The organism is Okeania sp. KiyG1, assembly GCF_014132355.1.
Classification (GTDB): domain Bacteria; phylum Cyanobacteriota; class Cyanobacteriia; order Cyanobacteriales; family Microcoleaceae; genus Okeania.
Genome location: NZ_BLZO01000136.1, coordinates 1 through 57,671, shown reverse-complemented (window position 1 = coordinate 57,671; position 57,671 = coordinate 1). Strand labels below are relative to the sequence as shown.

At 38.5% G+C, this 57,671-nt stretch carries 46 protein-coding genes and 9 pseudogenes; 34 read left to right on the top strand and 21 right to left on the bottom strand.

The features are described from left to right. Positions 1 to 563 precede the first annotated feature (563 nt). Both SAGCYANO_RS32400 and SAGCYANO_RS32395 read left to right on the top strand, forming a co-directional pair. Entirely contained in the window at positions 564 to 908 is a 345-nt protein-coding gene (locus SAGCYANO_RS32400; RefSeq protein WP_202223828.1) for a hypothetical protein, read from the top strand. A gap of 279 nt (positions 909 to 1,187) precedes the next feature. Next, on the top strand, positions 1,188 to 1,448 hold the full coding sequence (locus SAGCYANO_RS32395; RefSeq protein ID WP_202223827.1) for a hypothetical protein: 261 nt from the start codon (positions 1,188 to 1,190) through the stop codon (positions 1,446 to 1,448). A gap of 478 nt (positions 1,449 to 1,926) precedes the next feature. Here SAGCYANO_RS32395 and SAGCYANO_RS32390 read toward each other — a convergent pair. Continuing rightward, positions 1,927 to 2,763 (bottom strand): annotated as a pseudogene (locus SAGCYANO_RS32390) (polyprenol monophosphomannose synthase); the annotation flags it as partial. Between the two features lie 443 nt (positions 2,764 to 3,206). Then, entirely contained in the window at positions 3,207 to 3,419 is a 213-nt protein-coding gene (locus tag SAGCYANO_RS32385; protein WP_202223825.1) for a hypothetical protein, read from the bottom strand. A gap of 890 nt (positions 3,420 to 4,309) precedes the next feature. On the opposite strand from SAGCYANO_RS32385, the gene gloB reads away from it, so the two are divergent. The 8 genes and pseudogenes from gloB (at position 4,310) to SAGCYANO_RS32360 (ending at position 11,191) form a co-directional block, all read left to right on the top strand. Continuing rightward, a complete protein-coding gene (gene gloB, locus SAGCYANO_RS32380; protein WP_202223824.1) occupies positions 4,310 to 5,083 on the top strand; it encodes a hydroxyacylglutathione hydrolase in 774 nt (257 codons plus the stop codon). 743 nt (positions 5,084 to 5,826) lie between these two features. Next, a complete protein-coding gene (locus SAGCYANO_RS32375) occupies positions 5,827 to 6,144 on the top strand; it encodes a DUF2605 domain-containing protein (protein WP_202223823.1) in 318 nt (105 codons plus the stop codon). Positions 6,145 to 6,422: 278 nt separating this feature from the next. Then, positions 6,423 to 6,569 (top strand): helix-turn-helix domain-containing protein, encoded by a 147-nt coding sequence (locus tag SAGCYANO_RS50870; protein WP_375340031.1) that lies wholly within the window; start codon positions 6,423 to 6,425, stop codon positions 6,567 to 6,569. Between the two features lie 16 nt (positions 6,570 to 6,585). Beyond that, positions 6,586 to 7,182, top strand: a complete 597-nt coding sequence (locus SAGCYANO_RS50865) for an RNA-guided endonuclease InsQ/TnpB family protein (protein ID WP_375340039.1) — start codon at positions 6,586 to 6,588, stop codon at positions 7,180 to 7,182. 214 nt (positions 7,183 to 7,396) lie between these two features. Further along, positions 7,397 to 7,711: pseudogene (locus tag SAGCYANO_RS50860) on the top strand (zinc ribbon domain-containing protein). A gap of 114 nt (positions 7,712 to 7,825) precedes the next feature. Then, positions 7,826 to 7,885 (top strand): annotated as a pseudogene (locus SAGCYANO_RS50855) (DUF2973 domain-containing protein); the annotation flags it as partial. A gap of 38 nt (positions 7,886 to 7,923) precedes the next feature. Beyond that, positions 7,924 to 8,004: pseudogene (locus SAGCYANO_RS50850) on the top strand (hypothetical protein); the annotation flags it as partial. A 1,106-nt stretch (positions 8,005 to 9,110) separates the two neighbouring features. Further along, positions 9,111 to 11,191: pseudogene (locus SAGCYANO_RS32360) on the top strand (DICT sensory domain-containing protein). Between the two features lie 107 nt (positions 11,192 to 11,298). Here SAGCYANO_RS32360 and SAGCYANO_RS50845 read toward each other — a convergent pair. Continuing rightward, complete coding sequence (locus tag SAGCYANO_RS50845) at positions 11,299 to 11,535, bottom strand: anti-sigma factor antagonist (RefSeq protein WP_202223822.1); 237 nt, start codon at positions 11,533 to 11,535, stop codon at positions 11,299 to 11,301. A 1,475-nt stretch (positions 11,536 to 13,010) separates the two neighbouring features. Between SAGCYANO_RS50845 and SAGCYANO_RS32350 the strand changes: the two genes are divergently transcribed. Beyond that, the gene (locus SAGCYANO_RS32350) at positions 13,011 to 13,439 is read left to right on the top strand and encodes a photosystem I reaction center subunit II PsaD (protein WP_202223821.1); all 429 of its coding nucleotides are present in this window, start codon (positions 13,011 to 13,013) and stop codon (positions 13,437 to 13,439) included. A gap of 145 nt (positions 13,440 to 13,584) precedes the next feature. Here SAGCYANO_RS32350 and SAGCYANO_RS32345 read toward each other — a convergent pair whose 3' ends face one another. The 3 genes and pseudogenes from SAGCYANO_RS32345 to SAGCYANO_RS32335 all read right to left on the bottom strand — a co-directional run. Next, complete coding sequence (locus SAGCYANO_RS32345) at positions 13,585 to 13,956, bottom strand: RNA-guided endonuclease TnpB family protein (protein WP_202223820.1); 372 nt, start codon at positions 13,954 to 13,956, stop codon at positions 13,585 to 13,587. 95 nt (positions 13,957 to 14,051) lie between these two features. Continuing rightward, positions 14,052 to 14,273 carry a transposase gene (locus tag SAGCYANO_RS32340; protein WP_237396919.1) on the bottom strand — a complete coding sequence of 74 codons (222 nt, stop codon included), beginning with the start codon at positions 14,271 to 14,273 and terminating at the stop codon, positions 14,052 to 14,054. 204 nt (positions 14,274 to 14,477) lie between these two features. Continuing rightward, positions 14,478 to 15,009 (bottom strand): annotated as a pseudogene (locus SAGCYANO_RS32335) (RNA-guided endonuclease InsQ/TnpB family protein); the annotation flags it as partial. A gap of 320 nt (positions 15,010 to 15,329) precedes the next feature. On the opposite strand from SAGCYANO_RS32335, the gene trpE reads away from it, so the two are divergent. Continuing rightward, complete coding sequence (gene trpE, locus SAGCYANO_RS32330; protein WP_202223819.1) at positions 15,330 to 16,865, top strand: anthranilate synthase component I; 1,536 nt, start codon at positions 15,330 to 15,332, stop codon at positions 16,863 to 16,865. A gap of 949 nt (positions 16,866 to 17,814) precedes the next feature. On the opposite strand, the gene SAGCYANO_RS32325 is transcribed toward trpE, so the two are convergent. Continuing rightward, positions 17,815 to 18,081, bottom strand: a complete 267-nt coding sequence (locus SAGCYANO_RS32325) for a transposase family protein (protein WP_202223818.1) — start codon at positions 18,079 to 18,081, stop codon at positions 17,815 to 17,817. Positions 18,082 to 18,534: 453 nt separating this feature from the next. Between SAGCYANO_RS32325 and SAGCYANO_RS32320 the strand changes: the two genes are divergently transcribed. Then, the gene (locus SAGCYANO_RS32320) at positions 18,535 to 18,699 is read left to right on the top strand and encodes a hypothetical protein (RefSeq protein ID WP_202223817.1); all 165 of its coding nucleotides are present in this window, start codon (positions 18,535 to 18,537) and stop codon (positions 18,697 to 18,699) included. Positions 18,700 to 18,975: 276 nt separating this feature from the next. On the opposite strand, the gene SAGCYANO_RS32315 is transcribed toward SAGCYANO_RS32320, so the two are convergent. Further along, complete coding sequence (locus SAGCYANO_RS32315; protein WP_202223816.1) at positions 18,976 to 19,944, bottom strand: SDR family NAD(P)-dependent oxidoreductase; 969 nt, start codon at positions 19,942 to 19,944, stop codon at positions 18,976 to 18,978. A gap of 372 nt (positions 19,945 to 20,316) precedes the next feature. Between SAGCYANO_RS32315 and SAGCYANO_RS32310 the strand changes: the two genes are divergently transcribed. Next, the gene (locus tag SAGCYANO_RS32310) at positions 20,317 to 21,213 is read left to right on the top strand and encodes an alpha/beta hydrolase (RefSeq protein ID WP_237396906.1); all 897 of its coding nucleotides are present in this window, start codon (positions 20,317 to 20,319) and stop codon (positions 21,211 to 21,213) included. A 1,368-nt stretch (positions 21,214 to 22,581) separates the two neighbouring features. Here SAGCYANO_RS32310 and SAGCYANO_RS32305 read toward each other — a convergent pair. Continuing rightward, a complete protein-coding gene (locus SAGCYANO_RS32305) occupies positions 22,582 to 22,731 on the bottom strand; it encodes a hypothetical protein (protein WP_202223815.1) in 150 nt (49 codons plus the stop codon). A 105-nt stretch (positions 22,732 to 22,836) separates the two neighbouring features. After that, positions 22,837 to 24,309: an NAD(P)/FAD-dependent oxidoreductase gene (locus SAGCYANO_RS32300; protein WP_202223814.1), complete on the bottom strand. Its 1,473-nt coding sequence runs from the start codon at positions 24,307 to 24,309 to the stop codon at positions 22,837 to 22,839. A 158-nt stretch (positions 24,310 to 24,467) separates the two neighbouring features. Between SAGCYANO_RS32300 and SAGCYANO_RS32295 the strand changes: the two genes are divergently transcribed. Then, positions 24,468 to 25,283 (top strand): SDR family oxidoreductase, encoded by an 816-nt coding sequence (locus SAGCYANO_RS32295; protein WP_202223813.1) that lies wholly within the window; start codon positions 24,468 to 24,470, stop codon positions 25,281 to 25,283. Positions 25,284 to 25,968: 685 nt separating this feature from the next. Here the strand turns inward: SAGCYANO_RS32295 and SAGCYANO_RS32290 are convergent. From SAGCYANO_RS32290 to SAGCYANO_RS32280, 3 genes are all read right to left on the bottom strand, one after another. Beyond that, complete coding sequence (locus tag SAGCYANO_RS32290) at positions 25,969 to 26,988, bottom strand: zinc-binding alcohol dehydrogenase family protein (protein WP_202223812.1); 1,020 nt, start codon at positions 26,986 to 26,988, stop codon at positions 25,969 to 25,971. A gap of 272 nt (positions 26,989 to 27,260) precedes the next feature. Then, positions 27,261 to 27,485 (bottom strand): hypothetical protein, encoded by a 225-nt coding sequence (locus tag SAGCYANO_RS32285; protein ID WP_202223811.1) that lies wholly within the window; start codon positions 27,483 to 27,485, stop codon positions 27,261 to 27,263. 108 nt (positions 27,486 to 27,593) lie between these two features. Continuing rightward, positions 27,594 to 28,454, bottom strand: coding sequence for an RNA-guided endonuclease InsQ/TnpB family protein (locus SAGCYANO_RS32280; protein ID WP_375340030.1), 861 nt, complete (start codon positions 28,452 to 28,454; stop codon positions 27,594 to 27,596). 27 nt (positions 28,455 to 28,481) lie between these two features. On the opposite strand from SAGCYANO_RS32280, the pseudogene SAGCYANO_RS32275 reads away from it, so the two are divergent. After that, positions 28,482 to 28,664 (top strand): annotated as a pseudogene (locus tag SAGCYANO_RS32275) (transposase); the annotation flags it as partial. Between the two features lie 266 nt (positions 28,665 to 28,930). Here SAGCYANO_RS32275 and SAGCYANO_RS32270 read toward each other — a convergent pair. From SAGCYANO_RS32270 to SAGCYANO_RS32255, 4 genes are read right to left on the bottom strand one after another with little or no spacing between them, the layout of a single operon-like run. Continuing rightward, positions 28,931 to 29,815 (bottom strand): DUF4437 domain-containing protein, encoded by an 885-nt coding sequence (locus SAGCYANO_RS32270; RefSeq protein ID WP_202223810.1) that lies wholly within the window; start codon positions 29,813 to 29,815, stop codon positions 28,931 to 28,933. A 23-nt stretch (positions 29,816 to 29,838) separates the two neighbouring features. After that, positions 29,839 to 30,657 carry an SDR family NAD(P)-dependent oxidoreductase gene (locus tag SAGCYANO_RS32265; protein WP_202223809.1) on the bottom strand — a complete coding sequence of 273 codons (819 nt, stop codon included), beginning with the start codon at positions 30,655 to 30,657 and terminating at the stop codon, positions 29,839 to 29,841. Beyond that, positions 30,650 to 30,832, bottom strand: coding sequence for a hypothetical protein (locus tag SAGCYANO_RS32260; protein WP_202223808.1), 183 nt, complete (start codon positions 30,830 to 30,832; stop codon positions 30,650 to 30,652). The genes SAGCYANO_RS32265 and SAGCYANO_RS32260 overlap by 8 nt, the downstream gene beginning before the upstream one ends. A 39-nt stretch (positions 30,833 to 30,871) precedes the next feature. After that, positions 30,872 to 31,717: an enoyl-CoA hydratase/isomerase family protein gene (locus SAGCYANO_RS32255; RefSeq protein WP_202223807.1), complete on the bottom strand. Its 846-nt coding sequence runs from the start codon at positions 31,715 to 31,717 to the stop codon at positions 30,872 to 30,874. A gap of 186 nt (positions 31,718 to 31,903) precedes the next feature. On the opposite strand from SAGCYANO_RS32255, the gene SAGCYANO_RS32250 reads away from it, so the two are divergent. The 5 genes from SAGCYANO_RS32250 to SAGCYANO_RS32230 all read left to right on the top strand — a co-directional run bounded on the left by SAGCYANO_RS32250 (position 31,904) and on the right by SAGCYANO_RS32230 (position 37,483). After that, a complete protein-coding gene (locus SAGCYANO_RS32250) occupies positions 31,904 to 32,245 on the top strand; it encodes a helix-turn-helix domain-containing protein (protein WP_202223806.1) in 342 nt (113 codons plus the stop codon). A gap of 235 nt (positions 32,246 to 32,480) precedes the next feature. Beyond that, positions 32,481 to 33,812, top strand: coding sequence for a Rieske 2Fe-2S domain-containing protein (locus SAGCYANO_RS32245; RefSeq protein ID WP_202223805.1), 1,332 nt, complete (start codon positions 32,481 to 32,483; stop codon positions 33,810 to 33,812). A gap of 798 nt (positions 33,813 to 34,610) precedes the next feature. Then, positions 34,611 to 34,895 carry a DUF2282 domain-containing protein gene (locus tag SAGCYANO_RS32240; RefSeq protein WP_202223804.1) on the top strand — a complete coding sequence of 95 codons (285 nt, stop codon included), beginning with the start codon at positions 34,611 to 34,613 and terminating at the stop codon, positions 34,893 to 34,895. Positions 34,896 to 35,342: 447 nt separating this feature from the next. Further along, the gene (locus tag SAGCYANO_RS32235; RefSeq protein WP_202223803.1) at positions 35,343 to 36,260 is read left to right on the top strand and encodes a DUF692 domain-containing protein; all 918 of its coding nucleotides are present in this window, start codon (positions 35,343 to 35,345) and stop codon (positions 36,258 to 36,260) included. 434 nt (positions 36,261 to 36,694) lie between these two features. Next, positions 36,695 to 37,483 carry a DUF2063 domain-containing protein gene (locus SAGCYANO_RS32230; protein ID WP_202223802.1) on the top strand — a complete coding sequence of 263 codons (789 nt, stop codon included), beginning with the start codon at positions 36,695 to 36,697 and terminating at the stop codon, positions 37,481 to 37,483. A gap of 670 nt (positions 37,484 to 38,153) precedes the next feature. On the opposite strand, the gene SAGCYANO_RS32225 is transcribed toward SAGCYANO_RS32230, so the two are convergent. Next, entirely contained in the window at positions 38,154 to 39,008 is an 855-nt protein-coding gene (locus SAGCYANO_RS32225; RefSeq protein WP_202223801.1) for a M48 family metallopeptidase, read from the bottom strand. Between the two features lie 338 nt (positions 39,009 to 39,346). Between SAGCYANO_RS32225 and SAGCYANO_RS48290 the strand changes: the two genes are divergently transcribed. After that, on the top strand, positions 39,347 to 39,469 hold the full coding sequence (locus SAGCYANO_RS48290; protein ID WP_255502786.1) for a hypothetical protein: 123 nt from the start codon (positions 39,347 to 39,349) through the stop codon (positions 39,467 to 39,469). Between the two features lie 64 nt (positions 39,470 to 39,533). Here the strand turns inward: SAGCYANO_RS48290 and SAGCYANO_RS32220 are convergent, their stop codons facing one another. After that, positions 39,534 to 39,686 (bottom strand): hypothetical protein, encoded by a 153-nt coding sequence (locus tag SAGCYANO_RS32220; protein ID WP_202223800.1) that lies wholly within the window; start codon positions 39,684 to 39,686, stop codon positions 39,534 to 39,536. 38 nt (positions 39,687 to 39,724) lie between these two features. On the opposite strand from SAGCYANO_RS32220, the gene SAGCYANO_RS32215 reads away from it, so the two are divergent. Next, the gene (locus SAGCYANO_RS32215; protein ID WP_202223799.1) at positions 39,725 to 40,252 is read left to right on the top strand and encodes a DUF4330 domain-containing protein; all 528 of its coding nucleotides are present in this window, start codon (positions 39,725 to 39,727) and stop codon (positions 40,250 to 40,252) included. Between the two features lie 593 nt (positions 40,253 to 40,845). Here SAGCYANO_RS32215 and SAGCYANO_RS32205 read toward each other — a convergent pair. After that, a complete protein-coding gene (locus tag SAGCYANO_RS32205) occupies positions 40,846 to 43,200 on the bottom strand; it encodes a GAF domain-containing protein (RefSeq protein WP_202223797.1) in 2,355 nt (784 codons plus the stop codon). Positions 43,201 to 44,367: 1,167 nt separating this feature from the next. On the opposite strand from SAGCYANO_RS32205, the gene ffh reads away from it, so the two are divergent. The 9 genes and pseudogenes from ffh (at position 44,368) to SAGCYANO_RS32160 (ending at position 52,951) form a co-directional block, all read left to right on the top strand. Next, a complete protein-coding gene (ffh, locus tag SAGCYANO_RS32200) occupies positions 44,368 to 45,819 on the top strand; it encodes a signal recognition particle protein (protein WP_202223796.1) in 1,452 nt (483 codons plus the stop codon). Between the two features lie 136 nt (positions 45,820 to 45,955). After that, positions 45,956 to 46,225, top strand: a pseudogene (gene rpsP / locus SAGCYANO_RS46090) (30S ribosomal protein S16); the annotation flags it as partial. A gap of 112 nt (positions 46,226 to 46,337) precedes the next feature. Continuing rightward, positions 46,338 to 46,799 carry a KH domain-containing protein gene (locus tag SAGCYANO_RS32190; RefSeq protein ID WP_307786069.1) on the top strand — a complete coding sequence of 154 codons (462 nt, stop codon included), beginning with the start codon at positions 46,338 to 46,340 and terminating at the stop codon, positions 46,797 to 46,799. Between the two features lie 663 nt (positions 46,800 to 47,462). Beyond that, positions 47,463 to 47,633 carry a hypothetical protein gene (locus SAGCYANO_RS32185; RefSeq protein ID WP_202223794.1) on the top strand — a complete coding sequence of 57 codons (171 nt, stop codon included), beginning with the start codon at positions 47,463 to 47,465 and terminating at the stop codon, positions 47,631 to 47,633. A 28-nt stretch (positions 47,634 to 47,661) separates the two neighbouring features. After that, complete coding sequence (locus tag SAGCYANO_RS32180; protein WP_202223881.1) at positions 47,662 to 48,615, top strand: PhoH family protein; 954 nt, start codon at positions 47,662 to 47,664, stop codon at positions 48,613 to 48,615. Between the two features lie 1,038 nt (positions 48,616 to 49,653). Further along, the gene (locus tag SAGCYANO_RS32175) at positions 49,654 to 50,064 is read left to right on the top strand and encodes a ChuX/HutX family heme-like substrate-binding protein (protein WP_202223793.1); all 411 of its coding nucleotides are present in this window, start codon (positions 49,654 to 49,656) and stop codon (positions 50,062 to 50,064) included. 557 nt (positions 50,065 to 50,621) lie between these two features. Beyond that, on the top strand, positions 50,622 to 50,885 hold the full coding sequence (locus tag SAGCYANO_RS32170; protein WP_202223792.1) for a type I restriction-modification system subunit M N-terminal domain-containing protein: 264 nt from the start codon (positions 50,622 to 50,624) through the stop codon (positions 50,883 to 50,885). Between the two features lie 245 nt (positions 50,886 to 51,130). Further along, positions 51,131 to 52,120 (top strand): annotated as a pseudogene (locus SAGCYANO_RS32165) (class I SAM-dependent DNA methyltransferase); the annotation flags it as partial. Positions 52,121 to 52,165: 45 nt separating this feature from the next. Beyond that, the gene (locus tag SAGCYANO_RS32160; RefSeq protein ID WP_375340038.1) at positions 52,166 to 52,951 is read left to right on the top strand and encodes a restriction endonuclease subunit S; all 786 of its coding nucleotides are present in this window, start codon (positions 52,166 to 52,168) and stop codon (positions 52,949 to 52,951) included. A 36-nt stretch (positions 52,952 to 52,987) separates the two neighbouring features. Here the strand turns inward: SAGCYANO_RS32160 and SAGCYANO_RS32155 are convergent, their stop codons facing one another. After that, entirely contained in the window at positions 52,988 to 54,208 is a 1,221-nt protein-coding gene (locus SAGCYANO_RS32155; RefSeq protein ID WP_202222798.1) for an RNA-guided endonuclease TnpB family protein, read from the bottom strand. 538 nt (positions 54,209 to 54,746) lie between these two features. Here SAGCYANO_RS32155 and SAGCYANO_RS32150 point away from each other — a divergent pair. Further along, a complete protein-coding gene (locus SAGCYANO_RS32150) occupies positions 54,747 to 57,107 on the top strand; it encodes a type I restriction endonuclease subunit R (protein ID WP_202223789.1) in 2,361 nt (786 codons plus the stop codon). A gap of 107 nt (positions 57,108 to 57,214) precedes the next feature. Beyond that, the coding region (locus SAGCYANO_RS32145; RefSeq protein WP_202223788.1) for a hypothetical protein at positions 57,215 to 57,671 on the top strand (457 nt) is incomplete at its 3' end.

The following is a 57,671-nucleotide window of genomic DNA, read 5'->3' as shown; positions in this document are numbered from 1 at the left end:
TGGTTATGACGATGTGGTTTATCAACCTGAAAAGCGCTGTAAGAAATTATCAACATATACTATATAACCGGATTCTATATAAAATGCATAACAAGAAGCTATCCTCATAAATTAGGGCATTATTTTCCTGAATTAGTATCAAGGCGAATGAAATTTACATCTATAAAAAGAGTTAAATTTCTCTAACACCATTCAATAAAAACTACTAAGGCTGAGAAAGGGGGAAATTATTTCTACTTGTATAGTTGTATAGATAAATTTTCTTCAGTAGACATCTGGCGATAATCAAAAATAAAATAAATTATCGCACATAAATAATCAATTCTTTCCCCCTACTCCCTCCCTTGGTGCCCATTCCCTCTCTTGGTCAGCATTCCCTTGCGTCTGACGCCGACGCTGGATCTGACCGCACCTGTCGCTAACGCGGGGTCGCACCCCTACTCCCTACTCCCTCTTTTCCGGAGAGGTCTAGTATCAAAAATCTGAAATTCTGAGTGATATAATAGCCGTAGTCGGATAAGTTAAGAAAGATTAAGCATATTCTCAAGCAGGAGGTGAGTCCCATGTTTAAGCAAGATCGTCAACATCTTAAAGTGGTTCAACTAGAGGAAGGAATATTGGTTCATACTCAACTCAAAAGTGCTTATATTCCTGCATTGCGTTCTGGGTTTGCAGGATACCCAGTTAACCCTCGTTGGAGTGGTGTCAAATATTATGCTTGGAAGACAGGAAAGCAATGGCGACAGGCGCTTTTGAATGGAGAGATGGTAGTACGTTTGAGTGATTCAATGTTGGTATCTATTGATGAAATTAAAGAGGAAGAAAAATCTGATGTGGTAAGGTGGGGCTACCACAATTCATTGCCCAACAGTAATTGGGAATTTCAATTCCCTGTATTTCAGGGATGAAAAACTACTTAGGGTTTGCTCAATAGGAGACAACCCACCCCTCGCCCCTCCCCCGACCGTGGAGGGGAGGGGAATACAGGAGAAATGGGTACGAGCGAGGAGGTAGGAGTAAGAATTGTAAGAATGATTTTTCTGACCAACTATGAGCCTAAAATACTAACTTTTTGAGGATTTTAGACGTGATACTAGGCACTTTTTAAAGGCCCCAAAAAAGCACTTACCTTTATCTGTAAATACTTTTAGATTTAATCAGCAAGCCCTACTTATACTACATCTGGTTTGAAGTCTGTTAGTTATCAAGAGACATCTCCTCCAAAAGAGGGAGTAGGGAGTAGGGAACCCACCCCTAATATAGAATCCGGTTATATAGTATATGTTGATAATTCTATAGAACCCATTTGGGATCTATTTAAAAATAGAGAAGGAGATGGGGAGATGGGGAGATGGGGAGATGGGGAGATGGGGAGATGGGGAGATGAGAGTATTTTTCTACCTGCAAGGGAAGCTACCAGGTTTGCTATTGGGCGACGCAGGGTCTGATCCGCTTTTTCCCCATTATCGTTGGTGAATTTCCACTGGCTCCCTCAGACTGAGAACGGAAGCCAAAAGCACATACCGCGTCCAAAGATACGCTTAGGGGTTCTATAATTACTTCAAGCCTTTAATCTCCCCTACTCCCCCACTCCCAACTATACAATAACTATTCAACCGGATTCTATATAACTCCTCCCAGGAGGGGAAATAATTGATAATTTATTTGGGATAATTGATTTTATTTTTTATTACAGCGGTTTTCATTTGGGTAGACCACAGTAGGGACGTTCCATGGAACGTCCCTACAAGGTTTTGTTTGTGAAGATGTGGTTCATCAACTTGAAAAGCGCTGTATTGGAGATGTCTAAGGGAGGTCTTCAACCAAAGTTGAGATAACTAATATCTGAACTTCCCCCGTACAAATGTACTTTACTATCACCTGTTCCCTGTTCCCTGTTCCCTATTCCCTAGCGCGTAGCGCTATAAAACTAACTGTACCGAAACAGATAAATCGACTTGGCCATCTAGCCAACCTTAAATTTAGTAGGTGGTGTAAATATTCTATATATTGTTTCCAGGTAACTTTACTTTCCCCTTCTACACGTTCATTAAATATATAGCCCACTTCTCCCACCCAATGAATGGTGCCTCGGCCTAAAACTTCAATCAAAATTTTGTACCCTACTGGCCGAAGAATTTTTTCTGCGATCGCCTTTCGACGGACCATAAAATAGCCACTCATGGGGTCTGAGACTCGCCCTAGGACTCCAGGTAAAATAATTAACCCCAAAACTTGAGCGCCACGAGACAATAATCTTCTCATAATATTCCACTCACTGACACCTCCTTCCTCAAAGTGACGACTAGCTACTGCTAAGTCAGCACCTTGCTCCATTTTTGTCAATAGTTTTAAGAGAGTTTCTGGAGGATGTTGTAAGTCTGCATCTATTACTCCTAATATTTCTCCTTTTGCTACTTGCCAACCACGAATAACTGCAGTGGAAAGTCCTCTTTCTTTTTCTCTACGCATTACCTGGAGTTGAGGATATTCTGGTGTCATATTCTGAGCTGTCTCCCAAGTTAAGTCGGGACTATTGTCATCTACCACAATTAATTCATAAGCATTGGGAATTTGAGCATCTAGTAATTGAGTTAGTCTTTGGACAATCTTTGGGATATTTTTACTTTCTTTAAATGTGGGAATAACCAGAGAAAGTTTGATTTCTGGACTATCTGGTTTTATAGTATTTTTTACTACAGCAGGAACTTGTAATAAACCTGTTGGTACTGTTAGTAGTGAATTTGGTTTAGTTGCACTCATTATCAATTTTCTCTATCTGAGGTATTAGTTAATTGTGTATTTAACAGGAATCAGAATATAGTCAGGTTTATATTTATATCAAGTTGCCAATTATTGCTTACTGTATTTTATTAATTTAATTTGCCAGTGTATCTCTTTACTTTAGTTATGAAGGCAATATTGAGATTTTTTTGTCTTTAAAAATATGTATAATATTTTATATGCATTAAAATATCCCATTCACAATTATTATTAAGACTTATGGAATTGCTGTTTGGGTAGCATGAACCAGGAAAAACCAAAGAACAGGAATGATTTTATGCCCTAAGTATAGCTAGAGTTTTTGATACATCATACTTTCTTTTTCCTGTTTTATATTCCATATAATCTTAAAATTTGTACTTGATACAAGAAATAAAAATATTACATATTTACCGATATTTTTTATTCTTAAATAGAGAGGGTTAATTATCATCAATCAACTTAATTTTGCCAATTTTAAGAAAGTCAAATATTTGATTAATTTGATGTTGTTCCTCATCTGTTATGTGTTTGCCACATAATATTGCTGAAGTAAGTTGTAGGTGTTCCCGGCGATTAAGTTTGCCTGATGTAATAACTCGGTTCACCATTTGATTAATTGTCACATTTGGTTGATTTTGCTCGCTCCATAACATAATCTTTTATCTCCTATATATGTCTGTTGATATTGATTATAGTAAGCATTTCCTGCGGAATGCGCTCGCATTCAGCTAGCTCGCAGTCAGCGCTTCCTTTCCCACGGAGATGCTTCCCTACGGATGCTACGCAAACGCAAACGGAATGGGCTCGCATTCAGCAATTGGTAATGAATAATTACTTCTAAGGTGTGGGAAGGGGACTTTGATATTCAATAATTGATAATTAGACATCTCCAGAAAAGAGGGAACAGGGAACCCACCCCTCGCCCCTCCCCCGACCGTGGAGGGGAATAATTGATAATTTATGGATAAGAATTGATTTTATTTTTGATTTTTGGAGATGTCTATTGATAATGGATAATTGATAATTACCTCTTCCTTTTAGGAAGAGGATTGAATAAAAGGAAAATTAATTCATTGTTTCTCCACGGCGAGTGAGAGAATTTTTACCTTAATTATTCGGTAACTTTTTATTCAAACTCAATTTCAAAGGTTGCTTTTACCTTCTCCAAAATTAATTGCTGAAGTCCCCAGTTCCGACCTTATGAGGCTAGCTAATAGCTGAAGGCAGGCAAGGGCAGCACTCCGCAGGAAATACTTACTGATTATATCTTCAGTAATATACCTGGTTAAAGTAGTTTCATACCGTTTCACAGAAGTTAAAAGTCATGCATTAAGATTTTATCGACTCGAAACTTTGATTCCACAGTAATTTCAGGAAATTATTTCAGATATGGGGTTTAAAACTATTTGTGACATCTTTAAAGTGAATTGGTATCAGAAATAAATATTACCTCTGTTGTAATTCCTAAGTTATTTTAATAGTTAAGAGGGAAATAATCTCCCCAAGTGAAAATTCTGTATATTAAGGCATTAATTGAGTTTCTATGAAGATTTATCGACTGCCAGCACTTTCAGACAACTATATCTTCTTACTACATGACCCAAATCAAAAGATTGCGGCTGTAGTCGATCCAGCAGAGGTTAGGCCAGTAACTGAAAAACTAGAATCATTGGATGCTCAGTTGGTGGCTATTTTCAACACTCATCACCATTCAGACCATGTAGGAGCTAATCAAAAGTTAATTCAGAAGTTTCCTCAACTTACAGTTTATGGCGGAGTTGAAGACCGAGGTAGAATTCCTGGACAAAAGGTATTTTTACAGGAAGGCGATCAAGTCCAATTTTCTGACCGACAGGGAGAGGTCCTATTTGTGCCCGGTCATACAAGTGGCCATATTGCTTATTACTTTCCTCCTGTAGTTGCTGGAGAAGCGGGGGAATTATTTTGTGGTGATACTTTATTTGCTGGTGGTTGTGGTCGCTTATTTGAGGGAACACCAGCTCAAATGGTACAGTCTTTGAGCAAACTGCGTAATTTGCCTGATAGGACACGAATATGGTGTGCCCATGAATACACTTTAAAAAATTTGCAGTTTGCTATAACAGTCGATGAGCAAAATTTAGACCTACAAGCTCGTTTAGCTGAGGTTAAGGCAGCACGCAGTCGGAATGAGGCTACTGTACCATCAATGATTGGTGTAGAAAAACGCACAAATCCTTTTCTGCGTTGGGATTTACCTAATCTACAGTTAGCCGTTAAAAGTCAAGATCCAGTACAAACTTTTGCCCGTTTACGAGGAAAGAAAGACCAATTTTAAGGGGCCACCAAACTCCAGAACTTTTTCCGTGTTTCTGCTTCGCAGCTTAAGTGCCTAAAATCTGACTGTCTCATTACATCTCATTTAAGAGCTGATTTATAAACTGAGCTAAAACTCTTATGCTATCTAGGTCTCAGGAATTTATGGTTTACTGGTCCAAAATCGGCAAAACCTTTGTCCTGTAAGAAATTCAGCCTCTTAATATTTACTTTATAAATCAGCTCTAACTGGCTATCAGCGCTTCAGCATTTTCTGTACCGGAATGCTCCGCAAACAGCTTTTGGCTTTTTGACCCTGGCAACCCCAAGCGCCTCCTAGTTGAGGAGGGTTTGCTTATCCCCTCCTCAATCTAAAAAAAGTCCTAATGCTGAGTGCTGAGTACTGAGTGCTGAGTGATATTTACAGCGCTTTTCAAATTTATGAACCACATCCTCACACATCAAACCTTGTAGGGACGTTCCATGGAACGTCCCTACTGTGGTCTACCCAAATGAAAATCGCTGTAACGAAATTCACAATAATTTTTGTCAGCCTTAACATTTTTTGTACTTTTAATCTGTATAAATTAATCATATTTTCCGAAGAAGATGGTTATCAAAGGCGAGTGGCTTTGGCTCTAAAATCCTTACTCCTTTAGTTCTCAAATCTCAAGCTCCCTTGAAAAAACATTTATTAGGGAAAATATTAAAAATTGTAAAGAGTGTTAATATTAAGATATAAAATAAGAAATTAAACTTAGAGAAATGATAAATCCAAAACTGCCAGAACCAGATTTACTTAAAGCAGTACTACAACCCTTGTTAGAGGATTTTCAGTATTGGTTTGAGCGTTCCCGTCAGTTATTGGAGAGAGAAAAAATTCCTTTTCTGAGTAGCACTGAACAATTCGACCTACTTAATAGAGTTAAGCAAGCTCAACAGGAGGTGAGTACAGCACAAACTCTTTTTCATGCCACTGAAGGTCAAGTTGGGGTAGAAACTACAGTGCTTATGCCTTGGCATCACTTACTAACCGAATGTTGGCAAGTTTCAATGCGATTCCGCAAAGAACAATCTAGATAGAATTACTTATTACACTCAAACTTAGGTATCAAGTCCGGAATCAATAAATCAGATTGAGTAAACTTTTATTGTTAAAAGTTTATGATTTGATAACTGTTAATTTAGCTAAACCGCCCTTGAGTCTCACACCATAATTTTAAAGAGGAGTGTGAGATGAATCGGCGGCAAATTGAATAGGTTCGATGCCCATTCAATTTGCATGCTATCCCAGCAGAAGCTTTCGCCCTAGTTGAAAAACTTGTATTATTATCTTGCAATAACCCTGGAAATTTTCCACCATGCGCACTGCCTACCAATATAAATTAAGGCCCAATAAAAAACAGTTAGCCACCATAGAAATGTGGTTGGAATTGTTGCGTCGGCAGTACAACTATAGGTTAGGCGAGCGGTTCTCGTGGTGGGACAGAAAACCGTTGTCCAGTTAATGCTTGCCCCTTGGTGATGCCAATTCCTCAACTAAGAGATAATCCAGATTATTACTCTCAAAAACGAGATTTGGTCAATACCAAAGACAAGTTTCCTGAGTACAATCTGATTCATTCTCAGGTCCTGCAAGATTGGATAAAACGGGTAAAACTTGCCTTTGATAGATGGTTTAAGGCAGATAAAAATGGACAGAAATTAGGAAAACCAAGGTTCAAAGGAAAAGGACGTTATCGTAGTTTGACTTATCCTCAAATCAAACAAAACTGTATTGAAGAAAATCAAATTAATTTGCCCAAAATAGGCAAGGTAAAGTTGATTCAACATCGACCATTACCGGATGATTTTCAAATTAAAACAGTAACTATTAGTCGTAAAGCAGATGGTTATTATGTGACTTTATCCCTAGAAGATAAATCAGTTCCAGCTTTAACAAGTGAAGTGGAACCTACATTAAAAAATACTCTGGGAATTGATATGGGGTTGAAGGAATTCTTAGTAACAAGGGTCGGAGAATCTGTTCCCATACCTCATAAATATCGAAAATCTCAGAAACGATTAAAGACTCTACAAAAACGTTTATCTCGAAAAAAAAAGGAAGTAAAAGGTGGTTAAAAGCTGTTAAAACTTTAGCTAAACAACATAAAAAGGTTGCCGATAAACGTAAAGATTTTCACTTCAAAACAGCCAATGAATTGTTATCACTCATCCGAAGTTATCGCCCATAAAAACTTAAACATTAAAGGGCAAGCATTGACTCGTTTGAGTAAATCAATTAACGATTCTGGATGGGGACAATTCCTGTCTATTTTGACTGTCAAAGCCGGAAATGCTGGAGGTGAAAACTATAGCAGTGAACCCTCAAAATACCAGCCAAGATTGCTCGAATTGTGGTTAAAAAGTCCTCAAAGAATTAAACATACGAACTCATTCTTGCCCACACTGCGGTATTGTAATAGACCGCGACTGGAATGCAGCGATAAATATAAAAAATAGGGCGGTAGGGCATTCCGTCCTTAAAGCTCGTGGAGCCCGACGGAATACCGGGGCTGCGAAACGAGAAGCCCACACTGTAGCGCCAGCGAGCGTGTGGGAGTATGTCACTGTAAAAGGACTATACTACTCTGGAAATGATGATGACTAACCAAGATAATTTATGGCCATCAAGCTCATCCAGAGTTAAGTAGAGATAAAATAAGAAAAATTGTTTAAAATTTTTTAAAATTTGCTAAGTGCCTATCTGGCCCTGGAGAAAACTATGTTACATTTGCTTTATATCCTAGCCTTTACCACTGTTGCTGTTTTGGCTGTTCGTAATTTAATCCGTAGTCTATTGACGGTGGGCCTTGAGTCTCAATCTTCCCCTCAAACCGAGGATGGTCTTCTGATGATTCTGATTCTCAGTCTCGTAGAATTCCACATCCGGAATTATTAGATGAATCTGGGAATTTTATTGATGAACCTTTATTGGTGATGCGTTCCGTTAATGTACAAGAAGCTCGTCAACAGTTGGATGCTATTTATAATTCTGAACTTGAATCTAGTAGTGAAACTAGAGATGAGAAGGATAAATAAAGACTACAGGAACCAATGCAAAATTGGTAAAAATTCCCAGATATACATCAAAAGTCTAAAGCTTTTTAATTCTTAAATTATCATATATTTTCTGTACAATAATGTTGATAATTTTTGTAGCAGAAAATTGATAAAAACCTAAAAACTTGCTATTGCTTTGTTTCAAAAAAACTGATAATAGCAAGTTATTTTTATAATTTGAAAATGCCAAATATTTGAGATAGATTAATCAATTGATAATGGATAATGAATAATGGATAATTACCTCTGGTTAAAACCGAGAGGATTTAATATAAGGAAATTTGATTTCTTCTCTTGGTCTCATGGATATGGCGAGGAGACCCGCTTTTGACAGAGCCACTCCGAATGACGCCATCCCACCCTACGGGAAGCTCCGCTACGACTGCTTTTTTCTCCTTAAAAGGAGAAGCTTTAAACCTTTGGGGATTAATTATCAATTATCAATTGTCAATTATCCATTGTAATTTATACCAATCGAAGGAATGCTTAGAGCTGATTTATAAACTGAGTTGAAACTCCTTTCTAGCATGGGTTTGTGGAAAATTATGCCCTAGGGGCTTAGATAGTGTCAAACCCTTACACTGTAAAGCATTTATCCTCTTAATATTGACTTTATAAATCAGCTCTTAGGACAGTTCAAAAGTTTAAAACTTAGACAAAGTAAGACTTTTCCTTCTTCCTTCTTCCTTCTGCATATATACAAAATAACAAGGGATCGGATAAAACTAAACAATAAAAGCCTCTGCAGTGTTAACACTAACAATGTATATTTGATATAATAGCACTACGCAAATAGGTTAGGACGTTTATAAATGCTCAAACTTAGTCAGAGATTACTGTACGGGCGAACAGCCTTTACAGTAGGGGCGAACGGCCGTTCGCCCCTACTGACTTCTGACTTACGCGTAGCGCTATAGTAGTGCAGTAGGGTAAAGATTAACCGCCAGATGACCATCCCTAAATCCGTATTGGCAGAACTGGTGCAAGAGATTCCGCAGTTGAGACCACAAATTTATTTTAAGTCATCCCTGACTGCTCTATCTCATGCAATGGAAGACCAGGTTTTAGCAAGCTCCGAACAAGCTCTGGTAATTGCAACTTTTCAGCAAGAGCGTTTTTATCGCCAGGAAGCTCATCGTTATCGACGAATCGCTAGCCTAACATCCCAAGTATATGTACTAGCAGCACCAGAAACAGCATTTAAAGATTCTTCTGAGTATTACGAAACAATAGCTTTTAATACTAAAGAGATTCTAAGTAAGGAATGGAATTTACTGGTACTTGGTCAACAGTATTCAAGTTGTTTGATTTGTAATGAGCGTTTTAATTTGATAAAAGCGATCAAACATCTCAGTTGATTGACATGGATCAGGCACGTCGGTTTGAAGGTATTTGGACTTTTGACCGTCAGGTATGTGTCCAAGCTGCTATGTTGTTACTAAATAGAATCCTGAAATATAGACCAGAATTAGCAGAAAAAGTACAAGCAGCACGAGAAACTTATGGTATCAATGTTGATGTCGGGATGGGAAGAAAATCTGGTAAAACTAAATCTAAGTCTAATCGTCGTTACCTCAAGAAAGCTTCAGAAGTAGTTACTCAAAATCCTCAATTTAACGATCCTTTTGCCCAACGTTTGGTGACTTATTTGCAAGCAAGTCAATATAAGTTACTTAAAGCATATCGCTCGATCGCTGCTCAGGAACAAAAACAGCGCCTGATTAATATTATTTCTAATGCCATGAGGCGATCGCTAGACTCTGATGAGATTATTAGAGTAGCAGTGCAAGAATTGGGAAAAGCACTTTTAGCTTGCCGATGCTTAATTTATCAATGTCGAGCTTTAGATGTCACAGCAACTATTACACATGAATATTTAAGTTCGTCAGTTAAATCTGTGGTTAATCAAGAATGGCCTTTACAAGATAATCCTTTATTTCAAAAGGTTCTTCAAACTCAAGAACAAGTCTCTATAGAAGATACAAGCTTACTACCTGATTATTGTTTGACAGAAACACCACAAGGCTCTAAAGTTCAGGCGAAAAACTGTATCGAAACATTAATATCTCAATGGGAAATTAAGAGCTGGTTAATGGTACCTTTGCTTTATCAAGGAAGACTTTTAGGTATGGTGGAGTTACACCACTGTGGATCGTGTCCCCATCATTGGCCTGATGACAAAATAGATTTAGTACAAGCGATCGCTACTCAATTAGGTATAACTTTGATCCAGGCTGAAACTTATGCCCATTTGGAAGAATTAAATCAACAATTAGAAGCTCTGGACCGGACTCGTAGTAATTTAATTGCAATTACTGGCCATGAGCTACGGACACCTTTATCCACTATTCAAGTTTGCCTGGAAAGTTTGAGTCAAGAACCAGATATGCCTGCAGAGTTACGTCAAGTTATGCTAGACACTGCACTAGCAGATGCAGATAGAATGCGTCATCTTGTGCAAGATTTCTTAACATTGTCTCATTTAGAAAGTGGTACGGTTGAGTGGAATGTAGAATATTTGCCTCTATTAGAATGTGTTGATTTGGCTCTGAGTAGTATTCGTGCCCATCACTCACAGAAAGATTTACCGAATATTACTACTCAGGTATCGACAGAACTACCTTTAGTCTTAGCTGATGGAGAATGGCTAGTGGAAGTATTGTCAAAACTCCTAGATAATGCTTGTAAGTTTACTCAGTCTGAAGGAACAGTAATGATTGGAGCTACTTCTAATGGGAATAATATGTTAGAAGTGATAGTTTCTGATACTGGCCGTGGCATTGAACCTAAGCGCCTAGAAGCTGTATTCGATCGTTTTTATCAAGAAGAAGGTGCTTTACGACGAAGTGTTGGTGGTACAGGTTTAGGTTTAGCTATTTGTCGCCAGATTATTACTCGTTTGGGAGGAAAAATTTGGGCAGAGTCAGAGGGTAAAAATCGTGGTAGTCAGTTTCATTTTACAATTCCAATTGTTAGTAATAGCGAACAAAATAGAGAAGGAAAATCAAAAAAGAAGAAACAAACCTAATTCATCGACTTAGCAGCTAGCAAAGTAGTAGTTTAGGTTTTAATGAATAAAGAAATGATTCGTCTTCTAAAAATTAAATTCTTTGTCTAATCCAGTTAATTGAAAAACTAATTGAATATCATCTTGATATTGAACAGATATAATAGACATCCTCTTTTTTCAGAAATTTTGCGGACAATAACTAAAGTAGTTAATCCAAAATTATTAATTTTATTTACTAATCCCAGATCTATTATGCAATAAAAATTTCGTGTTTTGTCGATGAGTTGGCCTACTATTTGCTTGAGTTGATAACTTCTCTTTAAATTTAAGTTGCCTTGAGGGCGAAATAAAATTGCTTCCATATAGTTCGTTATAATTAAATAAATTAAAGTAAAAATAGCTTTGAGTTTTATAGTAGTTTTCTTGCATAAGTTAGGAAAATCCGCAATTTTTTGATCTAAGATGTAATTGCGAGGCGACAATCAGAGCGTTAACTCTTGGGTCAAAGCACTGAGACAGCTGTAGGCCAAGCCTTCTCGCAGAGTAGCAATTTCCTATTTCTTCCCTAAGATTGATTTATACAAGAGGTATAGTATTAAAAATTGCTAATAAAGAGTAATTACCGAATAATTAAGGTAAAAATCCTCTCCTTTAAAGGAGAAACAAGAAAAATTTTTCTTTATTCAATCCTCTTCCTTTTAGGTAGAGGTAATTATCAATTATCCATTATCCATTATCAATTATTGAACAGCTTTCACCAAAAATTAGTTACTATAGTATTTCCAATAAACAAAAAAAGTTACGGTTTTTTATTCTACAAAAATATCTATAGCAATTATAATTCGGTTATATCAAAATATTTTGAAAAAGCAAAAGGCAATAATACTCAAAAAATGCTGGTAAGCATTCAGCAGTCAGCTATCAGCTATCAGCTTCTGAGACATATCTATGTTTCTTGCCACAGAATTGTATAGGGTTGTAACTAAAGTTTGCTGTTCTTGCATTTCAATTATCTAATAGTATAAGTTAAAAGAATGCTGACTTCATTTATTAAAAAGTACAAACTCGCTGAATGCTGACTGCTAATAGCTGAATGCTTACAAATGCTGTATGTAGCCATCTTAATTTAAGTTGTGAGATATTGTAGACCTTTAGAGAACAGCTTAAACTGTGACTAGAAAGTCATTAATTTTCCACAAATAATTTAGGATTACTCTATTGAGAGTAATTAACAATATAGCTTTATTATTCAATTATTTATCTAGACTAAAATTAAATCATAGTAAAATTCAAGAGGACTATTGCAATTACCCTCTTTTTTTTTACCTCAACTATCGCCGAAAAAAAAAAGAATGATACTCTCTTGGGTCAATGGCAATTAGTAGTTATATTATGTTCGGTTGAATAGTTATAAATAATAAGGGAGGAGTCAGGAGGATCGAGTCAGGAGTCAGGAGGGAAAAAAGAGGGAAGAAAAGGAAAAAGTTTTTTCATCACTAATTAGGGCGTGACCGATCTAATCTAAAAGCATTGACATATAAAGACAAGTGTCTTTTTGGGGTCGAATTGCAGTGCAAAGCGTATTTTCGGCCATAGTTGGGCAGAAAAATCACTCTGACAATTGTTACTCCTACCTCCTCGCTCATTCCCCATTTCTCCTGTCTCCTGTCTCTACTAAAAGACTTTTTCCGCAAACCCTAATTATCCGGACATCATATGAATGACCTGTAACATGGCCAGAGTCCTAAATTATCCTTATGTAACAGAACCTTACAATTTCTTAAATCTGAGTAACTGTGGTGATAGGATTCCATAAAAAGGTTCATATCAAAAATTTATGGCAGACGAACTAACAGGTCAACCCCCTATTTTCGGTGGCAGTACTGGTGGCTTACTGACCAAGGCCGAAGTTGAAGAAAAATACGCTATTACCTGGACTAGCTCAAAAGAGCAGGTATTTGAAATGCCTACAGGTGGTGCAGCTATTATGAATGAAGGTGAAAACCTACTATACTTAGCTCGCAAAGAGCAATGCTTGGCCCTCGGCACTCAACTCAGGACTAAATTTAAGCCCAAAATTGAGGACTTCAAAATCTATCGGATTTTCCCTGATGGTTCTACTGAGTACCTACATCCGAAAGATGGAGTCTTCCCTGAAAAGGTTAATGAAGGACGTCCTTATGTAGGTAAGATCGACCGCAATATTGGCAGTAACCCAGAACCTGCGACCCTTAAGTTTACTGGTAAAAAACCCTATGACGTGTAGGATCGGATCTACCAGTTATTCTATGGGATAGATTGACATCCTCCCGACGCTGCTCTCACGAGACAGCGCGGGATTCCCTAGCATCGCTGTTAGGGGCTTTGTGTTTCTGCCGCACCCGCATAAACGAGATTTACTCTCAGATGGTCTAAAAGCACGCTCCACAGACTGACACTGCTCCTCCCGCAGCCTTCGAGCGTGGGTGTTCCCTCTCTTGGTCAGCATTCCGCAAGCGAGCTGTCGGCGGCGCGGGGTCTGACCGCTTGCGTCTGACGCCGACGCGGGTTCCCATCCGCAAAATATTGATACTTGTGTTTATGTCCCGATCATGGTGAACTGCACATTCAGGACAATCCCACTCTCTAATATTTAGAGGTAATTTTTCCACTACATGACCACAATTAGAACAACCCTTAGAACTAGGGAAATACCTGTCAATTTTAATTAGTTGACGACCGTACCATTCTGCTTTGTATTCTAATTGCCTAACTAATTCTGACCAGTTGGCATCACTACCCACCCCTCTTGCTCCCTCCCGGGAGGGGATGGGGGTGGGTTATGATTCTTGACCATGTTTTTACTGCTAAATCTTCAACTACAATAGTTTGATTTTCTCTAATCAGTTGAGTGGGCGCGCCTATGAGTATAGTCAAGCCTTGAATCTTTGATTTTTGCGTGTATCCTAGTTACTTTAAGCCTAGCTTTTTGATAGTTATTAGACCCCTTGCTTTTTCTCTTTAGAGACTTCTGAGCTAACCTCAGTTTTTTGTGTAATTTGTAATGATTCTTAGGGTTAGTAACTTTTTCTCCATCACTGGTAGTTAGTAAGCTAGTGATTCCTAAATCAATGCCTAAGAGTTTCTTAGTCGGCTTTAGTTTTAAATTTCGGCGTTGGTGATTTGAGGTATGATATCCTGTCCAGATAAGAGCGCGAAAAAAAACTTTCTCCTTCTACTCGGGGTTTCTTCTTCTTTCAAACCTCCTGACTCCTGAGTTCTGACTCCTGACTCCTAAGTAATTAAGGCTAATATCATACACGCGCTTCACCAACGCCTAAATTTCTAGTATCATTAACTCTCAAAGATATTGACCATCTGCTGCTAGGGTCAAGCTTAACTGTAATTGTGCTAGGCACACAACCTGGTGGCAGTTGCCTACTCCATCTAATGGGCAATGGTTCAGCAGATTTAGCTAGGTAGACCTGACCATCTTTCCATTTGAAAGCAGACTTTGTGAACTCGGCGCTACCACCATTTCGTTTTTTCTTAAAGTTAGGATATTTAGCGCGCCCACTAAAAAAGTTAGTAAAAGCACTTTGTAAATGTCTCAAGCCTTGCTGTAGTGGCACACAGCTAACTTCACTCAGAAAATCTAAATCTTCCTGTTTTTTCCAGTTCGTCAGCATAGCTGAAGTTTCTTTGTAGCCTACTCGTTGCTTGTGTTCATACCAGGCTTGAGTTCTAGTTGCTAAAGCTTTGTTGTAGACCAAGCGTACACAACCCAACGTCCTTCGTAGCAAATTTTCCTGATCGGGAGTTGGGTAAAACCTAAATTTGTATGCTTTCTCAACCATCTACATGTTAGGCGATTAATTTTTCACAGTTTAACACATTGTTTGCCAGATATCAATATTGATTGGTTTTCGCGGACGACGCTCCCCTTTGGGAGAGCGCGGGTCTCCAACCAACATTGAGATGAAAGAAAATAACAATACAATCAAGAGTATCTTTGTTGTAATATTGGGTGGGTCATCAATTAAAAAATTGACAAAATAGCCATTCTATGCTTAATGGAGGTAATGATAACTATGCCAATAAAATTACTGAAGCTACCAAATAAATTCCTCCCAGAAGATATTGGTTACTGAATCTCAAATCTAAAACCTCAAAATTTATGATATTTCCAGACTTCCCCCAATTTTCCCAATTAGCAAAACAAGGTAACTTTGTTCCTGTCTACCAAGAATGGGTAGCAGACCTCGATACTCCTGTTTCTGCTTGGTATCGTGTCTGCGCGGGTCAACCATACAGTTTTTTACTAGAGTCAGTTGAAGGTGGGGAGAAAATCGGACGCTATAGTTTTCTTGGCTGTGACCCATTGTGGACATTGGAAGCAAGAGGCGATCGCACTACCCAAACTTACCGGGATGGTACGGTGAAAATTTTTGAAGGCGACCCATTTGATACTCTAGATAACTGTCTGCGAAACTATCAACCTGTCAAACTACCTCAACTACCACCTGATATTGGTGGGTTATTTGGTTTTTGGGGTTATGAGTTGATTCGGTGGATCGAACCTCGTGTACCTGTTTACCCATCTACTGAAAATGATTTGCCTGATGGTTTGTGGATGCAGGTTGATAATCTTTTGGTTTTTGACCAGGTAAAACGGAAGATTTGGGCGATCGCCTATGCAGACCTTCGTTCTCCAGAAATAGATTTAGAGGCAGCTTATCAACAAGCGTGCGACCGTGTTTCTCAGTTAGTAGATAAATTGCAATCTCCTCTATCGCAACAAGATACTTTACTAGAATGGCAACCACCTGGTGGAAAAGGTCGAGAAGTTGGAGACATCTATAGTAGTAATACACCCCGCGAACAATTTTGTGCCAATGTTGAAAAAGCTAAAGACTACATCAAAGCAGGAGATATTTTTCAGGTAGTTATCTCGCAACAACTTTCAACTGAATATACAGGGGAACCATTTGCTCTTTATCGTTCCCTACGATTAATTAACCCTTCTCCGTACATGGCTTATTTTAATTTTGGTGATTGGCAAATCATTGGTTCGAGTCCGGAAGTTATGGTAAAAGCAGAAAATACCCCTGATGGCAAACGTCTTGCTACGGTTAGACCAATTGCCGGAACTCGTCCCCGTGGTAAAACTTATGCAGAAGATAATGCTTTAGCTGAGGAGTTGTTGCAAGACCCGAAAGAAAGAGCGGAACATATTATGTTAGTCGATCTAGGTCGGAATGATTTGGGGCGTGTTTGCCGAGTGGGAACGGTAAAAGTTGATGAGTTAATGATAATTGAACGTTATTCTCATGTGATGCACATTGTTAGTAATGTGGTGGGAGAATTGGCAGATGATAAAACTGCTTGGGATTTATTGAAGGCTTGTTTTCCAGCGGGTACTGTTAGCGGTGCGCCTAAAATTCGGGCGATGGAAATTATTAATGAATTAGAACCTTGTCGCCGGGGTGCTTATTCTGGAGTTTATGGACATTATGATTTTGAGGGTCAGTTGAATAGTGCGATTACGATTAGAACTATGGTTGTTCGGCCGAAAAATGATGGTAAACACACGGTAACTGTGCAAGCGGGAGCTGGTTTAGTTGCTGATTCTGTCCCGGAAACAGAGTATGAGGAAAGTATTAATAAAGCCAGAGGTTTGTTGGAGGCAATTCGGTGTTTGAAAAATAGTTGAAATAGCAGTCAGCGGTCAGCGGTCAGCTAGCCTCCTGCGGAGGAACTTTCCTAGGTCATGCTACGCAAACGTTAACAGCTTCTAGTTGCGTGTATAATGGGGGATACTCAAGAAAAGCCGCTCCGTGTCTACAAACCCCCATTAAAACGCACCACTAATTTTTCAAATAAGCGTGGGGGACTTACCGAATAATTAATAATTAATAATTAATAATTAATAATTAATAGACATCTCCAAAAATTATCAAGCACTTACTGTAACTATAACTATCTTTTGGGGAGCGATCGCCAGCTCCACCAGATAGTCATTTTTTACGGGCTTTATCGTATTACAGATAGTTAATGTTAATTATTCACCATTTATATCTAGTTTTTCATGACTTTTTTTCAGAGCAAAAATTATGACTTATAATAATATTAATACTCCTATTATTAATCTTACTAAACCACATATTATTAAAATTACTTTTTCATAATTACTATCTTTAAGTCTAAATCTTTCTCGTGCCACTCGCGCATATTTTTATCAGTATTATTATATGTTATACAAATATTCTTTTTGAGCTTTTTTTTATTCTCTTTCTTTACTTATTCTGACATTTTATGGTTTATTATTTTTATTTAGCCTGTTAACTTTTTCCCCACCTTGAAACCCTTTATTTCCTTGAAATTTTTGTTGCTTATCAAACTTTTTTGTTGTTTTTTGAATAATTTCATATCACTTTCTGGACCTCTTTTCCCTACTATTTTTTCTGCCTTTTCTGTGATTACTATTTAATCTTTAAACGTATAACTTTTTTGCTTTCCTGAATAATATTTTTTCTGTTTATCATCATTTTTTTGCCTTTTCCTATCCTGCTCTGTACTATCAAATATCAATTATATTTCTGTAAAAGCCTATGCATATCCATAAATATTCGTTTTCTTTTCCCGAGAATTCCTCTAGTAAACTAGATGGTAATAATTCCCTCAAAATATCTATCCAAAGCGTGAAAAATATTATTTGCTGTTGACTCACTAACTCCAAATATTGCTCCTAGTAGCTGAAATGTTGGTACATGATGCAAATAATATAAGGTCAACATTATCTCTTCTGTCTTGCTTAAAGATTTTTTTCTTCCTCCCCCTGCCTTGATTAACCTTTTTTCTTGACTGGCGTTCGCGTTAGCGATGCGGAGCATTATCGCCTGTCTTTTTTTCTTCAACTTTTTGAGCATTTTCTATTAATTTTATTAGTTTTTCAAAAGTATTTGTAACATTCTTTTTTCAAATTGGTATAAGTCAATAGCCTCCTACGGAGGAGCTACGCTAACATCAAGGTGGACTAGAAAGTTTATTAACAATTAGCACAAGTCCTGGTCGTCAATCATTAATTCCAGAAACAGTTAAAGATAAATTAAGAGGAGAATTACAAGACCCAGAAGGTTTTAGATAGTTATCGTGAAATTCATGGCTTGGCTTAATAGCATTTATGATATTCAAGCAAGTTATGGAACTATATATAAAATAGTTTCCTAGGTCATGCTGCGCAAACGTTATCAATTAAAAGCCAAGCTTAAGGTGCCACGTCCAGTTAATATTAAACAAGGAAAAGATGCAGTAAATAACTTTAAAAAAACTCCCAGAATTAATTAAATCTATGTGTGAAAAAAATCAAGATTTGGTGAAAGATGGTCAAACAATTCGCTATTGGTGTCAGGATGAAAGCCGTAATAGAAGCGAAAACTATTTCGAGGCGAAAAATTACATCTTTTGGAGTAAAACCAGTTGAAAAAGAGCAATGGCAGTTTTTTGATCGATGGTTATATGGGGAGCGTAGAACCATCAACTGGTGAGAGCTTTTGTTGGGAATTTACTCACCTGAATAGTGTTTGCGCATGAGAGATTTTTAGAATTATTTGCAGAAAAGTTTCCCCATGAAGTTCACATAATTCAACTAGATAATGGTGGTCTACATAAAGCTTTAAACTTAAATATTCCTGTCAATTATCACACAGAAATTATCAATTATTTCTCCCTACTGCTGTACGGGCGATTCGCGTTTGCGGAGCATTCCGGAACGGAAATCGCCCCTACTGCCTACTCCCTCTTTTGGAGGAGATGTCTAATAATTAAATTTGAGGTGATATCAACCTTCCCCATAGCAATAAAAACCAAGGGATTTTGAAATTTGGTATTAACCACGCATATTTTCTCAGTGCAGGAACAGTAAAAGGAATTAAAAAACGAAGGGAACGTACAGATATAGGACAATTACCATTCTCATCTACAATATTATATTTTTCAGCAAGTTCAGCAACAATCCGCACCTTACCCGTATGACTCATAATACTTGGTTCAGCAGCCAGATTCGCAATAACTCTACCTATAAACAAAGGAGTTTCCCAATTTTCACTATCACCAAAACTATCTACAGTATTGCTTTGACTCAATTGATTGGTAAAATTAATTATATGCTCTGTACCGACAATTCCCGGCCAAATAGATATAGAAGCAATATTATCTGCTTTTAACTCTACTGCCATATCTGCTGCCAGGCGATCGCTTGCTGCCTTACCCGCACCATAAGCAGCACCAAAAAGATAAGACATACTACCCCAGGAAGAGATAGTAAAGATAATTCCCCCCCCACGAGGAGCCATCATTCGGGCAGCAAATACACTGCTAATATAGTGACTGCGAAGACCTACATTATTGACTAGGTCCCAAAGACTAGGTTCAGATTTCCAGAATGGCTGACCGTAGGCATCTCCAATGGCCTTTACCCCTGAGAAGACATTGTTAACTAATATATGAAGTTGTCCCTGTTGTTCATTTTCGATGCGCTCAAAAAGTAACCGTACTTGCTCGTCATCCCCATGATCTACTTGAACAGGAATACACTTACCACCAGCTTTTTCAATAGCTAACTGTGTTTCCTGGAGAGTACCAGAAACGCCATCGTTAACACAAGGTCTTTCGAGACTACGACCTGTAATATAGATAGTAGCACCGGCCTCACCTAAACCTATTGCAATGCCCTTACCTATACCCCGCGTTGCTCCTGTAACCAATGCTACTTTACCTTTCAGGTCTGTCATAATTACTTGCTATAGTTTACCAAATACAGTTTAGCGAAAAACGATGCCTCAACCAAACTTATCAGGGATTTTACAGTTCTGGTGGTTAGTTCCGTTACTATTGAGTATATTAGGACTTTTTTTTCAGTCTCTGGATTGTAATTCCTGCTCCAAATCTTTTTTCTTTTACCTTTGGGAGTGGGATCTCCAGAAATTAGCCCTTGGCTGATTTGCCTAAATCTGCTTGCGCTTATACTAACAGTTTTTGTTCACAAAACTTGGTGGTCTGCTCTCATCTTCATCTCTAGCTTACTTGGCCTAATATTAAGTTTACTGCCACTGAGCCAGCTAGCTACTACCAACACTAACTTTGCTGTTGAGATGGAGAGGGTTTTGGGAACAGACTATTTACAAAGTATTCCTGAAGACTTAAAAGCCCAAATGCGTCCCCAACCATTTGTCCTTGCAGAGGTTTTTCGTGGGCTTCCTAAAAAGGAAGTTCGGATTCAAAGAGGTATTGTCTTTGCCAGTCCCGATGGAGTAGACCTCAAACTAAATGTTTACCAGCCTTTAGTTACACAAAAGTTGCAGAAGTTTCCTACTGTGGTAATTGTCTACGGTGGAGCTTGGAAACAAGGCAGTCCTGATAACTATGAGAGGTTTAGTTGTTACATAGCAGCTCAAGGCTACTCAGTAATAGCTATTGATTACCGCCATGCACCCAAGTATAAATTTCCCGCTCAAATCGAAGATGTACGAGCAGCCTTGCAGTATATTCAAGCCCATGCGGATAATTTGGGAGTAGATATTGAGCGCATAGCAATAATGGGCCGTTCAGCAGGAGGCCATTTAGCAAGTCTGGCTGCTTACGAGCAAGGTGCTATACCTTTTCGAGCAGTGGTAAATTACTACGCACCCAGTGACTTAATAGAAGGGTTCCACAATCCACCTTTTCCCAATCCTATCAATACAAATGCTATCCTGCGGGATTTTTTGGGAGGAACGCCAGACGAACTCTTAGAACTCTATCAAAAAGCCTCTCCCAAAAGTTATGTTAGACCTGCTCTTCCCCCTTCTTTATTGGTTTATGCAGGCCGCGACCACATAGTAGAATCTAAGTTTGGACGAATTTTATACAATCAACTGCGAGCAACTGGCAACCAGGCTATTTTTTTAGAAATCCCCTGGGCCGAACACGGCTTTGACGCAGTTTTTCCTGGGATTAGCAATCAGCTTGCTTTGTATTATACCGAACGCTTTTTAGCATCTCTGCTTCACGGGGTGAGATGAAATCCGGTAGCATCGGTGTAATTAGATGGGGAGTAGGGGAGTAGGGGAGTAGGGGAGTAGGGGAGTAGGGGAGTAGGGGAGTAGGGGAGTAGGGGAGTAGGGGAGTAGGGGAGATGGAGAAATATTTGGTAATGGTTGAAGATGGAACATTTTTTTATACCGAATTCAACGGATTTGATATGACAAGCACTTCAAAACTATTGTTGGATAAGGGTTTCAACTATTAAGATACTGTCTAAAATCTTGATTTTTCGCGTTTGATAATAATAATCATTTATCAAAATAATATGGGTCTAATATCAAATCCGGTTATACAGTTATCGCACTTTCTACTTCCATTCAATGCAGACATAAAATCTACATTCCGCACGACAAAATGTAGCAACCGAAGAAGGAGTCAGGAGACAGGAGACAGAATTTTAGAAGAAAATCATAGCTGCCGTGATTGAGTAATCAATCAAACAAGTATTTATGCGTAAATTTTTTACTCGGAATTTGATCAACGAAAAAAGTAATTAAGATGATTTGCATAGTATAAATACTTACCAAGCTACGGATTTATATACTACTTTTAATGTTACGCTCTTGATGTGCGGAATGTGGGATAAAATGCCGGAATATCCCCAGATAATTCCAACTCTCATCCTTTCTGACTCCTGACTCCTGACTCCTGTCATCATACAATAACTAATTATCCGGATAATATCAGGACTTATATCATGTCCGGATAATTAGTGATAAAAAAACTGTCTCCTTCTCTTCTTCTTTATTTCCTCCTGACTCCTGACTTCCCTCCCCTCTTGGGAGGGGAGGGGCGAGGGGTGGGTTGACTCCTGACTCCTCCGTCATTTATTTATAACTGTTGAACCGGACATGATATTACGCAAATTCTTATACCAAATTCAAAAAAGGTCGCTACAGTATTAATCTCAAAACTCCTACCAACAGAATAAAGCACTGTAACAGTATTTTTTGAAAATGGTATTAGACAGTACGCTATCAGTAGGGGGCGAATGCCATTCGCCCCTACAATATATGGCGGTTATGCGTAATATCATGTCCGGTAGCATCGGTATTGTATAGTGAAGTAAGGAAGAAGTAGGGACGCCATTCGTCAGCTATGCGTCAGCAAACGGCCGAAAGCTTGCGCATAACTATCGTTAACGCCCCTACAAGACAAGGAAAAACCTTATATGACGGTAGATATTTCCCCAACTTTTACACAAACGATACAAACGGACATGATATAAGTCCTGATACCATTTTGAAAAAAGAATGCTACAAAAAGGTAGAGTTTTATCGGATATGCTTAAAAATAGCTTCTCCAGTTCATTTTAGATATTTATATCTATTGTTTTTCCCTTTTTTTCAATATTTTTCCCCTCTTCCTTCTTCCTTCTTCCTTCTTTCGTACGGACTATGCAACGTCCCTACCATTTGTAACAAACATTTATCACGCTTGGTATGATATATAAAACCCCGCCTTTTAAGGCGCAATATTTTTGGAGAGTTGCTCACGCATCCCCGTTACAAAAATAACTATCGTTAACGCCCCTACTTCCCCCTCCCCTCCAAGGTCGGGGTTAGGGGTGGGTTGACTTCTGACTTCTGACTTCGTTAAAGTTATGTTTCCTTGTGGCTAAATATCAACACACCATCTTCGAGTGCCCCATGACGAATCATTTTCTTGTCGCGCTGGTAGTTCTGCGGGTAGATCCAGGGTTCGCAGTCACCCTGCTTTGGGAATAAGTGCATCACGCGCTGCATATAGCCAGAAGAAAAGTCTTTGATTAAAGAGCGTGCTTGCATATTCCCATCTCGATCGCGCAGACGTGGCGTACACTGATGAAATCCCATCTCGTCCATGTAGTTAATCAACCGACACACATATTCTGCCACAAGTTCGGCACGCAGAGTCCAGGAAGCATTGATGTAGCCAAAGACCGAGACCAGGTTCGGTACATCCGAATACATCATACCCTTATAAGTATAGGTCTTCGGAAATTCAATTGCCTGGTTGTCTACACTGAATTGCACGCCACCGAGTATAATCAGATTGAGCCCCGTCGCTGTAACAATGAGGTCAACTTCCAACTCTTTGCCCGATTTCAGGAGTATACCCTTCTCAGTGAAGGTCTCAATTATATCAGTGATAACGGAGGCATTACCTGACTTGATTGCCTCAAAGAAATCGCTGTTCGGTGCGAGACAAAGGCGCTGGTCCCAAGGGTTGTAGCGTGGGGTGAAATGAGTCTCGACATCATAGTCATCTCCAAGTTCTTTGCGGACCAGCTCAAGAAGTTTCTGCTTAACCTTCTCAGGTTTCGTACGCGTAATACGGTAAAATAATTGTTGGCGTGTGATATACTTCCAACGAATAATAGCATAAGCCAGCTTTTCGGGCATGAACTTGTTTAAGAAATTGGCAAGCACATCAGACTCAGGGTTTGAGACAACATAAGTAGGCGATCGCTGCAACATTACTACATGTCTTGCATCCTTAGCCATTTCCGGGACTAGGGTAATTGCAGTAGCTCCAGAGCCAATGACAACCACTTTCTTATCGCGATAGTTGAGATTTTCTGGCCAATCCTGTGGGTGAACTATTTCTCCCTTGAAGGACTCCATCCCTTTGAAATTAGGTGTATAACCCTCTTTGTAACTGTAATACCCAGAACACATTAGAAGGAAGTTGCAGCTAAACAGAAGGGTCTCAGCCGTTTTCTTGCATTCAGTTTCAACTGTCCAGACAGCACGATCGCTTGACCAAGTAGCCTTCTTCACCAGGAGACTATAGCGAATGTGTTTGTCAATGCCGTTCTCGGAGGCTGTTTCCTGAATATATTTCAAAATTGATGGCCCGTCAGCAATAGCTTTGGCTTTGGGCCAGGGCTTAAAGCTATAACCGAGGGTATACATATCACTATCGGAGCGAATGCCTGGATAACGGAAGAAGTCCCAAGTTCCACCCATTGAGTCTCTACCTTCCAGAATGATGTAGTTTTTGCTGGGACACTTGAGCTGTAGATAGTAAGCGGCTGCGATACCGGAAAGTCCTGCTCCGACAATCATAATGTCAAAGTGTTCCGTGGACATGATTTAATTCTCCTCTGTTCTTATTTGGCTGCGAACCCGCTCACCTCACTGTTTTTTAAATTCTAATCTTCTACGGGGAAAAAATATATACAGCTAACTCTCTTACCTTAGAATGTTAACCACATCAATATAAATGAGTTACTATACAACCAAATCAGATGACCGAACTAAATAATGCTACAGTAGTCCTGACTGGTGCTACAGGGGGGTTTGGCCAGGAACTTACGCGCCAGTTACTACAAGCTGGTAGCCATCTAGTCCTGAGCGATATCAAACAAGATTCTCTAGATGAGCAAGCTTCTAAAATAACCAGCGAAATAACTACAGGGAAAATAATTTCTTGTATTGAGAGCGATCTTTCTCACCCCGAAGGCTGCTTGAATCTCTACGATCGAGTTAAAGCATTAGATATACCCATTGATATTTTAATTAATAATGCGGGAATAGCATTATTTGGTCGGATGGACGAAGTTCCCTCTGATAAATGGGAACGGTTGATGCAGGTCAATTTACTATCACCAATGCGGTTGAGTTCTCTTTTTGCTGCAGGAATGATCGAGCGCAAAAAAGGACACATTGTCAATATTTCTTCTCTATCAGGTTGGATAGCTGCTGGGGGAATGGCTCACTATTCCAGCAGTAAATTTGGCTTGCGTGGTTTTAGTGAAGGACTTTTTAATGAAGTAAAAAGCCATAATGTTAAAGTCACTGTTGTTTATCCTTTTTTCAGTCGTACCCCTATTCTTCTCTCAGAACGTTATGGAACGCTAGCTCAAGGCAAGGAAGGTTTTCCTGAACACTTGGCAACTAATCCAGCTAAAGTAATGGAAAGAACAATTAAAGCCATTGTTCGTAACCAACTTCATGTATTTCCCGATCAACCCGCTCAAATTTTGCATATTTTCAAGCAGTATTTCCCTGGGTTGGTTGATTGGATTAGCGATCGATTGATTTCAAATCAAAAGACAATCTAATATCAAATCTGGTTAAACAGTTATAGAATGGTTAAGTCAGGAGGAGTCAACCCACCCCTAACCCCTCCTGGGAGGGGAAGTCAGGAGTCAGGAGTCAGGAGGAATTAGAAAGATGAGCGTAGTTATAGCAGTTGGAGAATTTTTTTTATGTCCAATTAAACGGATTTGATATGATATTATGTCCGGATAATCAGTTATAAAAAAACTTCTGGCTTTGAACCTTTCTTTTCCTTCTGCCTTTTGCCATCTGCCTTCTGCCTTCCTTCCTCCAAAGTGTAAGTATTCGACCGAACATGATATAACCCACTGTTTTACGCCAAATCAGGGTTTATCAAAGGTAAAGTAAAAAACTGGGCGTTGGTAATTGCTAAGATGATTTTCTAGTAGGGGTAACACCCCTTGTCTACTTTGGTTGGATATTCGCAACTACCACAGGGGGATGATCCTTAAGGTTTCATCTCTTCATTTACCGAAAAATTGTGGGTATGCGCCTCCCCTTTTAAGGGGATAATAAGCGGTCGTTTGCGGAGCAGTCCGTTAGGATGGGATGGCTCCGAAACCTGCGCCATATCCAATCGACCAAGAGAAGAAAAATTTTCATGAATTTGTCAATCCTATCCGTTTCAAGGAGAGGTAATTATTCATTATTCATTATTCATTATTCATTGTTGAACAACGCCAAAAATTAATTCCATTCAGCTAAAACAATTTTTCCAATAGTTCTACCCTTTTCAAGACGTTGATGAACATCCCGTAAGTTTTTAGCATCGATCGGTTTGACTACCTCATTGCAAGTTGTAACAATTACACCATCTTCAATTAGTTGACTCAACTCATTAAGTAAATTACTTTGCTCTACCATATCTTCTGTTTGATACATAGAGCGAGTAAACATAAATTCCCAAACAAAGCCACCACTCTTACTCTTCAAAGTATTCATATCTAGCGGTTGTTCATTTTCGACAATGGAACAGATCGTGCCTTGGGGTTTAATCGCTTTAGTCATAGCTTCCCAGTGACCATCGGTGTCGTTCAAGCAAAAAATATAATCGACATTTTGATAACTAATTTTCTCGATTTCCTCCGCAAGGTTATTTCGATGATTGACCACCTCATCAGCACCAAGTTTTTGACACCAAGCAATAGTTTCAGGACGAGAAGCTGTAGCAATAACATTAAGCTTGGCTAGCTTTTTCGCTATTTGAATCGCAATAGAACCAACTCCCCCTGCACCATTGATAATTAAAATTGATTTGCCTGCATCTGCTCCTTTTTTATCAATATTCAATCTTTCAAATAGAGCTTCCCAAGCAGTGATACCAGTAAGAGGAATAGCTGCTGCATGAGCAAAATCTAAATTCTGGGGTTTGCGACCGACAATTCTGGCATCCACCAAATGAAATTCACTGTTGCTACCAGGACGAGTAATATCTCCTGCATAATAAACCTCGTCTCCCGGCTGAAATTCTGTTACTGCTTCTCCAACTTCTACCACGATACCTGCTGCATCCCAACCAAGAATACGGGGTTCAGATTCAACCTTATCTTGAGGAGAGCGGACTTTATAATCTACTGGGTTAACAGAAATTGCTTTAACCTGTACCAGTAAATCTTTGCCTTTTGCTGTGGGTTTAGGGATTTCAACATCTAACAGGCTATTTTCGTTATCAATTGGTAAATATTGAGTTAAACCTACTGCTTTCATGGATTTTACCTCCAAATTTTAAATATGTTTGGCGATCGCGTATGGCCGCGACTTATGAATCACAGGATCGTATCGTATTTAAAAGCTTACACAGCAATGATTTCTCCGTAATATAGTTATTCAGAATAAGAATGGGGCATTTTTTCAGCTCAAACCCTTTCACAGCAAGAAAAACTCGTATCAATCTAAACAAGAATGACTATAGTATGAAATACTACTAAATAGTTTCTTGACATATAAAGAAGAAGATAAAAGCTTTTGAACGACAGATTTTATGCCTCAGCATCATGTATTTCCCGTCCTAAAGCCAAAGTTAGCTTTGCACAGAGGACTGTAACCCAACCGATCCAAATCCCTTCATCAACCTTGCCAGATAATAGTAGACCGCTTAGTTCTACAGAAGCCCAGATATATAGATCGTCCTCTTCAGTCCCAAACCAGTAGGGATGGTCATAACCATCAATCCACCCATCCATTTGCTTATAAACAGTACTCACTTTTTTCCAATCAGAATCAGAAAGGTCATTAGGTAGATTTAGGGTTATTTTGATGTCTCCAGGGGTTAAAACACCCTGGATTCTAAGCGGATGTGATGGGTGCGGGCGCTATTGCCACGCAACGCACTGCTTACGATATTTTTTGGTTAGACAATCTAACTTATATCGTTGTGGGAGCATCAAAACTCCTCTACCAACCTTGGCTAAGTCCATACTTAGCTGTGTTGCTAATTTTTTGATAATATTGGCTGCACCATTACAGTCAGCATTGATAACTTGACCTTTTGCTGAATGATACAAGCCACGATTTACACGCTTTCCTGATGCTTTCCACCTTTTCCTACGGAATGCTACGCAAACGGGTTTTTCACCAAATGTCGGTAGAAAATCATCATCTAAAAAACTAGCTTTACTCGTATAGCTTTCCTCAGTTTCAACAAACTTAATCCCATACTGCTCAGATAATTCAGCTATCCTGGTTTTTAACTTGGCTGTTGGTATTTGAACAAACTGTTGGTTATTTTTCTTGCCAATGTTAATACTATCTTTTTGGCGTTGATTCCACCCAAAAACTACTGTGCCTACTTGATGCTCAATGCACCAGTTGATAATAAACCTAGCTGCTTTGTTCACATTATCCCGCATCTGACGGTTACGCTTTTCAGTTATAGCTGCTAAGTTATCGTCCCAGTAGTCAGCAGACTTACCTGATTTGATTTGGGCTAGTTGCTTGTTGTACCATTGATTTTGAGATTTTACCTTTTTGCCATCAACTATAAAAGCCTTACCTACATTGCTCACGCAGGTTAACCAATTGCTCAAGCCAGGGTCAATACCCAAAACGTTTTCTGCTATAGGATTGCCTGTTTCTGGTTTGGATTGCTCATAAACAAACTCTAGATAGAAACAATTATTTCTAGGGACGAACCTATACTCTTTAATCTGATTAAAATCTAAGTTATTAGGCATTGGTAATAAGAATTAGAAGTTGACCCAACTTTTGCGCCATCCGTAATAATTAAGCGTGTCAAAGGTAGAGCTTCACATCATTTGAGGAAAGAATTTCCTAGATTGCTAAAATTACCCACACTTTGGACTCCTAGTTTTTTCTGTGCAGCAACAGGAAATGCTTCAACGGAGACTATCAGGAAGTACATTGAAAACCAAACCGGAAAGTAACACCGGGTTAAAACCCGCGTGTCGCTATTCAACCAGCCGTTAAAACAGGCTGGCTAACTTTCTCCCGCCATTTTTTAGGTTTGTTCCATATTCACGCGCTTTGTAAGTTGATTTACATAAATGTATGAAATACAAGGCTCAAATCTAGTTTAAACAGTAGTTTAGGTTAGACATGACCTTAAAATGGCTATGCGCCACTATAAAGCGGTCTATTTAGGGCGATTTGCTTGATGAACCCAATCTATGTGGTGCGGTTACTTCTTAGGCTAGGCCGGAATGACATCAAACTTGCCATTAGTGCGTATATAGATGATGCTCTCCTCTGTTGCTTTAGACGAGACTTGATGCACCGACTCTCTCTTCAAGCTGAAATAACTGCCCGGCACCAAGGTCTTGAGATCGGTCTCACTCGTCACTTGGTACTGTGGTTGACCCTGGATTACCACAGCGTGGAATGTGGAGCCGTGGCTAAGTATATTTCCAGTAAATCCAGCAGGTAGCTTGACAAAACTCCCGTATAATTGGTCGTCTTGCGGGTTGCCCCAAAGAAAGGCTACTTTTGGTCCATTGGCAGAGGCGGGCATTCCGGGTTGATCGATCCAAACAATGTTTGATGGGTCTACGTTAATTGGCTTATCATCGCTAGAAAACGCCTCCTCAGTGGGAAGTACAAGATACGGCCCCTCGTCGATCTCTATGTATGCCAGGTTGCTGCTGCCCTCGGCAGCGGTAATGTGCACACCTCCGGCTGGCTGTGTCCAGAAAGAACCCGTCGGCAGCCACATCTTCTCGGCATTCGGGTCATCGTTGTGAACGGTGCCACTAATAGCCACTCCACGGTAGGTGATATTGTGAATGTGAGGCGGCGACGAGAAGCCATCCACAAACTGAACGAGGAAGCCTGACGGCCCGGAGCCAGTGCGATCGCCCCAAAGAGTACCAGCCCTCGGGCTTTGGTCGCCACGGGCGGGGTTGAGAGGTCCCCACTGGACTTCGGACCTCAAGACTACCTCGGAGGTTGGCTTGGCTGCTAATTCCGACTCGATGCTTTGGGATGCGACCTGCGCGCAACCCAAGGCGGTTACGAAGAGTGCAAGTGCGAGTAATAAAACCTTCTTATATTTTTCATGGGGAAAATTTTTGGTAATCACTTAGTTTGATGTACTACTAAAGTTTAAGCTAAAACTGTCTCAATAACACGTACAATCTCTTGGCATTTCCCTGTATTAAGTACATCGGGATGGGGAGAGACAAACTGACCTAAATCGTTGTCGAAATACTTGCCTGAAGCAGTTTTGAACTCATCCGTAAGTGCTGCACGAGTCAGTATTTCTGCTCCGATGCGGATATCGCCACCAGCTACTCCAAATGCCTGCTTTACCATTTTGCTGCCAAGCATCGATCCAGGGTTAATCGCGATGATTATAGGACCGTTATCCTCAAGGGAAACTGCTAGACTGCGCGACCACATTGTAAGCGCTAGTTTGCTTTGTGCATAAGCTGCTCCGTCGGACAACTTGACTCGTCCAGTCAGTGCTTCTCCTTGGACGGTCGATTGAGCAGCGGAAGAAAGATTAATCACCCTTCCTGAAGTACCGAGCAGTGATAATAACCGTTGTGTAAGCAGATAGGGAGCGATGGTATTGACAGCAAAGCGTATATCAAGACCATCCTGGGTAACAGGATCGGGCGCATTATAGACACCTGCATTATTAATTAAAACATCAAGTTTAGAGTGCTTTTCCGCTACAGTTTTCGCGAGTTCCTCGACATTATCCATGAGCGATAAATCGGCTACATAGATTTCAATACGTCCGCCACCTTTGAGTTCAAGAAGCGTTTTTTGCAGTTGTTCGAGCTTTTTTGGATTACGACCGTGCAATAACACATGGTGCCCCAGTGAAGTAAGTATCTTCGCTGTTTCCAGTCCAATACCATCGGTAGAGCCAGTAATTAAAATAGTTTTTTGCATGGCTTTGTCTCTTTTATCCATTGAAGTCTGGCAGGATATCATCTGCTAAACGTTTCAGTGTTGTATCAATATCGGCTTTATTAAAGCGCAGGTTCAGTGCAATATGATTTACACCGATCTCTTCTCGGACGCCAGATAACAGCATCATCAAGCAAATCAAGGGCTGCTGAAACATTTGCTGCACAGAAGTGTTCAAAAAACTCACGAACGGTTTGTTTATTCTTTTCAGTGTCCATTATTCGATTTCCTGAATAGCAATAACTCCTTGCTCCCAGTTACGCTGGTTCTCCATATCATTTTGAAGGCTTGTGTCATCTGCGATTTGGAAACGCTTAATTGCTGGTGTTTTGCTTGTTGCCTGATAAAGCCAGTAAGCTTCTTCTCTAAGAGCATCTTCAATTGGCTTGTCGATTGAAGCATAGACTGCCTGCTTGCAAGCATTAATCGAATCAGCGGGGAAATAGGCGATGCGTTTTGCCAACTCATCAACGTAAGCACCAATTTGATCGGCATCAAGAGCCTTATTAATAGTGCCATAGGCTTCTGCTTCGTCCGCATCAAAATCACGGGCACTTAAAATAATTTCCAATGCTCGGCCCAAACCTGCCTGACGCGCCATGCGTGATGCGCCACCACCACAAGGTAGAATGCCCATACCGACTTCCATCTGCATGAACTTTGCCTTACCACGAGCTGCAAAGCGCATATCACAAGCTAGTGCAAATTCATGACCGCCACCGCGTGCGAACCCTTCGATTTTGGCAATAGTTGCCTGTGGTAATTTACTAATACGCTCCAGTGTTGTCTGTAGATAGAGCAGTTCTACCTCATCGCGCGATACTGCTGTTGTAGACATATCTTTGAGGAAATTAGTGTCGGCATGGGCTACAAAAATCTCTGGGTGCGCAGACTGGAAAACAACAACTTTGATGCTGCGATCGCCCTCAAGTGTTTCCGCCAAACGATTTAGATCGTCTAGCATAGGAATCCCTTGAATATTCACAGGAGGGTAATCAAAAGTAACAGTAAGGACTGCTCCATTCTTTGTCGCCTTTAATGTAGTGTAGTTTTCATCAGCCATATCTATCTCCTTTTGCAAGTTGTTAAAAATTGAACATCTAAAAGTTTCCCATTCGCTTTAGCGCGGGGTGCTGACTGTTTTATGAGTTATATGATTAAAAGTATAATAAAAATGCAAATAATGACAAGTAGGTACAATTTTTTTATATAGTGAGTTAAAAGTAACTATTGAAAGGTTTAGAGAATTATGACGCAGAAAAATAATTACGATCGCCCCTATGGGTGTTCTGTCGAAGCCACGTTATCGGTGATTGGTGGACGGTGGAAACCTGTGATTATTTTTAATCTCTTGCAGAATGATGTATTACGTTTCGGCGAATTGAAGAAAAAAATTAAAGGTATTACGCAGCGTATGCTTGTTAATCAACTACGCGAATTGGAAAAAGATAATATTGTCGCGCGAAAAGTCTATGCTGAAGTACCGCCACGAGTAGAATATTCGCTTACAGATTATGGTCGTACTCTGGAGCCAATTATGATTTCTATGAGAGATTGGGGAGCAGAGCATATGAATGTAAAATGTGATTAGTCTTTTTCTTTGTCAAGTAATAAAAATTAGCTCGTTAAAGTAGTTAAGCTCTCTAAAAACATTATTTCTGGAAGTCAGAATGCGCGAAGTGAAAGTTGATAGATTTAAAGTATTGACGCTTACAATAATTTCAGCCTATTATTCCAGATCATCAGTTGCTGACTATTTGTGACATCCTTAGAGTAAATTAGTATAGATGAGACAAATTGAACTAAAAATTACTACCTAAAATAAAATGCAAACCAAATTTAATTTTTTTCAGCACTGGTATCCTCTTTCTCCCATTGAAGACCTAGATCCAGAAATACCTGTTCCCGTCACTCTGCTGGGAATACGTTTAGTTATCTGGAAGCCAAGATATTCTGAGAATTACCAGGTATTTTTAGATGTTTGTCCTCACCGTCTAGCACCCTTAAGCGAGGGTCGTGTTGATGAGAAAACGGGTAATTTAATGTGTAGTTATCATGGTTGGCAATTTGATTCTCAAGGTATCTGTACTCATATTCCCCAAGCTGAAAATCCTGAAATTATAGCAAAAAATCAACAAAATTTCTGTGTTACTTCATTACCAGTGCGTCAAGAAAATGATTTACTCTGGGTTTGGCCTGATGCGAAAACAGCAGACTTAGCTGCTATTACACCCCTACCATTATCAGCACAAATAGATGCTGACAAAGGTTTTGTGTGGTCTTCTTATGTCCGCGATCTCGAATATGATTGGCAAACTTTAGTAGAAAATGTAGCAGATCCTAGTCATGTTCCTTTTGCTCATCACGGGGTTCAGGGGAATAGAGAAAAAGCTGGACCAATAGTTATGGAAATTGTACAATCAACAATTGATTTAATTGAAGTTTCTAGTCCTGGAAATTTGCCGACAAAAATTACTTTTGAACCACCTTGTCGTTTAGAGTATGAAATTAGTATTGGTGGCAGTGGAAAAAAAATAGGACTTGTTACTTATTGTTTGCCTGTATCCCCTGGTAAATCTAGAATTGTTGCTCAGTTTCCCAGGAATTTTGCTAAAACAATTCATCGACTGACACCGCGTTGGTGGGATCATATTAAAACTCGGAATTTAGTTATCGATGGAGATATGATTCTATTAAGTCAACAAGAGTATTTACTTCAACAAAAACAATTAAGTGAAAGTTGGAAAACAGCTTACAAGTTACCTACAAGTGCAGACCGTTTAGTAATTGAATTTAGGAACTGGTTTGATAAATATTGTGATGGTCAACTACCTTGGAGTCAAGTAGGAATTAGCATACCAAATAACTCACTAATAAATAATAATCGTGCTTTGATATTGGATCGTTATCAACAACATACTCAGCATTGTAGAAGTTGTCGGCAAGCATTGAAAAATCTACAAAGATTACAAATTTTACTTATAACTTATTTCATAATCATTGTGTCTGGAGTTGCTATTTTTCCTGACAATTTGCGGATTCAAATAGGTTTACCTTTAGTAATTACAGCACTTTTGGGAATGGTAATTTATGCTTGGTTGAAACTGTGGTTAATTCCTCAATTTTACTTTGTTGATTATATCCATGCTAAAAAATGAATTGCTTTCAAAAGTATGCAACAATCTGTGTTCAACAATTAATAATTAATTATGAATAATTACCTCTCCTTGAAAACGGATAAGATTGACTAAAAGGAAAATTTTTTCTTCTCTTGGTCGATGGTCGGCCAGCGAGGAGACCCGCTCTTGACAAAGCTGCTTTGCAGTCCGCCATCTCTCGACCGCTTTTTTCTCCTTTCAAGGAGAGGCTTTAAAGCTTAATTATTCGGTAAAAATAACTGGAAAAATCACAGAGGTTAGTTAACAATCAAATTACGTCAATAAATAGTATTTAGAAGTAGAATATCCAAGTAGAGCAAAGTTTTTGAGAATTGGTATCAGACTATTTGAATCGAGATGCACTTTTTATAGAATTATTTTTTTAAACTTATATAAATTAATTAAATAGAATTTCCATAAAATATAACTACTGAGGAAGGCCCTAGTTTCATTAGTTAAACTAATATCATCAACTTAATTAACCTAAAAGCAAGCAGTTCAAATTTTATTTTATTAAATAGAAAGTAGAAGATAAATCAGAATAAATTATCTAACAATTATTTATAAATTAAGCAAACTTTATCTGATGGAGAATAGGGGTTAACTAAGTTTTGAAGTCCTGTAGGAATGACTGATAACTGGTCACTGAAATGACCCAGTCTTAGTTATAAAAAATACTCACTAATCTTTTACCACTTTCTCAGGTGAATCTCAGATTTTTCATAGAATATCTTAATATCGATAGTAAATACTTTATAAGTGTAAGGTTGAACTTAATTAATTGGAGAAAATAATATTATGAAAAACATCAACAAAAAATTAGCTGTATCTACTGCGATCGCTGGCGTACTAGCTGTTGGTCTTGCTACTGTTTCTAGTAATCAAGAAGCTCTTGCTGGCAAAGAAGGTATGGAGAAATGTGCTGGTATTGTTAAAGCTGGCATGAATGATTGTGGTGCTAATGACCATACCTGTTCAGGTCAGGCTAAAGTAGATTCAGATCCTAATGAGTGGATCTATGTCCCAGAAGGTACTTGCGAGAAAATTGTTGGTGCAAGAGTTTATGTTCCAGAGTCTAAATAGATATCAACTAAAAATTTAAACAATTATAACAAAATTTGTGGCATCTTTGAATAGGGTTATGATTTGATAATCATAGAGTAGAGCAGAGGAAAATATTTTATAAATAGCTCCCTTTTCCTCTATTTATCTCTGTTGAATCAAATCAGCTAGAAATTCAAGAATGCCATATTTTTTTATCTTTATCTCTTAAGAGTTTAATGGCAATATGAGTCAGGAGTCAACCCACCCCTAACCCCTCCCAACCCACCCCTAACCCCTCCCTGGAGGGGAGGGGAAGTCAGGAGTCAGGAGGGAAGAAAGAAGAATTCAAGAAGAGGAGAAGGATAAAGTTTTTTTCTCACTAATTATCCCGACATGATATTATTCCTTATTTCTAGTTCTTTGGTCTTTCCCTATTCCTTATTCCTTCTTATTTCTTCCTTCTTCCTTCTTAAACAAAAACAGCTTATGACAACTGAAATAGAATCTCAAAAACTAGAATTTGATGTTAATCAAAACTGGCAAAGTAAGGGAGATTTACCCTACATTCAGTCATCATCAATTCAAGGTGCAGGAATTGCCTTACGTTCCCTCCATTATCAATATATTCTGACTGAAAAACCGAAAGTAAATTGGTTTGAAGTTTTATCAGATAACTATTTTTGTGCTGGTGGTTTGCCACTATTTAATTTAGAAAAAATTCGTCAAGATTATCCTGTCACTTTACATGGAGTAGGAATGTCTTTGGGTTCAACAGACCCATTAAATTTAGATTATTTAACTCGCCTAAAAAATTTAGCAGCAAAAGTTGAACCAGATTTTATTTCCGACCATTTATCTTGGATATCTGTCAGCGGTCACTATCTTAACGATCTAATTCCGCTTGTTTATACAGAAAAGGTGATGGATTTTGTGGCATCCCGTATTCTGCAAGTACAAGAATTTTTAGGTAGACAAATTTTAATTGAAAATCCCTCCCCATATTTAACTTTTACAGATTCAACTATGTCGGAATGGGAGTTTATTGAGGGATTAGTAAAAAAAGCTGACTGTTACTTACTTCTGGATATAAATAATCTTTATGTTAATGCTATAAATAATGGAATTGACCCTCTAAAATATCTGGATGGTATCCCTGCAAAAAGGGTTAAACAAATTCATTTGGCAGGTTATGAAGAAAAGGAAAATTATCTATTAGATACCCACGGTTATCCCGTACATCCTCCTGTTTGGGAGTTGTATGAAGAAGCCTTAGTCAGGTTTGGCAGTGTACCTACTTTAATAGAATGGGATACAGATATTCCAAGTTTTGAAGTGTTAATGGCAGAAGCAAATAAGGCTGAAAAATTATTACAAAAGGTCAGTTCATTAATGGATAATGAATAATGAATAATGGATAATGGATAATGGATAATGGATAACTACCTGTCCCCAAAAGGGAGAGAATTGACCCTTAAGGAAAAAAATAATTTTTTTCCCCTTTCAAGGGGAGGCTTTTAACCTGAATTATTTAATTATTTAATTAGAGCTTGCTGATTAAATCTAAAAGCATTTACATATAAAAACTTTAGCTTTTTTTGTCTAAAAAGTGCAAATTTTTCAGCTATTCATGCTCAAAAATTTAGTATTTTAGGCTCATAGTTGGGCAGAAAAATCATTCTGACAATTCTTGCTCCTACCTCCTCGCTCATTCCCATTTATCCTGTCTTCCCTCCTCCTGGGAGGGGTTAGGGGTGGGTTGGGAGGGGTTAGGGGTGGGTTGTCTCCTACCCCTACTAAAAGACTTTTGAGCGCAAACCCTAATTATTAATTATTTGGTAATGGAAAATATTACTCTACAAAATTTATTTCTCCAAGCTGTATGGAAAAAAGACAGTATTAGTATAGAAGAATTAAGCAAACATATTAAGGCACCAAATAATTTAACACCTGCTGAAGGTTTGGCAATTTACAGGGGTAATGTTGTTGGAAATTTGAGTAATACATTAACGTCAATTTATCCTGTGTTATGTCAGTTAGTGGGAGAAAATTTTTTTGAAGCAACCGCATTAAAATTTATTAATCAGTTTCCTTGTTTATCACCTGATTTGGGAGATTATGGAGAACAGTTTGCAGATTTCCTGGCAGATTTTGAACCAGCAAAAAACTTACCATATCTGCCAGATATAGCACGTTTAGAATGGCATTGGCATCGAGTTTTTTGTGGTGAAGATACAAAGGGTTTAGATTTTCAAGCTTTGGGTGAAATTCCTCAAGAAAAATGGGGAGATTTGATTTTGTATTTACCGAAAAATAGTGTTTTATTAGAGTCTATTTATCCTATTCATAGGATTTGGCAAGTCAATCAACCCGATTATCAAGGTGATAAAATGGTAAGTCTAGATGAAGGCGGAGTAAAAATATTTTTGTGGCGACAGGGTTATGATATGCGAATTGATTTACCTAACAATGAAGAATGGGAATTACTAAATATTTTTCAAGAGAATTATCCATTTGAAATTGTTTGCGAAAAAGTTGTTGATATTGAACCTCAAGTTGATGTGGGTTCATTACTTCCATTATTTGTACAGCGAGGTTGGATTGATAATTTTTGTCTTAAGAAGGAATAAGGAAGAGGAAAGAAGGAAGAAGGAAGAATAAACATATATTGACTGTGCATCTCAATTTTGAATAAAGCCAAAAATTTATCGCTTTTAGGCAAAAGCTCGGAAAGGCAACAGCTCATCTGGGAATATATAGGAAAAAAGTATTTTTGCAAATATGAGATGCACCCGATATTGAAGAAAAAAATAGGTAAAAAGTAAAAATAATAGATCGGGACTTACGCAAATTGACTTTTAAATCACCATCTGTAGGGGCGAATGGTATTTGCCCTCTCTATAGAACCCATTTGATAGCTAAAAAAACTTGATATTTATCAAGATACCAAATGGCTTCTATATGTAGAGTCTCTGCGTAAGTCTTGTAGATATAACTATCTAATATCAAGTCTCATTAATTAGCCATAATAAAAATTACAGCGTATTTCATATTAGTAAGGTACATCAGTCGCGGGCCAGATGCGTGCACTGGAAACACTTTACCATTCTTATGTGTACCTCATTTACCTGAAATCTTCTGTATATAACTGTTGAAGCGAGAATATTTTCCGTGCAGAATAAGTGCGCCACAAAATTTCTCCTTGTTCTCTATTCCCTATTCCCTATTCCCTGTACCCTAAAATGAAAAAATTCCCCTAGAAGGGGGAAGTTTCAGACCCAATTTTTCGGTGAATTTTAACTACGGAATTAATTGACTTACAATTACCTGATAACGTCTATCATCCAACCCATCACCATTGTAAGCAAATTCCGGATTAATCATTTGTTTCATTTGCTCGATCCTCGCTGATGTTGCCGGATGAGTGCTAAGAAAAGATGGTGGAGAACCCTTTTTTAACAACTTTTCCATAAATGTAATTGCACCATACTGAGCATATCCCGCTCTACCTAATGTTTCAATACCTATTGCATCAGCTTCAAATTCTGCCTCCCTACTTTTAGGCCGACGTAATGCTAATTCTACCCCCATTCGGACAGCAACACTATCATCTACACCTGCTGCTGTAGCTAAACCCTGGGCCAATAATGTCTGACGTAACTGTTTTACCGCATGACGACTAGCAATATGGGCAATTTCGTGAGAAACAACACTAGCTAACTCTGCTTCGTTCTCTGCAGCTTTCATTAAACCAGTATTGATATAGACAAAACCTCCCATAGTGGCAAAAGCATTTATACTTTCATCCTCTACTACTTGAAAAGTATAGGGAATATCTGGACGGGGACTTACAGCAGCCAATCTTTGGCCAATTCTATTAATATATTCGTTAGCTGCGCGATCGCGATAAAGTTTAACGTTTCTCTGTTTCAATATTTGTTGATTAATTTGTTTACCAAGTTCAACTTCTTGGCGGTCAGAAAGGTTAGAAATTTGAATCATCTGAATACTCTGGAAAATTAATTCTCTCCAGGGAATAGCTTGACTGGGAGATGCTGTACCTGCACATAAACCAGCAGCAACCATTACAGAAATTAATGGGTATGATACTTGACGAAAGGAAGAGCGAGAAATTAGAGATAACTTTTTCAACATGAGTTTTTCGATTAAAAGGTACTAGATTTTAGATTTATTGCAGAAGGAAGAAGGAAGAACCGAAGGAGGAAAAAATCTTGCTTTGTCTAAGTTTGAAGCTTTTGATTTGTCCTAACCTTTCCTTCGACTACTATATGTCCTAATTTTTCCTTCAACTGCTATTACAAATAAATTAGTGAATGATATTTGCTTGTTGTTGTCATTCACTACAAAAGTTATTGATAGCTTTTCCGCAAAGTTAAAACTTGATTTTACTACCGAAGATAAGGGAGTTTAGCTAATAAAAAACCTCCTTATCTTCATCCATTGAACTTATTTTTAAGGCGTTGCTGAAGTGCGTGTATGATATTAATCCTAATTACTTAGGAGTCAACCCACCCCTAACCCCTCCTGGGAGGGGGAGTCAGGAGTCAGAAGGGAAGAAAGAAGAAGAAATAGGAATAGAAGGAGAAAGTTTTTGAGAAATGGTATAAGTAGGTCTAGATAAATAAAAAAAGAAGTTTGCGGAGAATTCCGTAAGAAATGCTAATTTATATAGTAATTAGTTATATCAAATCCGTTTAATTCGGTATAAAAAAATGTCCCATTTTCAGCCATTGCCACATCTTTCTTTATCTCCCCATCCCCCAATCTCCCCATCTCCCCATCTCCCCATCCCCCATCCCCCCATCCCCCCATCCCCCCATTCAATCTTGTAATTATTAGTTGATGAAATTATGAAAATTCTGGATTCTCAAGGACGATTATTTGGTAAAGTCAGTGTCTTAGATGTGGGCGCTGTATTAATAATTTTAATGGTATTACTGGGAATATTTATCGTTCCTGGTACTAATAAAACTTCTGTTGCTCAAGTGGGTAATATTATTACTAAACCAATGGAAGTAGATGCTATTGCTTTAGGTTTAAAAGGACGCAACCCTGAAAAATTATTAAGGGAAGGAGAGAAAACTCAATTAATTATTAGAAATCAACCTTATGGAAAAGTTGACCTAAAATCTGTGGAATTTTTGACTCGAAAAGTGGCAGTTCCTCAGCCGGATGGCTCAGTCAAAGCCTTACCCGATCCTAGAGAAAAAGAACTTTTTAGTCGGAATCTTTTGTTAACATTGGAAGGTAAAGGTAGAGTGACTGATGATGGTCCTGTATTGGGAAATATTAAAATAAAAATTGGTATGACAATTGAGTTGGAGGGTGCAGATTATAATTTTAATGCTAGTGTAATTGATGTGCGAGTAAGAGAGTAATTTAGCAATCGGGGGAAGGCAGAGGGCAGAAGGTTTCTGCCTTCTGCTGTCTGCCCTCTGCTTTATTGAAATAATTAAAATTTTGATAAAAGTGTTAGTTACTCATGTCTGAAAATAGTTCTCTCATATCATGTCCGGTAGCATCGGTCTTGTATAACAAAGGTAAGGAAGAAGGAAGAAGGAAGAGGGAAGAGGGAAGAGGGAAGAGGGAAGAGGTCCGAAGGCTACCCTCGCAAGAAAAAAACCATTATTTCCTGTAGATATTCACCCTTGGGTTTACACTAACGATATAAACAGACATGATATAATTGGTAATTATGAAAAATAATACAGAAATTATATTACTCCGAAGCTACCGGATTTGATATTACAGCGCTTTTGCTGATTGATGAACCACATCGTCATAACCAAAACCTCCTAGCGGCGCCATTCGGAGCTATGCGTCAGCAAACGGCCGAAAGCTTGCGCATAACTATCGTTAACGCCCCTACTGTGTACTTCCCTACTCCCATCCGTATCCGTATATCCGTGCCATAATCCCTGTGAGCCACATCTCCCCACACTCCCCACACTCCCCACCTTCGCAAACCTACTTAATTAGTAGATTTCCCTTCCTCAAGCAACAACACCTTCGCCCTAACAAACCGTAAACCACTTACTCCCTGTAGAGGTTCAACCAAACCACTCTCAAATTTATCTTCCACCCAACCTTCACGAACTAAATAACGGAAATACTGTTGATATTCTTGCCACTCTTCATCAGTAGAATAAACCACAGTCAACATCCCTGGTTGAGTTATCCGCTCCTTTGTTTCCCGATCCACACCCTTGTCAATTCGCTTTTTAACAATTTCATAACGAATATCGCGAGTACCTTTGACATCAAACAATCTTTCTGTACTTTCATTATGATAAATATCAATTGTAGAATTCTGCACTAAGACCAGATGCACAACTCCCAAAGTTATTTCCTCAGATTCAGCTCTCAGGCGCAAAATTGTTCTCGCACAATCACAAATTGCTCGTAGTTGCTCGTAACGTAAACTACACAGATGAAATTGACTAAACTTAGGATTAATAGATTTCCCCACATACATCATGTGGTCTATGCCATCGGTAGCCTCAAAATCACAATGGTGGGGTAGAATTTGCTGCATCTGTTGTTGCCACTTTTCCCAAGTTTTCTGAAGATGATAATTAATTTTGTGCAACATCTGGTCGTAGCGATCGCGAGCTTGATACACGCTATGATGTTCGTTGTCACAAGCAGAGCGATAAGCTTCTACAGCAGTTTTGACAGCATCTCCACATTCCATAAAATAATCAAAGTAAATTTCTAAATGGAAATGTAGATAATCTCTGGCTGTAATTTCACTATCCACTGATACTTTTTCTTCTAGAGACTTAATATGTTCCAACATATCTTGTCGTAGTTGCTGACAAAAAGCACTATCTTTTATTTGACAAACAGTTTCGACAATTGTTAACCCTAAGCAAAATTGTGTCAGCAGATCCGTTTGAATTGCCCGATTGCGTTCGGTAGAAGAACCACGAATATCACAGATACCATAAAGAGGATAGACATCTTCAAACACAATTGTTTCAGGCGGTAATCCCCAACTACGCCGTTCTGCTTCTTGCAAAAACCGCCATTCCACTGCAGGGTGAATATTACGAATATTTGTGAACCGTTGTTGAATTGTTTGACGAACCGCAGTGGTAAAAGGTGAAATAAGTTCCTGAGCGTGTTTGTAATCAGAGGGATAAAAATTGTTGGGGAGCTTGCTGGTTAATCCTGCTATTCCCAAAACTGATTGAAGTCCAGAAGTATCTTCTTGTGGACAGGCAGTTTTAATTACTAGAGGAATTAGTAGTAAGGAGCGGACTCCTTTTTGATATAGATTTTCTTCGCACTCAGTTTGACAATGTATCTTCAGGTCGGGAATATTCTGAATTTGATTATCTTTAGCAGTTTTCAAGACTGGAGAATCCTGTAGATTCTGTGTAGAATATACTTTAGGATAGTTGCTTGTCGTTAAATACTCACTGCCGATAAATAATTTTAGTTGTTTTTCTCCTTCATTGCGTAGTAGAATAATATCATCAGCCCGGAAAACCGACCGCATTAATTTGTCTATTTGCTGAAATTTCTCTTGCTGCATGAATGATTCCGGTTCCACTAACAGTTGAGTTAGTCTTCGTTTTTGTTCTTTAACTGTTACATCCAATCCTTCGAGTAAAAATAAACCCTCTAGTTGAAAATTTTCTAATTTTAACTGTTGGGCTAAAATTTCTAGATTTCCCGGTTTGAGCATCCAAGCTATTTGTTCAGATGTTGACATTGATTGGAAATTGATATCTGTAAAATCATCTACAGTTTTGTCAACTCTTTGTACTTTTTGTTGCTGGCAACAAAACCAGAATTCTATATACTGTGGTTCTGAGTTTTGTGAGCAATTAATTGTTGATACGATCGAATAATTCTGAAGTTGTAGATTTGCCGTGTCTATTTGATAAAGTTCTTTGAGTACCCAGTGCAAAACTTGCAAGCGGTACAGTTTTTCTAGTTCTGTTTTCTCCCAATCACTTACCAACTCATTGAGCTTAATGTTTTGCTTTGATTCTATTTCATCGATCCGGTCTATTCCCATTAACTGGCAAAAAGTATGATTGGCATATTTAATGCTGAGGCTACTTGGTTCTACAATTGCTGTTAATATTCTGCTGTGGTGTGGAAAATTTTCCAGTCGCTCTATTATTTGTCTCCAAATTTTTAGTTGCTCGACTTGATTATGATGGGATAGCTGAGATGTTAGAGCTTGTAATAGTTGGTCTATATTTATACCCTCACTGTTTTGATCGTTTGGGATGGCAGAAGTTTTTCCTGGTAAAGCTTTTGTATTACATTTATTATTTTTATCTGTAATTTTTTGTTTGGAAGTATGCATATTTTTTGCACCTGATGTTTTGAATATCTATTACTTATGTATATGTAAAATCCATAATATACATGATACTAACCAAACCGAGTTTTTGATGATTGGCCATAAAATCAAAGATGGAAGCTATATATCTGGACAAATAAGTTTGACACTGGACAAAAGTTTACTGATAGGTTAATATTATCCATTAAGTCCTATCATATTAAAATTCTTGACAGAATACACATATTATGATAACAATAGTTAAGTAGTTAAAAAATAAATTAAGACTTACAGTAGGCTTTAAAGAAAAAGAATTTATTCCTGTGGATTTGAAGAAAGTAGATTATAAAACGACTCGCGATCGCGACATAGCAATCCGCCCATTGGTTGTGGAAGTCTTTATAGTAGTTGATTTAAACTGAAAACATGATTCAAGAATTAAGAATATAAGAATGCGCGAATTTAGAATTACCTCTCCTTTAAAACGGATAGGATTAACTAATCATGAAAATTTTTATTTATTATCCCCTTAGAAAGGGGAGGCTTTAAACCACAATATTTCGGTAAATTCTGTGCTTCGGCAATCCGACAGCTCCCCTACCTGACTCCTAATTGCCACTAAAATATGTTCAATAATGGATAATGGATAATGGATAATTGATAATTGATAATTGATAATTACCTATCCCTAAAAGGAAGAGGATTGAATAAAAGGAAAATATTTCCTTGTTTCTCCACGGCGAGTGAGAGGCTTTAAACCTTAATTATTAGGTAACTGAAATAGGATTACTATAGTTGTTGTTTCGCTAAAAAAATACCTAGACAGATACTGAAAAAAATGTTTAAAGATATTCAAAATCCAGATGTGAAAAAAAGAATATATTCATAAATTGCGATATATATTATGTATTTTGAAGAAGAAACCAAAATCCTGAATCCTGATCGATAATGAGAATAAGAAATTAGGTCAGGAATAAAGGATGAGGTTGTTTTAAAATAGAAAAAGCAATGATTTAACAGATATGTTTCTAGAACTTTGAAGAAGCAATAAATAAAATTTAAACCAAAGCTGACTATATTATAGAAAAACCCTTTGGATTGCATAATTAGAAAAAAATTAGCAAAAAAAAAGAAAAAAACTTTCAGATGATATATAATAAGAAACTACTACTAGCTAGCTAAAATTGCTTTATGTTTGAAGCCCTTGCCGACCGCTTAGAAGTCGCCTGGAAAAAACTAAGGGGTCAAAATAAAATCACAGACTCCAATATTCAAGAAGCCCTACGAGAAGTCCGTCGTGCTCTATTAGAAGCAGATGTTAACTTACAGGTTGTAAAAGACTTTATAGCCGAGGTTAGCACTACAGCTAAAGGGGCAGATGTATTAACAGGAGTAAGGCCAGACCAACAGTTCATCAAAATAGTCCACGATGAGCTGGTGCGTGTCATGGGAGAAACCAATTCTCCCCTAGCAAAAGCTGAACAAGCACCAACTATTGTTCTGATGGCAGGTTTACAAGGGACAGGTAAAACCACTGCCTCAGCTAAATTGGCCTTACATCTACGGAAGGAAAATAGAAGTACCTTGCTAGTTGCGACCGATATCTATAGACCTGCTGCTATAGACCAGCTAGTTACTCTAGGTAAACAGATAGATGTATCTGTATTTGAATTAGGCACAGATATAGATCCTGTAGAAATTGCTCAAAAAGGAGTAGAAAAAGCCAAGACCGAAGGCATAGATACTGTAATAATAGATACAGCAGGTAGGCTACAAATTGACCAAGAGATGATGGCGGAACTCGCCAAAATTAAAGCAGCAGTTAAGCCCCAGGAAACATTGCTAGTAGTAGATGCAATGACAGGTCAAGAGGCGGCAACATTGACCCGTACCTTCAACGATCGAATTGGGATTACAGGGGCAATCCTCACAAAAATGGACGGGGATACAAGAGGTGGGGCAGCTTTATCAGTACGTCGAATTTCTGGTCAGCCCATAAAATTTGTAGGGGTGGGAGAAAAAGTAGAAGCCCTACAACCTTTCTACCCAGAGAGGATGGCTTCTCGAATTCTGGGCATGGGAGATGTACTGACCCTGGTAGAAAAAGCTCAGGAAGAGTTTGACATAGCTGATGCAGAAAAAATGCAAGAGAAAATTCTCTCAGCTAAGTTTGACTTTACAGACTTCCTGAAGCAAACGCGACTGATGAAGAACATGGGTTCTCTGGGAGGAATTATGAAATTAATTCCAGGAATGAATAAAATGACTGACGATCAGTTGCAACAGGGAGAAACTCAACTAAAGCGCTGTGAGTCTATGATTAATTCAATGACAAAGCAAGAGCGCCAAACCCCAGAACTTTTAGCAAAATCTCCTTCCCGACGAAAACGTATTGCCCGTGGTTCAGGTTATGCTGAAAAAGATGTTAGTAAACTGGTGAGTGACTTCCAAAAAATGCGATCGCTCATGCAACAAATGGGCCAAGGAGGTATGCCAGGCATGGGAATGCCAGGAATGCCAGGTATGGGAATGCCAGGAATGCTAGGAGGTAGAACACCTCCAGGAATGCCAAACTACCCCGGTATGGGTGGTGGCAAAAAGAAAAAGAAGCAGAAAAAGAAAAAGGGCTTTGGGCAACTTTAAGAATGCGATAGCAGGTAGTAATATTCCTAAAATATCCAGTGGCAAACTCTAAATTTGACAAAAGATGCCTAATACTTTCTTCGTTACCATGAAACATAATAGCTTACAATTCCAAACAGGAGTATAATCACTCGAAATGATCAAACTGCGATTAAAGCGATATGGGAAAAAACGGGAGACTAGCTACCGGATAGTAGCAATGAACAGCAGTTCCCGACGTGATGGCCGTCCATTAGAAGAACTCGGCTTTTACAACCCCAGAACAGATGAAACTAGACTAGATGTACCAGGAATTACCAGACGCCTTGAACAAGGCGCTCAACCAACACAAACAGTGCGTGACATATTGAGAAAAGCCAATGTCCTTGAATCACCAAGAACCGGAATTAACACCCAAGAGAATGTATCAGTTTCCCATGCAGAATCGACAGAAGCCGTTACCAATACCCAACCAAGCGAAGAAACTGCCAATACCGAAGCCAGCCAAACCAGTGAAAGTGAGTCAGCTGAAACCGCAGTTGCCACTGAATCAGAGGAATAATTCTCAGTCAGTTAATCCTGATTATGTGGAAATAGTGAGATGTTTAATTGAGCCATTTCTAGAGTCACCAGAATCTTTACGAGTGGACTGTGAAGTAAATCTTCGGCAAGCAAAAGCCTGGATTCGTCTAGCTTTTGACGAACTCGAAAAAGGGCGGGTATATGGTCGCGGAGGACGTAATATCCAAGCGGTTCGTACTGTGTTAGCAGCATTAGCTCAAACAGCAGGTCAATCAGTGCATTTGGAAATATACGAAGACCATTCAGAGACACCACGTCCTTCTCCTTCTTACTCTTATAGCGATCGAGAAGAAGGGAGTTATGAGAGAAAAGCTATGCCAATTACTCGTCCATCCTACAGCAGACAAAGAGTATCTCGTACTCGTAGTACGACTCCAAGTCCAATTAGGTATAAACGAGACGACTATGGAATGAGGTAAAAATTACCAGAATGCCACCACTAAAACTTTGATTAGGCAGGACTTACGCAAATTGACTTTTAAAGCACCATCTGTAGGGGCGCCATTCGGAGCTTTGCGGAACGCAAATGGCATTTGCGTTCCGCAAAGCTGCGCTTTACATGTCGCGGAGCGTTAACGGAGTTATGCGGTAGCAAAACGCCCTCACTATATTTAGTGTCCCGGCGTAAGTCCTGTTAGGGATAGTGGGGAATTACTTTTAAAGAAGGAGTCAGGAGACAGCAATTCTGGAGACAGAATCAATGTTCGTGGGGATAGTCTTCGACACGCCACTTCGTGTCTTATAACCCCAAGCAATTGCAGACACCGTGCAGACCCTGGGGATATATACCCGATAAGGCTTCCAGTCAGGAGCTAACTCCGATGAGCAAAGCAAAAAATTCTACTGACTCCTGACTTCCAGCCGTTTTGCTAGCGCACAACTTTCCTAACGGAATGCTACCGCAAACGTTAACGCTCCGCGATATATAACGCGCAGCGTCTCCGTCAGGAGAAGGCTGTTAATTATTTTAACAATCAGCAGTCAGCTATCAGCAGTAAACGTTAAGCTGATAGCTGTTTGCAGATAATTCCTGTACGGAAATGCTAAAAACTAATAGCTAGTTAAGATTGGAGGATGAGTTATTGGTAAAAATATATAAATGGTTTGGTAGTTTGAAAACCTATAGGACAAATTTGTCTTTGGCGGTCCGCGATCGCTTCCTTTCCCTACAACCAAAAATTTTGATAGTCTGTGAGCTAGCTAATGCTAGCACTTTGAGGAAGAAACAGAAAATATTTGTTAGAGGATCTTAGCAAATATGGAACAGAGAAATATCTTGGCATGACAGAGACAGTAAGAGTAGAGCTGCCTACTATTGATAGCGCGATCGCTCTTTCTGGTTATCAGGAAGAAAATATTAAACTACTGGCACGACACACAGGGGCAAATGTTGTACTGCGTGGACAAGAATTATTTATTAGTGGCACCGCAACTCAAATAGAACGATGTCAACAAATTGTGCGATCGCTTGAAAGTCTTTGGAAACATGGTAAAACCATTACTGGTGTAGAAATTATCACTGCTTGCCATGCCATTGATACTAACCGTCAAGATGACCTGCGAGAAATTCAACAAGACGTTCTTGTTAAGACCCGTCGTGGGTTAGAAATTCGTGCTAAAACTTTCCGTCAACGAAAATATGTACAAGCGATCCGCACCCGCGATATGACTTTTTGTGTGGGTCCTGCTGGTACAGGTAAAACATTTTTGGCAGCACTTCTAGCAGTTAAAGCACTTTTAGATAATCAATATGAACGTTTGATTTTAACTAGACCTGCTGTAGAAGCTGGAGAAAAATTAGGATTTTTACCAGGGGACTTGCAACAGAAAATTAATCCTTATTTACGACCTCTATATGATGCTCTTTATGAATTAATAGAACCAGAAAAGGTGACAACTTTGATGGAGAAAGGCACTATTGAAGTTGCGCCTTTAGCATATATGAGGGGTCGAACTCTGAATAACTCTTTTGTGATTCTTGATGAAGCTCAAAATACCACTCCTGCTCAGATGAAAATGGTATTAACTCGTTTGGGTTTTCGCTCAAGAATGGTGGTAACGGGAGATATTACTCAAACAGATCTACCCCTAAGTCAAAAATCTGGTTTAGCAGTTGCCATGAAAATTCTACGAAATGTAGAGGGTATTGCTATTTGTGAATTATCTCAAGCAGATGTGGTACGACATCCTCTAGTACAGAAAATAGTTGCTGCTTATGAGCAGTATGAAAAATAAGGCGTTGCTGAAGCGCGTGTATGATATTAGTCTTATTTACTTAGGAGTCGGGTAGGGGCGATTCGCTTAGAAGTCGGGTAGGGGCGATTCGCGTTTGCGGAGCATTCCGGAACGGAAATCGCCCCTACAGGAGTCAGCACAGAAGAAAGAAGAATAGAAGGAGAAAGTTTTTTGTTTAGCTAGGCAATATGTAAGGCGGAGTGCGGAATGTGGGTTCTATCCCTAATTGTCCGGAAATGATATCATATCAAATCTGGTGGCATCGTTAGTTATTCAGTATTTAAAGAGTAGGGGCGAATGGTATTCGCCCTATAGAATCCCCGATCGTATCTTTATACGCGGTATGTGCTTTTGGCAGAAGTCCAACCCGACGACTGAGGAGTGAAGAGCGAAATTCAGGAACGAGAATAGGGGAGGCAAGCATATGCTACTCCGCGACGACGTTAGTCGCATCTGCTGGCAACCCTAGCAAGTTGAAATTTGCTTCCATCTCCTCACAGTCCCCACATTCCCTCCAGGGAGGGTTAGGGTGGGTCCCCACAGTCCCCACACTCTCCCTATATTTTTAAATAGATCCACTCAGGGGTTCTATATTGTAGGAGCTTTATGGCCATTTGCTAACGCAAAGCTGCCGCTAACGCCCTTTTCAGATTGATAAACCACATCGTCATAACCAAAAACCTATAAGGGCGAATGGCATTCGCCCCTACTGTGGTTTACTGAAATGAAAACCGCTGTAACGCACTTATATCATGTTCCCCCTCCGGGGGAGCTACGAATTGCGGATAATTACTTATGATAAAATTTTTGTTTGTAGTTGGGCTTGAGCCTCTACAATACTTACTATTATTGCTAGAGCAAAACTACGAGCCTAATTATAACTGTTCTACCGATAGCGTAGCTCCCCTGGAAGGAACACATGATATTACACATTGTATGACGAGGGACGAAATTATATTACTCCTAGATCAAGGAATATGTTATCATACCTTAAATCACCAACGCCAAAAATAAATAATTAAATAATATTTCTATCTTATGACTACTAACCTAAAAGATTTTTTAGAAGCTTGCGAACAACTGGGAACTTTACGCTTAATTGTGACAAGTAGTTCTGCAGTATTGGAAGTTAGAGGCAAAATTCAAAAGTTATTTTATGCTGAACTTCCTAAAGGCAAATATGCCAATATGCACGCGGATATTTTTGAATTTCATCTAAACATGGATATGATTAAACAGGTAAAGTTTGAGACTGGGGAAGCAAAAAGAGGAAATTTTACTACTTATGCCATTCGTTTTTTAGATAATGAAGATAAAATTGCTTTGAGTGCATTTTTACAGTGGGGTAAACCAGGAGAATATGAACCTGGACAGGTAGAAACTTGGCAAGGTTTGAAAGAAAAATATGGTGAAGTTTGGGAACCTATTCCGGTAGAAAGTTTGGAATAGACATTTCCTCCAAAAGAGGGAGTAGGGAGTAGGGGGTGGGGAGTAGGGAGTAGGGGAGTAGGGAGTAGGGGAGAGAAAGAAAGATTTTGCAATGGCGCTTGCGATGGAACATTTTTTATACCGAATTAAATTGATTTGATATAAAAATAAGAATAATTAACATTAATTTGGCTTAAATTCGCAAAAAGACGATTGGAATAGTGTTAATTACTTAATAACTGAAGTCTTATCGAATAATTAAGGTTTAAAGCCTCTTCTTTAAAGGAGAAAAAAGCGGTCAAGGGATGGCGAGGAGACCTCGCCATATCCAATTGACCAAGAGAAGAAAAAATTTTCACCCTCCGCGTCAATCCTCTTCTTTTCAAGGAGAGGTAATTATTAATTATTAATTGTTGAACTAGGTATAGCATTAATGCTTATAAATTGGTATATAGCAGTGGAAGGAAAGGTTAGGAAATATCAAAAGCTTAAAACTCAGACAAAGCAATATTTTTCCTTCTTCCTTCTTCCTTCTTCCTTCTTCCCTCTTCCTTCTAATATATCAAAAAATTATATAAATGGATAACGCAACACATAACGGAATTGTTAGTTTTATTTGGGGAATTGCTGATGATGTTTTGCGGGATGTTTATGTGAGGGGAAAATATCGAGATGTAATTCTACCGATGACTGTTATTAGGCGATTAGATTGTTTGCTTGAATCTACTAAAGCAAAAGTTTTAGCGGAGAATGATTTTTATGAAAAAATGAATTTTACTGATAAATCTGGATTAACAGAAATTACTAAATATCCTTTTTATAATACTTCTTTTATACTCTGAAAAAATTACTGGATGAGCCTAGTTTTATTAAAGAGAATTTGAGAGATTATCTGAATGGTTTTAGCGACAATGTACAGGAAATTATCAGTAAATTTAAGTTCAGCAATCAGTTAGAAACTTTGGTCGAACATAACCGCCTTTATTCTTTAATTAAAAAGTTTACTGACTCGGAAATTAATCTTAGTCCGGAACCGATAAAAGATAAAAAAGGTAAGGTTATTCAGCCTGGGTTATCTAATTTGGGGATGGGATATATTTTTGAGGAATTGATTAGAAGATTTAATGAGGAAAATAATGAGGAGGCAGGAGAACATTTTACCCCCCGCGATATTATTAAGTTGATGGTGAATTTGATTTTTATGCCTGTAAAAGACCAGATTCAAAATACTACTTATTTAGTTTATGACTGTGCTTGTGGTTCTGGGGGAATGTTGACGGAGGCGGAGAATTTTTTGCAGGAGTTGGCAACAGGAATGGGGAAAGAAGTAACTATTTATTTGTATGGGCAAGAGGTTAATCCTGAAACTTATGCTATCTGTCAGGCGGATATGTTAATTAAGGGGAAAAAAACGGATAATATTAAGTATGCTTCGACTCTTGCTAATGATGGTTTTCCCAATTTTACCTTCGATTTTATGTTAGCTAATCCTCCTTACGGTAAATCTTGGAAAGTCGATGGAGATAAGATTTTAGTGGGGAGAAAAAAGGAGATAAAAGATAGTCGGTTTTTGGTTTGGCATCAGGGGGAGGAATTACAACTTATTCCCCGAAATAGTGATGGGCAATTATTATTTTTGATGAATAAACTTTCTAAGATGAAAGATTCGACAAGGTTGGGAAGTCGGATAGCAATTGTTCATAATGGTTCGGCTTTGTTTACCGAAAAATTGTGGTTGAAAGCCTCCTCTTTTAAGAGGATAAAAAGAAAAATTTTCATGATTAATCAATCCTATCCGTTTTAAAGGAGAGGTAATTCTAAATTCTAAATTCTTAATTCTAAATTCTTGAAGGGGGATGCTGGTAGTGGCGAGAGTAATATTCGGCGGTGGATTATTGAAAATGATTGGTTGGAATGTATTGTTGGTTTGCCGTTGAATATGTTTTATAACACTGGTATTGCGACTTATATTTGGATTCTTTCTAATCAAAAATCCGTTCATCGTCGGGGTAAGGTACAGTTGATAGATGCTACGGAATGGTATGGGAAATTAAGGAAAAATTTGGGGAGTAAAAATTGTGAGTTACGGGGGGAGGATATTGAGAGGATAACTGAGGAGTTTATGGATTTTGATGAATATATTGCCAAAAAACAACGGATGATAGAACTACTAAAAGAACAGAAAACCGTTATTATTAATCAGGCAGTTACTAAAGGTCTTAACTCAGATGTACCGATGAAATATTCTGGCATTGAGTGGTTAGGAGAAATACCGGAACATTGGCAGGTGAAAAGACTAGGTTGGATCACTAGCGAAATTAATGATATTAACCATGAAATGCCCAAAGCAGTTATAAGTGGAGTAGCATTCCTGTCGGCAAAAGATTTGCTAGATAATGGAACTCTTAATTTTACTAAGGATATAAAATTTATCAGCGAAGAAGACTTTGAAAGACTGTCTAAAAAGGTAAGACCTCAAAAGGACGACATAGTATATTCACGCATTGGTGCTAAGTTAGGTAAGTCTAGACTTGTAAAAGTAAATACGAGATTTTTGGTTTCTTATTCCTGCTGTATAATCAGAGTTAAAAAGAATATTTCAATGCCTGAATTTATAAATATAATTTTGGATTCTGACTTTGTATTTACAGAGGCTAAACTGAGAACTGTAGGAGTAGGAGTGCCCGACTTAGGTTTGAGAGAAATTAGTCGTTTTCCTATTCCTTTTCCTCCCCTCAACGAACAAAAAGAAATTGCCTTATTCATTGAAAAAAAATCAGAAAAAATCAATCGAGCGATCGCCACTATAGAAAAGGAAATAAAATTAATCCAAGAATATCGAACAACTCTAATTTCTGAAACAGTCACGGGAAAAATAGATGTCAGAAAATATCGCCCTCCCCATTGACATCCTCCCCTGCCTAAAGGCGAGTGGATTCCCACATCACTGCGGGACTTTCCTCTTTCCTCGAGTCGGCTTACTTGCCTGAGTTTCCTCAACCAAGCAGAGGTCGTTCTCTCCAGAGGCGTGACTTTCCCTGTGCCCCAGGGTAGTTGCTAATTCTCTTAATGCTGATTGGAGTATATTGATAGCTGCATTCTCGTCCCTGTCGGCAACATAACCACAGTGTGGACATTGATGAGTCCTAGTGCTGAGGGTCTTCACAACTTTCTCACCGCAACTTGAACAATTTACAGAAGTATATGCAGGTTCTACTGTTACTACAGGCACACCATAGACTCTGCCAAAATACTCCAACCATTCTCTAAACCTGTACCATGCTGCATCTGCTATGGACTTCGCTAACTTATGGTTTTTCATCATGTTACGCACTTTCAGGTTTTCTATCGCTACCAAATCGTTAGATTGTATGACGCGCTGCGCTAATTTAACTGCCCAGTCGTTACGTCTGCGTGAAACCTTTAGATGCGCTCTACCTAACCTATTCCTAGCTTTACTCCTATTTTGACTACCCTTTTGAGTACGAGAAAGGCGACGTTGTAGTTTCTTGATTTTACGTTCACCTTGTCTCAAAAATCTCGGATTATCTACTTTTTCACCAGCTGAGTCAGTGTAGAAATGATTTAAACCTAAGTCTATTCCTAACTGAGTTCCTGTAAGATTTTTCTTCTCCTCTCTAGTATGGTCGATTGAGAATTGAGCATAGTAGCCATCATACCTTCTGACAACTCTGACTCGTTTGATTTGATTGATTTGATAGAAATGAAGGTTTCGACTACCCCAAAGCTTAAAAGTACCTGCTTTGAAGCCATCAGTAAAAGTTAAATAGCGTCTATCTTCTGATAGTTTCCATCCGCTAGTTTTGTATTCTACTGAGTCTCTAATTTGGTATTTTTTAAACTTGGGAAAACCCTTCTTACCAGCAACATTAGCTTTACAGTTTTGATAGAATCTTTCTATTGCTGCCCATGCTCTCTCAGCATGAGCTTGTCTTGCCATGGAGTTAAGTTGCTTGGCCCAGGGAAATTTAGGATTGTGTGCTAGTTTTGTGCAGTATTTGTAGGCATCGTTACGACTTTTAACTTCTCTGTCTATCCATGCTCGGATAATGCTATTGCGCACAAATCGACCAGTCCTAATGGCTGAGTCTAGCTGATTATACTGGCCTTGTGTGCCTTGCAACTTCATTTCATAGATGAGCATAGAAATGTTTTATCTTTTAATGCTACGATAAAAATATAGCACACAGTTCAGTATATCTGCAACTAATATATACATTAAAAAGTCCCCCTCAAAGGGCTATCCCTTATAAGGAACTCCTGAAAACCTTGTGGGAAGGGTGGGGAGGATGGGGAGGAAGAATCTTGTCTACAGTTCTCAAAAAAATGTATTTTTCAATACACTTTTCTCAATAAAAAGCCTTTCAAAGACTTACACATAACTTGCCTATAATGTCCACGCTTTATGTTAAGAAAGATGTTTATAAAGCATAGCTCAAAGGGGGAGGCTTTAAACCCAATTTTCCGGTAAATTTTCCTGTTTTGGCAAATGGATAAATCTAGAATTTCCCCTTTTTCTAACCGATGGAAATTTTGCCGACGACATATATATAGATATGACTGCTGAATTTTCCTCTTTTGCCAAATTTGTATTTGTTGGGTTTATCCTACGGATAAGCTGCGCTAACATACTTCAACCCAACCTACATTTTTCTACTGATAACTGATAACTGATAACTGAAATGACTTCCGACATTACTGAAAAAGGTCTCGAAAATATCATCTATCAAAGTCTCATCCACGACTCCCAATATTCCCCAGGCAACTCCACAGACTATCACCGCACTTACTGTCTCGACACTGCCAAACTTTCCCAGTTTCTCCACAACACTCAACCTGAAAAATTAGCAGAAATTTCTAACTACCACGGCGCCAGGAAGAAAAAACTTTATGAACGCTTCCACCGACAAATAGAAGAGAAAAGTATAGTCAATATATTACGTCAAGGTATCAAAACCGGAGAAACTCACCTCGAACTTTATTATCAGCTCCCAAATTCTCAACTCAACCGCGACACTATCCAAAATTACCAAAGAAATATTTTCTCAGTTACCCGTCAACTCAGATACAAAGAAAACCATAACCTCGCTCTCGACTTAGTAATTTTCATCAACGGTTTACCAGTCATTACCTTCGAGCTAAAAAACCAACTAACCGGACAAAACTTTCGAGACGCCATAAACCAATATAAAAATGACCGCCACCCCAGAGAATTATTATTTCAATTCAAACGTTGCCTAGTACATTTCGCCCTCGACGATAACGAAGTGTGGATGACCACAAAACTCGACCGCGAAAATACAAAATTCCTACCATTCAACAAAGGCAAAAAATCAAATTCCGCTCTACCTTTTCCCGATACAGCAGGCAACCCCCCCAACCCCAACGGTATTAAAACAGATTATTTGTGGAAAGAAATTTTAGCCAAAAAAAGTCTCAGTAACATCATCGAAAATTACGCCCAACTCACGGAAGAGGAAAATAAAGACAAAGATAAAAAGTCAGCCAAAAAGCAAAAACTTATCTTCCCCCGCTACCATCAACTCGACCTAGTAAGGCAACTTTTAATAGACACAAAAAACCCAGGCATCGGCAACCGCTACTTAATCCAACACTCTGCGGGTTCCGGCAAAAGTAATTCTATAACCTGGTTGAGTCATCAACTCGTGGAACTAAAAAATATTACCGAGACTGAAAAATTTTTCGATTCAGTCTTAGTCGTGACAGACCGCAAAATTTTAGATAAACAAATTCGGGAAAATATCAAACAATTCGCTCAAGTCGCCGGAGTCGTCGAAGCAATTACCGAAGGCAGTAAACAATTAAGGTCAGCTTTAGAAAAAGGCAGCAAAATTATTATTACAACAGTGCAAAAGTTTCCCTACATTGTCGAGGAAATTAAATCTTTAGCCGAGAAAAAATTTGCCATTATCATCGATGAAGCTCACTCTAGCCAAACTGGCAAAAGTGCAGCAAAGATGACCGAATCTTTGAGCAAGGAAGATTCGGAAACAGAGGAAACCACGGAAGATAAAATAATCAGAATTATCGAGTCGCAAAAACCTTGCCCAAATGCCAATTATTACGCCTTTACTGCCACGCCAAAAAATAAAACTTTAGAATTATTCGGTGTCAAAAATCCAGCAGATGGAAAATTTTATCCATTCCATAGTTATTCAATGAAACAGGCGATCGCCGAAGGATTTATTCTGGATGTTTTGCAGAATTATACGACCTACAAAACTTATTGTCGGTTGGAGAAGAAAATTATAGAAGACCCGGAATTTGATAATAAACAGGCAAAAAAGAAATTAAAAAGATATGTGGAGGAGCATCCAGAGAGTATTGCTAAAAAAGCAGAAGTGATGGTCGAGCATTTTTTATCTAAGGTAATTGGTCAGGGAAAAATTAATGGGAAAGCTAAGGCAATGGTTGTTAGTAGTAGTATTAAAAGTGCGATTCGTTATAAGTTTGCTTTTGACGAATATTTGAGAAAAATAAATTCTGAGTATCAGACTATTGTTGCTTTTTCTGGCAGTAAGGAAATAGATGGTAAAAAGGAAGATGAGTATTCACTGAATGGTTTTTCAGGGAGTAAGATTACAGATTTTTTTCGGGAGGATAAATATAGATTTTTAATTGTGGCGAATAAGTATCAAACTGGTTTTGACGAACCGTTGTTACATACGATGTATGTGGATAAGGTTTTATCTGAGGTGAAGGCGGTACAAACTTTGTCTCGGTTAAATCGTTCCTGTGAGGGAAAATATGATACTTTTGTCTTAGACTTTGTCAATTCTGCTGATGAAATTCAGAGAGCTTTTGAGCCTTATTATAAAACTACTATTTTAAGTGAGGAAACAGATAGCGACCGCCTCCACGACTTAGAGGAAAGTTTGGCAAGTTTTCAGATTTATTCTCCAGAAGATGTACGGGAATTTATGAGGATATTTGTTAGTAGCGAGTCGCGGGAAAATTGGGAGTCAATTTTAGATAATTATGTGGAAAATTATCAAAATTATTTGCAGGAGGAGGAAAAATAGAGTTTCAGAATAAAGCTAGGAGTTTTGTCAGAAATTATCAATTTTTAGTGCAGGTGAAAAGTTTTAAAAATTCCTATTGGGAGAGTTTAAGTACTTTTCTGAAATTCTTGGTTAATAAACTGCCAAAATTAGATAATTCTGATTGGTCGGCCGGAATTATTAATAGTGTAGATATTGAGAGTTATCGAGTAGAGTTTTTAGCAAGTCAAAGTATTAGTTTAAGCAGGGGAAAGACTTTGTCTCCCATTGCCGATAATATTGTTATTGGAAATTCTGAAAGTAGGTCAGATAAAATCAGTCAAATCATCACAGAATTTAATAACCGTTTCGGTGGTAGTATTGCCTGGAAAAATGAGGATAAAGTGTGGAAATTTTTCCTAGAAGAGTTGCCAGAAAAAGTTAGAGAAGATAGAGAATATCAAAATGCTAGAAATTATAGCGACCCGCAAAATGCCAAACTTACCTTTGAAAATAAATTCAATCAAGAATTACGGCGTTTTATTCGGGAACATACAGAAGAATATAGTCAATTTATAGGTAATAAAAATTTTCAAGAATGGCTAA

Bases quoted from the DNA above. Each gene is read 5' to 3' on its own strand.
- SAGCYANO_RS50865 (WP_375340039.1), top strand. From the start codon at position 6,586: ATGCCAATTCCTCAACTAAGAGATAATCCAGATTATTACTCTCAAAAA.
- SAGCYANO_RS32170 (WP_202223792.1), top strand. From the start codon at position 50,622: ATGGATAACGCAACACATAACGGAATTGTTAGTTTTATTTGGGGAATT.
- SAGCYANO_RS50870 (WP_375340031.1), top strand. From the start codon at position 6,423: ATGCGCACTGCCTACCAATATAAATTAAGGCCCAATAAAAAACAGTTA.
- SAGCYANO_RS32320 (WP_202223817.1), top strand. From the start codon at position 18,535: ATGGTCAAACAATTCGCTATTGGTGTCAGGATGAAAGCCGTAATAGAA.
- SAGCYANO_RS32295 (WP_202223813.1), top strand. From the start codon at position 24,468: ATGACCGAACTAAATAATGCTACAGTAGTCCTGACTGGTGCTACAGGG.
- SAGCYANO_RS32250 (WP_202223806.1), top strand. From the start codon at position 31,904: ATGACGCAGAAAAATAATTACGATCGCCCCTATGGGTGTTCTGTCGAA.
- SAGCYANO_RS32205 (WP_202223797.1), bottom strand. From the start codon at position 43,200: ATGCATACTTCCAAACAAAAAATTACAGATAAAAATAATAAATGTAAT.
- SAGCYANO_RS32290 (WP_202223812.1), bottom strand. From the start codon at position 26,988: ATGAAAGCAGTAGGTTTAACTCAATATTTACCAATTGATAACGAAAAT.
- SAGCYANO_RS32400 (WP_202223828.1), top strand. From the start codon at position 564: ATGTTTAAGCAAGATCGTCAACATCTTAAAGTGGTTCAACTAGAGGAA.
- SAGCYANO_RS32265 (WP_202223809.1), bottom strand. From the start codon at position 30,657: ATGGATAAAAGAGACAAAGCCATGCAAAAAACTATTTTAATTACTGGC.
- SAGCYANO_RS32240 (WP_202223804.1), top strand. From the start codon at position 34,611: ATGAAAAACATCAACAAAAAATTAGCTGTATCTACTGCGATCGCTGGC.
- SAGCYANO_RS32235 (WP_202223803.1), top strand. From the start codon at position 35,343: ATGACAACTGAAATAGAATCTCAAAAACTAGAATTTGATGTTAATCAA.
- SAGCYANO_RS32300 (WP_202223814.1), bottom strand. From the start codon at position 24,309: ATGTCCACGGAACACTTTGACATTATGATTGTCGGAGCAGGACTTTCC.
- SAGCYANO_RS32155 (WP_202222798.1), bottom strand. From the start codon at position 54,208: ATGCTCATCTATGAAATGAAGTTGCAAGGCACACAAGGCCAGTATAAT.
- SAGCYANO_RS32375 (WP_202223823.1), top strand. From the start codon at position 5,827: ATGATAAATCCAAAACTGCCAGAACCAGATTTACTTAAAGCAGTACTA.
- SAGCYANO_RS32180 (WP_202223881.1), top strand. From the start codon at position 47,662: ATGACAGAGACAGTAAGAGTAGAGCTGCCTACTATTGATAGCGCGATC.
- SAGCYANO_RS32315 (WP_202223816.1), bottom strand. From the start codon at position 19,944: ATGACAGACCTGAAAGGTAAAGTAGCATTGGTTACAGGAGCAACGCGG.
- SAGCYANO_RS32350 (WP_202223821.1), top strand. From the start codon at position 13,011: ATGGCAGACGAACTAACAGGTCAACCCCCTATTTTCGGTGGCAGTACT.
- trpE (WP_202223819.1), top strand. From the start codon at position 15,330: ATGATATTTCCAGACTTCCCCCAATTTTCCCAATTAGCAAAACAAGGT.
- gloB (WP_202223824.1), top strand. From the start codon at position 4,310: ATGAAGATTTATCGACTGCCAGCACTTTCAGACAACTATATCTTCTTA.
- SAGCYANO_RS32245 (WP_202223805.1), top strand. From the start codon at position 32,481: ATGCAAACCAAATTTAATTTTTTTCAGCACTGGTATCCTCTTTCTCCC.
- SAGCYANO_RS32150 (WP_202223789.1), top strand. From the start codon at position 54,747: ATGACTTCCGACATTACTGAAAAAGGTCTCGAAAATATCATCTATCAA.
- SAGCYANO_RS32230 (WP_202223802.1), top strand. From the start codon at position 36,695: ATGGAAAATATTACTCTACAAAATTTATTTCTCCAAGCTGTATGGAAA.
- SAGCYANO_RS32385 (WP_202223825.1), bottom strand. From the start codon at position 3,419: ATGTTATGGAGCGAGCAAAATCAACCAAATGTGACAATTAATCAAATG.
- SAGCYANO_RS32160 (WP_375340038.1), top strand. From the start codon at position 52,166: ATGGATTTTGATGAATATATTGCCAAAAAACAACGGATGATAGAACTA.
- SAGCYANO_RS32225 (WP_202223801.1), bottom strand. From the start codon at position 39,008: ATGTTGAAAAAGTTATCTCTAATTTCTCGCTCTTCCTTTCGTCAAGTA.
- ffh (WP_202223796.1), top strand. From the start codon at position 44,368: ATGTTTGAAGCCCTTGCCGACCGCTTAGAAGTCGCCTGGAAAAAACTA.
- SAGCYANO_RS32255 (WP_202223807.1), bottom strand. From the start codon at position 31,717: ATGGCTGATGAAAACTACACTACATTAAAGGCGACAAAGAATGGAGCA.
- SAGCYANO_RS32175 (WP_202223793.1), top strand. From the start codon at position 49,654: ATGACTACTAACCTAAAAGATTTTTTAGAAGCTTGCGAACAACTGGGA.
- SAGCYANO_RS32325 (WP_202223818.1), bottom strand. From the start codon at position 18,081: ATGCTCAAAAAGTTGAAGAAAAAAAGACAGGCGATAATGCTCCGCATC.
- SAGCYANO_RS32220 (WP_202223800.1), bottom strand. From the start codon at position 39,686: ATGGGGGGATGGGGGGATGGGGGATGGGGAGATGGGGAGATGGGGAGA.
- SAGCYANO_RS32280 (WP_375340030.1), bottom strand. From the start codon at position 28,454: ATGCCTAATAACTTAGATTTTAATCAGATTAAAGAGTATAGGTTCGTC.
- SAGCYANO_RS50845 (WP_202223822.1), bottom strand. From the start codon at position 11,535: ATGGAAGCAATTTTATTTCGCCCTCAAGGCAACTTAAATTTAAAGAGA.
- SAGCYANO_RS32215 (WP_202223799.1), top strand. From the start codon at position 39,725: ATGAAAATTCTGGATTCTCAAGGACGATTATTTGGTAAAGTCAGTGTC.